At 60.9% G+C, this 57,671-nt stretch carries 52 protein-coding genes, 5 tRNA genes and 2 pseudogenes (1 of these 59 running past the window's edge); 24 read left to right on the top strand and 35 right to left on the bottom strand.

Annotated features, from left to right (window positions below):
• The 5 genes from G1C97_RS05710 to mltG all read left to right on the top strand — a co-directional run.
• Positions 1-254, top strand: partial view of a DUF948 domain-containing protein gene (locus G1C97_RS05710; protein ID WP_169240951.1) — the 3' portion only. Its footprint begins 139 nt before the window's first position; the window shows 254 of its 393 coding nt (coding positions 140-393); its start codon lies beyond the left edge, outside the window; its stop codon occupies positions 252-254.
• Complete coding sequence (locus G1C97_RS05705; protein WP_169240950.1) at positions 254-490, top strand: hypothetical protein; 237 nt, start codon at positions 254-256, stop codon at positions 488-490. The genes G1C97_RS05710 and G1C97_RS05705 overlap by 1 nt, the downstream gene beginning before the upstream one ends.
• A gap of 115 nt (positions 491-605) precedes the next feature.
• Complete coding sequence (alaS, locus tag G1C97_RS05700; RefSeq protein ID WP_100495900.1) at positions 606-3,287, top strand: alanine--tRNA ligase; 2,682 nt, start codon at positions 606-608, stop codon at positions 3,285-3,287.
• Between the two features lie 8 nt (positions 3,288-3,295).
• The gene (ruvX, locus tag G1C97_RS05695) at positions 3,296-3,754 is read left to right on the top strand and encodes a Holliday junction resolvase RuvX (RefSeq protein ID WP_335341338.1); all 459 of its coding nucleotides are present in this window, start codon (positions 3,296-3,298) and stop codon (positions 3,752-3,754) included.
• Positions 3,755-3,764: 10 nt separating this feature from the next.
• Positions 3,765-4,943, top strand: a complete 1,179-nt coding sequence (gene mltG, locus G1C97_RS05690; protein WP_169240949.1) for an endolytic transglycosylase MltG — start codon at positions 3,765-3,767, stop codon at positions 4,941-4,943.
• Between the two features lie 13 nt (positions 4,944-4,956).
• Here mltG and G1C97_RS05685 read toward each other — a convergent pair whose 3' ends face one another.
• Positions 4,957-5,427 carry a prepilin peptidase gene (locus tag G1C97_RS05685; RefSeq protein ID WP_169240948.1) on the bottom strand — a complete coding sequence of 157 codons (471 nt, stop codon included), beginning with the start codon at positions 5,425-5,427 and terminating at the stop codon, positions 4,957-4,959.
• A gap of 49 nt (positions 5,428-5,476) precedes the next feature.
• On the opposite strand from G1C97_RS05685, the gene aroC reads away from it, so the two are divergent.
• From aroC to aroQ, 3 genes are all read left to right on the top strand, one after another.
• Entirely contained in the window at positions 5,477-6,670 is a 1,194-nt protein-coding gene (aroC, locus tag G1C97_RS05680) for a chorismate synthase (RefSeq protein WP_100495896.1), read from the top strand.
• 8 nt (positions 6,671-6,678) lie between these two features.
• On the top strand, positions 6,679-8,295 hold the full coding sequence (locus tag G1C97_RS05675) for a bifunctional shikimate kinase/3-dehydroquinate synthase (RefSeq protein WP_169241084.1): 1,617 nt from the start codon (positions 6,679-6,681) through the stop codon (positions 8,293-8,295).
• Between the two features lie 153 nt (positions 8,296-8,448).
• A complete protein-coding gene (gene aroQ, locus G1C97_RS05670) occupies positions 8,449-8,895 on the top strand; it encodes a type II 3-dehydroquinate dehydratase (RefSeq protein ID WP_169240947.1) in 447 nt (148 codons plus the stop codon).
• Between the two features lie 207 nt (positions 8,896-9,102).
• Here the strand turns inward: aroQ and G1C97_RS05665 are convergent, their stop codons facing one another.
• Positions 9,103-11,139 carry an AMP-dependent synthetase/ligase gene (locus G1C97_RS05665; RefSeq protein ID WP_169240946.1) on the bottom strand — a complete coding sequence of 679 codons (2,037 nt, stop codon included), beginning with the start codon at positions 11,137-11,139 and terminating at the stop codon, positions 9,103-9,105.
• A 276-nt stretch (positions 11,140-11,415) separates the two neighbouring features.
• On the opposite strand from G1C97_RS05665, the gene G1C97_RS05660 reads away from it, so the two are divergent.
• The 8 genes and pseudogenes from G1C97_RS05660 (at position 11,416) to G1C97_RS05635 (ending at position 20,133) form a co-directional block, all read left to right on the top strand.
• Positions 11,416-12,579 (top strand): Rossmann-fold NAD(P)-binding domain-containing protein, encoded by a 1,164-nt coding sequence (locus G1C97_RS05660; protein ID WP_169240945.1) that lies wholly within the window; start codon positions 11,416-11,418, stop codon positions 12,577-12,579.
• 21 nt (positions 12,580-12,600) lie between these two features.
• Positions 12,601-12,906, top strand: coding sequence for an NAD(P) transhydrogenase subunit alpha part 2 (locus G1C97_RS05655; RefSeq protein ID WP_033890970.1), 306 nt, complete (start codon positions 12,601-12,603; stop codon positions 12,904-12,906).
• The gene (locus tag G1C97_RS05650) at positions 12,906-14,330 is read left to right on the top strand and encodes an NAD(P)(+) transhydrogenase (Re/Si-specific) subunit beta (RefSeq protein WP_100495891.1); all 1,425 of its coding nucleotides are present in this window, start codon (positions 12,906-12,908) and stop codon (positions 14,328-14,330) included. Before G1C97_RS05655 ends, G1C97_RS05650 begins: the two co-directional genes overlap by 1 nt.
• Positions 14,331-14,771: 441 nt before the next feature.
• Positions 14,772-15,059 carry a transposase gene (locus G1C97_RS12255; RefSeq protein WP_240951026.1) on the top strand — a complete coding sequence of 96 codons (288 nt, stop codon included), beginning with the start codon at positions 14,772-14,774 and terminating at the stop codon, positions 15,057-15,059.
• Between the two features lie 83 nt (positions 15,060-15,142).
• Positions 15,143-15,280 (top strand): annotated as a pseudogene (locus tag G1C97_RS12250) (IS3 family transposase); the annotation flags it as partial.
• Between the two features lie 320 nt (positions 15,281-15,600).
• Positions 15,601-15,897: an integrase core domain-containing protein gene (locus G1C97_RS12245; protein WP_335341337.1), complete on the top strand. Its 297-nt coding sequence runs from the start codon at positions 15,601-15,603 to the stop codon at positions 15,895-15,897.
• A 310-nt stretch (positions 15,898-16,207) separates the two neighbouring features.
• Positions 16,208-18,964 carry a glycoside hydrolase family 2 protein gene (locus G1C97_RS05640; RefSeq protein ID WP_169240944.1) on the top strand — a complete coding sequence of 919 codons (2,757 nt, stop codon included), beginning with the start codon at positions 16,208-16,210 and terminating at the stop codon, positions 18,962-18,964.
• A 146-nt stretch (positions 18,965-19,110) separates the two neighbouring features.
• Positions 19,111-20,133 (top strand): LacI family DNA-binding transcriptional regulator, encoded by a 1,023-nt coding sequence (locus tag G1C97_RS05635; RefSeq protein WP_169240943.1) that lies wholly within the window; start codon positions 19,111-19,113, stop codon positions 20,131-20,133.
• A gap of 81 nt (positions 20,134-20,214) precedes the next feature.
• On the opposite strand, the gene G1C97_RS05630 is transcribed toward G1C97_RS05635, so the two are convergent.
• Complete coding sequence (locus G1C97_RS05630) at positions 20,215-20,880, bottom strand: Fic family protein (protein ID WP_335341344.1); 666 nt, start codon at positions 20,878-20,880, stop codon at positions 20,215-20,217.
• Here G1C97_RS05630 and G1C97_RS12240 point away from each other — a divergent pair.
• Both G1C97_RS12240 and G1C97_RS05625 read left to right on the top strand, forming a co-directional pair.
• Positions 20,804-21,124: a hypothetical protein gene (locus G1C97_RS12240; protein ID WP_240951044.1), complete on the top strand. Its 321-nt coding sequence runs from the start codon at positions 20,804-20,806 to the stop codon at positions 21,122-21,124. The two genes, G1C97_RS05630 and G1C97_RS12240, sit on opposite strands and share 77 nt — an antisense overlap.
• 303 nt (positions 21,125-21,427) lie before the next feature.
• A pseudogene (locus G1C97_RS05625) lies at positions 21,428-22,267 on the top strand (AGE family epimerase/isomerase); the annotation flags it as partial.
• Between the two features lie 113 nt (positions 22,268-22,380).
• Here G1C97_RS05625 and G1C97_RS05620 read toward each other — a convergent pair.
• Positions 22,381-23,379: an alpha/beta hydrolase gene (locus tag G1C97_RS05620; protein WP_169240941.1), complete on the bottom strand. Its 999-nt coding sequence runs from the start codon at positions 23,377-23,379 to the stop codon at positions 22,381-22,383.
• Positions 23,380-23,621: 242 nt separating this feature from the next.
• Between G1C97_RS05620 and G1C97_RS05615 the strand changes: the two genes are divergently transcribed.
• From G1C97_RS05615 to G1C97_RS05590, 6 genes are all read left to right on the top strand, one after another.
• Positions 23,622-24,248 carry a 50S ribosomal protein L25/general stress protein Ctc gene (locus G1C97_RS05615; protein ID WP_169240940.1) on the top strand — a complete coding sequence of 209 codons (627 nt, stop codon included), beginning with the start codon at positions 23,622-23,624 and terminating at the stop codon, positions 24,246-24,248.
• A gap of 351 nt (positions 24,249-24,599) precedes the next feature.
• On the top strand, positions 24,600-25,727 hold the full coding sequence (locus G1C97_RS05610) for a branched-chain amino acid aminotransferase (RefSeq protein WP_100494085.1): 1,128 nt from the start codon (positions 24,600-24,602) through the stop codon (positions 25,725-25,727).
• 429 nt (positions 25,728-26,156) lie between these two features.
• Complete coding sequence (locus tag G1C97_RS05605) at positions 26,157-26,435, top strand: hypothetical protein (protein WP_169240939.1); 279 nt, start codon at positions 26,157-26,159, stop codon at positions 26,433-26,435.
• Positions 26,422-27,270 carry a hypothetical protein gene (locus G1C97_RS05600; RefSeq protein WP_169240938.1) on the top strand — a complete coding sequence of 283 codons (849 nt, stop codon included), beginning with the start codon at positions 26,422-26,424 and terminating at the stop codon, positions 27,268-27,270. The genes G1C97_RS05605 and G1C97_RS05600 overlap by 14 nt, the downstream gene beginning before the upstream one ends.
• Positions 27,255-28,151: a tyrosine-type recombinase/integrase gene (locus tag G1C97_RS05595; RefSeq protein ID WP_169240937.1), complete on the top strand. Its 897-nt coding sequence runs from the start codon at positions 27,255-27,257 to the stop codon at positions 28,149-28,151. The genes G1C97_RS05600 and G1C97_RS05595 overlap by 16 nt, the downstream gene beginning before the upstream one ends.
• A gap of 266 nt (positions 28,152-28,417) precedes the next feature.
• Entirely contained in the window at positions 28,418-28,918 is a 501-nt protein-coding gene (locus G1C97_RS05590) for a hypothetical protein (protein ID WP_169240936.1), read from the top strand.
• A gap of 193 nt (positions 28,919-29,111) precedes the next feature.
• Here the strand turns inward: G1C97_RS05590 and G1C97_RS05585 are convergent, their stop codons facing one another.
• From G1C97_RS05585 to G1C97_RS05435, 31 genes are all read right to left on the bottom strand, one after another.
• Positions 29,112-29,390 (bottom strand): phage holin, encoded by a 279-nt coding sequence (locus G1C97_RS05585; protein ID WP_417852208.1) that lies wholly within the window; start codon positions 29,388-29,390, stop codon positions 29,112-29,114.
• Positions 29,387-30,304, bottom strand: coding sequence for an N-acetylmuramoyl-L-alanine amidase (locus G1C97_RS05580; protein WP_169240935.1), 918 nt, complete (start codon positions 30,302-30,304; stop codon positions 29,387-29,389). Before G1C97_RS05580 ends, G1C97_RS05585 begins: the two co-directional genes overlap by 4 nt.
• Complete coding sequence (locus G1C97_RS05575; protein ID WP_335341336.1) at positions 30,301-30,777, bottom strand: PRTRC system protein E; 477 nt, start codon at positions 30,775-30,777, stop codon at positions 30,301-30,303. The genes G1C97_RS05580 and G1C97_RS05575 overlap by 4 nt, the downstream gene beginning before the upstream one ends.
• A complete protein-coding gene (locus G1C97_RS05570) occupies positions 30,747-31,034 on the bottom strand; it encodes a hypothetical protein (RefSeq protein WP_169240934.1) in 288 nt (95 codons plus the stop codon). Before G1C97_RS05570 ends, G1C97_RS05575 begins: the two co-directional genes overlap by 31 nt.
• 43 nt (positions 31,035-31,077) lie before the next feature.
• Positions 31,078-35,526, bottom strand: a complete 4,449-nt coding sequence (locus tag G1C97_RS05565) for a phage tail protein (RefSeq protein WP_169240933.1) — start codon at positions 35,524-35,526, stop codon at positions 31,078-31,080.
• A gap of 16 nt (positions 35,527-35,542) precedes the next feature.
• Positions 35,543-36,757, bottom strand: a complete 1,215-nt coding sequence (locus G1C97_RS05560; protein ID WP_169240932.1) for a hypothetical protein — start codon at positions 36,755-36,757, stop codon at positions 35,543-35,545.
• On the bottom strand, positions 36,754-37,686 hold the full coding sequence (locus G1C97_RS05555; RefSeq protein WP_169240931.1) for a hypothetical protein: 933 nt from the start codon (positions 37,684-37,686) through the stop codon (positions 36,754-36,756). The genes G1C97_RS05560 and G1C97_RS05555 overlap by 4 nt, the downstream gene beginning before the upstream one ends.
• Positions 37,687-37,701: 15 nt before the next feature.
• On the bottom strand, positions 37,702-38,571 hold the full coding sequence (locus G1C97_RS05550) for a hypothetical protein (RefSeq protein WP_169240930.1): 870 nt from the start codon (positions 38,569-38,571) through the stop codon (positions 37,702-37,704).
• Positions 38,568-43,262, bottom strand: a complete 4,695-nt coding sequence (locus tag G1C97_RS05545) for a hypothetical protein (protein WP_169240929.1) — start codon at positions 43,260-43,262, stop codon at positions 38,568-38,570. The genes G1C97_RS05550 and G1C97_RS05545 overlap by 4 nt, the downstream gene beginning before the upstream one ends.
• A 16-nt stretch (positions 43,263-43,278) precedes the next feature.
• Positions 43,279-43,623, bottom strand: a complete 345-nt coding sequence (locus tag G1C97_RS05540; RefSeq protein WP_169240928.1) for a hypothetical protein — start codon at positions 43,621-43,623, stop codon at positions 43,279-43,281.
• A gap of 44 nt (positions 43,624-43,667) precedes the next feature.
• The gene (locus G1C97_RS05535) at positions 43,668-44,081 is read right to left on the bottom strand and encodes a hypothetical protein (protein ID WP_169240927.1); all 414 of its coding nucleotides are present in this window, start codon (positions 44,079-44,081) and stop codon (positions 43,668-43,670) included.
• A gap of 101 nt (positions 44,082-44,182) precedes the next feature.
• Positions 44,183-44,728 carry a hypothetical protein gene (locus G1C97_RS12235; RefSeq protein ID WP_240951025.1) on the bottom strand — a complete coding sequence of 182 codons (546 nt, stop codon included), beginning with the start codon at positions 44,726-44,728 and terminating at the stop codon, positions 44,183-44,185.
• 20 nt (positions 44,729-44,748) lie between these two features.
• Positions 44,749-45,357 (bottom strand): phage tail tube protein, encoded by a 609-nt coding sequence (locus tag G1C97_RS05525; RefSeq protein ID WP_169240926.1) that lies wholly within the window; start codon positions 45,355-45,357, stop codon positions 44,749-44,751.
• A gap of 45 nt (positions 45,358-45,402) precedes the next feature.
• The gene (locus G1C97_RS05520; RefSeq protein WP_169240925.1) at positions 45,403-45,876 is read right to left on the bottom strand and encodes a hypothetical protein; all 474 of its coding nucleotides are present in this window, start codon (positions 45,874-45,876) and stop codon (positions 45,403-45,405) included.
• Positions 45,877-45,879: 3 nt separating this feature from the next.
• Positions 45,880-46,236 (bottom strand): hypothetical protein, encoded by a 357-nt coding sequence (locus G1C97_RS05515; RefSeq protein ID WP_169240924.1) that lies wholly within the window; start codon positions 46,234-46,236, stop codon positions 45,880-45,882.
• Complete coding sequence (locus G1C97_RS05510) at positions 46,217-46,702, bottom strand: hypothetical protein (protein ID WP_169240923.1); 486 nt, start codon at positions 46,700-46,702, stop codon at positions 46,217-46,219. The genes G1C97_RS05515 and G1C97_RS05510 overlap by 20 nt, the downstream gene beginning before the upstream one ends.
• Positions 46,699-47,139: a hypothetical protein gene (locus G1C97_RS05505; protein ID WP_169240922.1), complete on the bottom strand. Its 441-nt coding sequence runs from the start codon at positions 47,137-47,139 to the stop codon at positions 46,699-46,701. The genes G1C97_RS05510 and G1C97_RS05505 overlap by 4 nt, the downstream gene beginning before the upstream one ends.
• Positions 47,140-47,155: 16 nt before the next feature.
• Positions 47,156-48,211 (bottom strand): major capsid protein, encoded by a 1,056-nt coding sequence (locus G1C97_RS05500; RefSeq protein WP_169240921.1) that lies wholly within the window; start codon positions 48,209-48,211, stop codon positions 47,156-47,158.
• Positions 48,212-48,278: 67 nt separating this feature from the next.
• On the bottom strand, positions 48,279-49,049 hold the full coding sequence (locus tag G1C97_RS05495; protein ID WP_169240911.1) for a hypothetical protein: 771 nt from the start codon (positions 49,047-49,049) through the stop codon (positions 48,279-48,281).
• The gene (locus tag G1C97_RS05490) at positions 49,049-49,636 is read right to left on the bottom strand and encodes a hypothetical protein (protein ID WP_169240920.1); all 588 of its coding nucleotides are present in this window, start codon (positions 49,634-49,636) and stop codon (positions 49,049-49,051) included. Before G1C97_RS05490 ends, G1C97_RS05495 begins: the two co-directional genes overlap by 1 nt.
• A gap of 23 nt (positions 49,637-49,659) precedes the next feature.
• Positions 49,660-50,736: a hypothetical protein gene (locus G1C97_RS05485; protein WP_169240919.1), complete on the bottom strand. Its 1,077-nt coding sequence runs from the start codon at positions 50,734-50,736 to the stop codon at positions 49,660-49,662.
• Positions 50,736-52,346: a hypothetical protein gene (locus G1C97_RS05480; protein ID WP_169240918.1), complete on the bottom strand. Its 1,611-nt coding sequence runs from the start codon at positions 52,344-52,346 to the stop codon at positions 50,736-50,738. The genes G1C97_RS05485 and G1C97_RS05480 overlap by 1 nt, the downstream gene beginning before the upstream one ends.
• Before the next feature lie 15 nt (positions 52,347-52,361).
• Positions 52,362-54,254, bottom strand: coding sequence for a hypothetical protein (locus G1C97_RS05475; protein ID WP_169240917.1), 1,893 nt, complete (start codon positions 54,252-54,254; stop codon positions 52,362-52,364).
• Between the two features lies 1 nt (position 54,255).
• Positions 54,256-54,735, bottom strand: a complete 480-nt coding sequence (locus tag G1C97_RS05470) for a hypothetical protein (RefSeq protein ID WP_169240916.1) — start codon at positions 54,733-54,735, stop codon at positions 54,256-54,258.
• Positions 54,736-54,784: 49 nt separating this feature from the next.
• A complete protein-coding gene (locus G1C97_RS05465; RefSeq protein ID WP_169240915.1) occupies positions 54,785-55,303 on the bottom strand; it encodes a hypothetical protein in 519 nt (172 codons plus the stop codon).
• A complete protein-coding gene (locus G1C97_RS05460; protein WP_169240914.1) occupies positions 55,264-55,608 on the bottom strand; it encodes an HNH endonuclease in 345 nt (114 codons plus the stop codon). The genes G1C97_RS05465 and G1C97_RS05460 overlap by 40 nt, the downstream gene beginning before the upstream one ends.
• Positions 55,609-55,735: 127 nt before the next feature.
• Positions 55,736-55,809: transfer RNA gene (locus G1C97_RS05455), tRNA-Thr, on the bottom strand.
• 128 nt (positions 55,810-55,937) lie between these two features.
• A tRNA-Trp gene (locus G1C97_RS05450) sits at positions 55,938-56,011 on the bottom strand.
• 4 nt (positions 56,012-56,015) lie between these two features.
• Positions 56,016-56,100 (bottom strand) — tRNA-Ser (locus G1C97_RS05445).
• 134 nt (positions 56,101-56,234) lie between these two features.
• Positions 56,235-56,313 (bottom strand) — tRNA-Tyr (locus G1C97_RS05440).
• A 176-nt stretch (positions 56,314-56,489) separates the two neighbouring features.
• Positions 56,490-56,574 (bottom strand) — tRNA-Ser (locus G1C97_RS05435).
• Between the last annotated feature and the right edge of the window lie 1,097 nt (positions 56,575-57,671).

Below are 57,671 nucleotides of genomic sequence, written 5' to 3'. Positions count from 1 at the left end.
CCATTCCCGCATTGGACGAAGGCGTAACCACTGTCCGACAGGTCAACAAGTCGCTTGAGGATGTCAATAAGATATCCGCCGCAGCTTCCACCACCGCCAATAACGTTGGAGCTTTGACCGATCTGTACGGGTCCTTCCTTGGCAAGCCCGTTATCAAGGTTGCCTCCAGTGTATATGCGCTGAAGGCAACCGCACAGTCCTTCCTCGCCGAAGGCGTCGCCAAAACCGCTTCGGACAGCGTAAAGGAGCAGTGATGTTCAAACGCATCTTCTGGGTCGGGCTCGGAATGGCAGTCGGTATTGTCGCCGTCACCAAGGCACAGGCCTATGTGAAGGCCAATACGCCGGATAAGGCTCGCCAGTTCCTGCTCGGTCCCGATCAGGAACACGTCGCGGTCAGGACATTAGAAGGACTGATCAACGAATTCAACACCATACGTCGAGCCCGTGAGGACGAGCTGAACCGCCAATACATCGAGCGGACCAGATAGCCGATCGGCTTGAGATGTCGATAATTCGGTGTTGATCCCGCCTCAATCGAACAATTCTTTCCCCAAATCAAACCGGGCCATTGTGCCTAAAAACCAACAAGGAGTACATCCCGACATGCGCACTGCGGAAATCGCAAAGCGATACCTCGATTACTTCGCCAAGCATGACCATCTTGTTGTGCCTTCGGCGTCGCTGATCTCCCCGAATCCCACCACGCTGTTCACCATCGCAGGCATGGTGCCGTTTATCCCGTATCTGATGGGCGAGCAGACTCCGCCGAAGCATCGCATGGCCTCCAACCAGAAGTGCGTGCGTACCCTTGATATCGACGAAGTCGGCAAGACCACTCGCCACGGCACCTTCTTCCAGATGCTCGGCAATTTCTCCTTCGGTGATTACTTCAAGGAAGAGGCCATCCATTACGCATGGGAGCTGCTCACCACCCCGCAGGATCAGGGCGGCTATGGTTTCGACCCGGAAAAGCTGTGGATGACCACCTTCACCGATGACGACGAGGCCCGCTCCCTGTGGATCAATGAGGGCGTGGATCCTGAGCACATTCAAAAGATGGGCATGGAAGACAACTTCTGGACCACCGGTGGCCCCGGCCCCGGCGGCCCCTGCTCCGAGATCTATGTGGATCGCGGCCCCGAATTCGGTAAGGAAGGCGGTCCGATCGCCGACGAAAACCGTTACATCGAGATTTGGGACCTCGTGTTCGAAAACTACGAGGTCGACAACGTCAAGTCCAAGACCGACCTTCACATCGTCGGTGAGCTTGAGAACAAGAACATCGATACCGGTGCCGGTCTGGAGCGTCTTGCCTATCTGATGCAGGGCAAGAACAACATCTACGAGACTGACGAGGTCTTCCCGGTCATCGAAGCCGCCGAACGCCTGTCCGGTTTGAAGTATGGCGAGGATGCGGACGCCGATGTACGTTTCCGCGTTGTGGCCGACCACGTGCGTTCCGCCCTGATGATCATGTCCGATGGCGTGCGTCCCTCCAATGTGGGCCGTGGCTACGTGCTGCGTCGTCTGCTGCGTCGCACCGTGCGTTCCATGCGTATGCTCGGTGTCACCGATCCGGTGCTGCCGACCCTCTTCCCGACCTCCAAGGCTGCGATGGAAGCCAGCTACCCGGAGCTCAACGACACCTTCCATGAGGTGTCCGAGTCCGCATATGGTGAGGAGGACGCCTTCCGCCGTACGCTGGAAACCGGTACCACCATTCTCGATGTTGCCGTCAACAAGGCCAAGAGCGATTCCTCCGAGCCGACCGTGACCGGTGAAGACGCGTTCAAGCTGCACGATACCTATGGCTTCCCGATCGAGCTCACCCTCGAAATGGCGGCTGAGCAGGGTGTGAAGGTGGACGAAGCCAAGTTCCGTGAACTGATGGCCGAACAGAAGTCCCGCGCCCGCGCCGACGCTTTGAAGAAGCGTCACAACGTGGATCTGTCTGTCTACGACGATTTCAAGAAGACTTTGGCCAAGCCGATCGACTTCCTCGGTTACACCGATATGTCCGCCCGTGCCAAGGTCATCGGCATCATGCAGGAAGGCAAGGGTTCCGTACCCGCAGTCACCGGCCCGGCCAACATCGAAGTCATCCTTGACCGCACTCCGTTCTACGCGGAGGCCGGCGGCCAGCTGGCCGATCAGGGCGAGATTCTCTCCGACGATGGTGCCGTGCTTGAAGTTGATGACGTGCAGAAGCCGATCAAGGATCTTATCGTTCACCAGTGCCGTCTGACCGAAGGCACCTTGGTGGTCGGTGCCGAGGTGAACGCCAACATCGACCTGAACCGTCGTGGCGCCATCGCCCGTTCCCACACCGCCACCCACATGGTGCATAAGGCGCTGCGCGAGGAGCTCGGTCCGCAGGCTACCCAGCGTGGTTCCGAAGATGCCCCGAACCGTCTTCGTTTCGACTTCCAGTGGTCCAAGGCTCCGGCCAAGTCCGTGATCTCCGCGGTCGAAGAGCGCGTAAACGACAAGCTGCGCGACAATCTGGCGGTGACCACCAAGGAAATGAAGTTTGACGACGCCATCGCCCTTGGTGCCATGCACCTGTTCGGTGAGAAGTACGGCGACATCGTGCGCGTGGTCTCCATCGGCGAAGACGGTTGGAGCCGCGAGCTGTGCGGTGGTACTCACGTTGATCACGTCGGCAAGATCGGTATGGTCAACATCCTGTCCGAGGCGTCCATTGGCCAAGGTGTGCGTCGTGTGGATGCCGTCGTGGGCCAGGGTGCCTACGACTTCAACGCCCGTGAGCATGCGCTGGTCTCCCAGCTGTCCGACAAGCTTAATGCTCGCCCCGATGAGCTGGCGGAACGCGTGAACACCCTTCTGGCCAAGCTCAAGGAAGCCGATCGTCGTCTTGCTGCCATGTATGAGGGCCAGCTTGCTGCGGCTGTGCCTGCACTGGTGGCTGCCGCCAAGGATTCCGATGCGCCGGTCAAGGCTGCGGTCAAGAACGTGGGTCATTTCGGCTCGTTCGATGCACTGCGCAAGACGGTGCTGGACGTGCGCGGCCAGCTCGGTGAGGATGCGCCGGCGGTAGTGGCTCTTGCCGGTGTCTCCGCCGATGACAAGCCGATGGTCGCCGTGGCTACCAATGAGGCCGCACGCAAGGCCGGTATCAAGGCTGGCGATCTGGTGCGTGGAGCCTCCAAGATCCTCGGCGGTGGCGGCGGCGGCAAGCCGGACTTCGCCCAGGGCGGCGGTGCCGATGCCACAAAGATTGACGAAGCCCTCGAAGCGCTCAAGCACGAGGCGCAGAAGGCCTGACCAAGCCCGTGGTCTGGTTAGGCGTTGATCTAGGTAATGCCCGGGTCGGACTTGCATTGTCCGACCCGGAGCTTACTTTTGCACATCCTGCCGGCAATATTCATGTCGGCGGTGACTACTTCTTTGCTATTGATGAGGTTCTTGACGTCATAGAAGACGAGCATGTGACTCACGTTGTAGTGGGCCTGCCGTTGCAAATGGACGGTACTGAAGGTAAGAGCGCCAAAAAGGCACGTCGATGGGCGGCCAATCTCAGCAAAAGGCTTGAGGCGCAGAGCGAAGAAAGTTATGAGGAGGAACACCAGATTCCGCAGGTATCATTAGTGGATGAGAGATTGACGACAGTCAGTGCGCATCGTCAGTTGTTTGAGGCACATAGGTCCTCAAACAAGCATAGGCCGGTAGTGGATCAGCAGTCGGCAGTAGTGATTTTGCAGACGGCGCTTGACCGCGCAAGGGAACAGTGAGGTACCGGTCATGTCTGATGATTTTAATGATTTTTTCGGAGACAACGCGCATTGGGTTTCCTCAGGAAATGAGGCCGACGGTGTCTCCGAGCCGCCTCAGCCACCGAAATCTCGTAAGGAGATGCGTCAACGTCGCGCACAGCGCAAGCGTAAAAAGATGGGTGGCATCATCATTGCCGTCATCATAGCGGCGTTGCTTATTGGCATAGGGTATGTTGGCGTGAGCAAGGTTATCGCATGGCGTGATAGTCATACTCAGACCACGGCCATTGCGGATTATCCGGGGCCCGGTGACGGCGAGGTGCAGTTCACTGTCGCTGAAGGGGAAGGCGCAGTCGAAGTCGCTAATAACCTGTTGAAAGCAGAAATCATCAAGTCCACTGCGGCGTTCACCAGCGTGGTGGACGCCAATGATGTCACGCTGTATCCAGGAACCTTCACGTTGAAGCGGCATATGGCGGCTTCGGATGTGATTGCCATCTTGTCGGATCCGAATCAGGCTTCCGGTTTCCTTGAAGTCAAGCCTGGCGAACGTGCTTCCGCCGTGATCGCTTCGGCCGCGCAGCTTTCAGGCATCGACCAGAGTGATTTCGACGCCATTGTAAAAAACAAAGGCAAGGGAATTCTCCCGGACGAAGCGGCGGGAAGCTTTGAAGGCTGGTTCGAGCCCGGTACCTATAACGTCAAAGGCATGAAAGACGCTTCGGAAATACTCAAGACCATGGTGGACAAGCGTATCGCCAAACTTGATGAGCTGGGTGTTCCTACTGGTTCCGAACGTGAACGGGTGATGATTATCGCATCTATCGCCGAGGCGGAAGTCAATAAAGAGGATTATTACGGGAAAGTGACGCGTGTCATCGAGAACCGTCTGGAACAAGGTATGACCTTGGGCATGGATTCCACTGTTGCCTATGGCAATGATGTGAAGCCGGCGCAGGTCACTACAGCCATGATCGAAGATGATTCGAACCCCTACAATACCTACAAGATCGCAGGCTTGCCGCCGACGCCGATCAGCAACCCGGGAGACAATGCTATTCAGGCGGCATTGCACCCCGAAGATGGTGACTGGCTGTACTTCTGCACCGTGAACCTCAACACCGGCGAGACGAAGTTCGCTGTCACGGCAGAAGAGCATGAGCAGAATGTGGCTGAACTGCGTCAATGGCAGGCTGACAATCAGTAGGACTCCGTAATCGTCACGCGATAGCGGCCAAGGCAACCGAAATGGCTGCTCCCGTCAGTATCGCCGGAACATACGGGATTTTCCCCGCATACGCCGGATTGCGCTGTGGATCGAATTTGGTCCACAGCGCAATCCACATCAATCCGCATACACCCATTGCCAGCCACCAGACCACAATGTAAGTCAGTCCCAGCAAACCTACTGCCAATCCCATCGGAATCATGGCCGTCACATCGCCGAAGCCCAGCGATTTCGGTGCCGCCAGTGCCAAAGCGAGCTGAATGAATGCACACAGCACGGTGAACAACAAGGCCTGCAACAGCGCAAACAAATCATTTGTCCACACACCGTAGGCGAAATCCGCGGCAAGCTGGAGTATAGCGCCGATCATCATCCAGATCACCGGTACACGGCGGTGTCGCAGATCTTCAATGGACAAGGCGAGCCCACATAGCAGACCGGGCAACGTGAACAGGTATGGCATGGCTTACCATTATCCCCTAGTTATCGACCGACGAAAGAGGAGAAACGCTATGTTGCGTTGGCAGACGGCAGGGGAGTCGCATGGCGAGGCGCTGGTGGCCATGATTGAAGGACTTCCGGCTGGCATTCGTATCAGCACGGACGACATTGTCGCGGCATTGGCCCGTCGACGTCTCGGCTATGGCCGTGGCGCGCGTATGAAGTTTGAGCAGGACAAAGTACGACTGCTTACCGGCGTTCGTCACGGGTTGACGTTGGGTTCGCCGGTTGCCATCGAAATCGCCAATACCGAATGGCCCAAGTGGACTGAAGTCATGAGTGCGGATGCGCTTGACCACGAGTTGCCGCGTGAGGGACGTAACGCTCCGCTAAGCCGTCCCCGTCCTGGACATGCTGACCTGACCGGTATGCGCAAATACGGATTCGATGACGCCCGTCCGGTGCTTGAGCGTTCCAGCGCACGCGAAACCGCATCCCGTGTGGCTTTGGGCGAGGTGGCGCGTCAATTCCTTGAACAGGCACTGGGCGTACGCACTGTCTCCCATGTGATTTCTATTGGCGGCGCTGGCGTTGAGGATGCCGACCACGCCGTGCTGCCTACCCCTGATGATGTAGCCGCACTTGATGCTTCGCCGGTACGCACCTTGGACCAGGCCGCCGAGAAGCGCATGATCGCACGTATTGATGAGATCAAGTCCAATGCGGATACCGTCGGGGGCGTGATTGAAGTCATCGCCTACGGCATGCCTGCCGGTGTAGGCACGTACGTGGAATCCGACCGTCGTCTTGATGCGGCGCTTGCCGGTGCCGTAATGGGCATTCAGGCCATCAAGGGTGTGGAAATCGGTGATGGCTTCCTGGAAGCGGTGCGTCCCGGCTCTGCGGCCCACGATGAGATGGTGCCCGGAGAAGACGGACATATCACGCGGTTGACCAACCGTGCCGGCGGCATTGAGGGCGGCATGTCCAATGGACAGCCGATTCGTGTACGTGCGGCCATGAAACCGATTCCTTCCATTCCCAGAGCGCTTCGCACTGTGGACGTGCTGACCGGAGAAGCTGCCGCCGCCATCAACCAGCGTTCGGATTCGACCGCCGTGCCCGCCGCCGCCGTGGTGGCCGAGGCCATGGTTCGGTTGACATTGGCCAAGTATGCGTTGGAGAAGTTCGGTGGCGACAGCGTTGAGGAGACGCGTCGTAATTGCGAGCAGTATCTCGCTTCCTGGCCGGAGCACATGAGGTGAGCAAAGCTATGCGTCCCCGCGCTGTCATCATCGGTATGATGGGTGCAGGCAAGACCCGCGTCGGCAAAGAGGTAGCGCATATCATGCATCTGCCGTTCGCCGACGCCGATGTAGAGATCGAGCGTGAAGTGGGAATGAAAATTCCTGCATACTTCGAGCGCTATGGCGAACCGGCGTTCCGTAAAGTCGAAGCCGAGCTCATCGCGTATTTCCTGGAGGATTTCGACGGTATCTTCTCTTTGGGAGGCGGCGCCCCAATGACGGCATCCACTCAGGATGCGTTGGCTTCGTACATCGAAGATGGTGGACGGGTGGTCTACCTTGATGCAGACCCTGCGGAGGCCATGGAACGCGCAAACCGTGGAGGTGGCCGTCCCATGCTCAATGGTGATGCCAACGCCCGCTGGAAGATGCTGTTCGCCCAACGCGATCCGGTGTTCCGCTCGGTTGCGAACGTCCATGTACATACTCGTGGCATGACCCCTCAGGGAGCGGCCAGAAAGGTGATTGATATGGTTTCGCAGAGAACCGTACATGTTACCGGCACTTCGATTGATCCATATGATGTGGCCATCGGACAAGGCGCGATGAACCATTTGGCTGACGTACTTGGAGACAAGCCGGTGCGTGTCGCGTTGATTCATACGCAGCCGGTGCAGCGTCATTCTGATCGAGCGCGTGCGCTGCTTCGTCAGAGCGGCTATGAGGTGTCCGATATCGTGATTCCCGATGCGGAATCCGGCAAAACCAGTGCCGTGGCAAACGGCATTTGGGAACGTCTCGGCGAAGAAGGCTTCACCAGATCCGACGCCGTGGTGGGACTCGGCGGCGGTGCCGCTACTGATTTGGCTGGCTTTGTCGCCGCTACCTGGATGCGTGGAGTGCGATACGTGAATTGCCCCACTTCACTGCTGGCCATGGTGGATGCCTCCACCGGCGGTAAAACCGGCATCAATACGCCGCAGGGCAAGAATCTTGTGGGATCGTTCTATACGCCGGCCGGCGTATTGGCCGATACCAAGACCTTGGCCTCGCTGCCTAACGACATCTTCATCGAAGGATTGGGCGAGGTAGCCAAGTCCGGCTTCATCGGTGACCCCGAAATTCTTTCGTTGCTGGAGGCTCATGCCGATGAGCTGCGCGCTTTCAACGGTGCCGTTTTTCTGGGTACACCGTTGGAGAACGTGGTCTGTGAACTTATTGAGCGTACGGTGAGTGTCAAAGCCCGTCATGTTTCCGCTGACCTGAAGGAAAAAGGACTGCGGGAATTCCTCAATTACGGACATACGTTGGGGCATGCCATCGAGAAGCTGGAACACTTCCGCTGGCGGCATGGCAACGCGGTGGCGGTAGGCATGGTATATGCGGCGGAGCTCGCATGCATTTTGGGCTATATCGACCGTGATCTGGTGGATTACCATCGTACGCTGCTGACCTCTTTGGGACTGCCGACCTCATGGCATGACGGTTCGTTCGAAGACGTGCTTGCACTGATGCATCGCGACAAGAAGGCTCGCGGCAACGAGCTGCGTTTCGTGGTGCTCGACTCCATCGGACATGTGGTGCATCTTGACAATCCGCCCGCCGATGCCGTGCGCGAGGCGTTCGAGCGGATCCGGCGCTGATCCCGCCACCGAAGCTGCGACTCCGTTACTGTTCGACACATTATTTTCCGAGTGGCTCTTTTCTCATCAGAGGAGTCACTCGGAAGACATAATCTCAGGTTTCTTAGTGGAAGATTATTTCACTCAACTCTGCCATCGATCAAAGGAGCGATCATGACCAAAGTCATCGTTGTCAATGGGCCTAACCTCGGACGTCTTGGTGTGCGTCAGCCGGATGTATATGGCCGGCAGGATTTGGAGGAATTACGCCGTCTGTGCATGTCTTGGGGCGCGGAATTGGGGCTCGATGTCGAGGTGCGCCAAAGCGATGATGAAGCGGAGATGGTTCGCTGGATGCATCAGGCCGCCGATGAGAAGACACCGGTCGTGATGAACCCTGCCGCATTCACCCATTATTCCTATGCGCTGGCGGATGCCGCGCATATGGTTGGCGATGCAGGATTGCCGCTGATGGAAGTGCATATCTCCAATCCGTCCGCGCGTGATGAATTCCGCAAGCGTTCCGTGATTTCACCGGTCGCCACCGGCACCATCACCGGCATGGGATTCTTTGGTTACAAGCTGGCGCTCGAATCCATCGCACATCTTGTCAACAACTGATGCGTCGAAGACGCTCCTTGGTACGGCATACAGCGAAAAGGATGTTCGGGATTGCCTGAATTGTGACGGCTTAAGCCTCAGACATTGTCTATAACAAAACGGTGTCGCCCTGCTTCATCGAAAGCGGGGCGACACCGTTTTGTAATTGCTATGGGCATCGCTATGGGCGAGGTGCATCACCGCGTACCTCACCCATTTTTACTGTGCCTACTTCTTGCGAGCCACGTACATCTGCGTGTTCAGTAGCGTAGTGTAACGCTTGATCACCTTCGGACGAATCACCTTCATCGAGGCGGTCATCAGACCGTTCTCTTGGCTAAACTCTTCAGGCAGCAGAATGAACTTACGAACCGATTCGGCGCGGGAGACACCTTCGTTGGCCTGATCGACCCACTTCTGCACCTCAGCGCGCACCGCGGCATTCTGCGTGGCGTCTTCCATGGACATGTTCTCATCCAGTCCCTTGGCGGCCAACCATGGACGCAGCGCCTCCTCGTCCAGCGTGATAAGCGCAGAGATAAACGGGCGCTTATCACCCAGCACCAGTGCCTGCGAGACAATTTCGCAACGCTGGATGACCTCTTCGATCGGACCGGGGGAAACGTTCTTGCCGCCTGCGGTGATGATCAGATCCTTCTTGCGGCCGGTGATGTACAGGAAGCCGTCGTTATCGATGCGACCGAGATCGCCGGTGGCGTACCATCCGTCCTCGGTGAAGGACAATTCGGTGGCTTCGTCGTTCTTGTGATAACGCGGGAAAACAGCACGGCCCTTGACCTGAATCTCACCATCTTCGGCGATGCGCAACGAGAATCCAGGGAATGCGATGCCCACGGAACCGGCGTGGAACGGCGTGCCCAACGGATTGAATGCACACGGGGCAGTGGTTTCGGTCAGACCATAGCCTTCGTAAACCGGCACACCGGCACCACGGAAGAATGCGAGCAGCTCGGGATCCAGCGGAGCGCCGCCGGCCACGATCCACTTCGCACGGCCGCCCAGCACCTCACGCAGCGAGGAGTACACCACCGGATCGAATGCGGCGCGCTTGGCGCGGGCCAAGGCACCGGCCTTGCCGTTCGCGGAAATCTCCTTCATATAGTTCTGCGCAGCCACCACCGCAGAGGCGAACACCACGCCCTTGGGACCGTGGCCGGCCTTCTGAGAGGCAGCGTTGTACACCTTTTCCAGCACGCGGGGCACCACGATCATGATGGACGGCTTGGCCACCTGCAAGTCGGCGATGAGCGTCTTGATGCCGGTAGCGATATAGATATGAATATTGGATGCCACCACAATGTAGTTGATGGCACGTGCGAAGGAATGTGCCTGCGGCAGGAACAGAAGAATGGTGTTCTTCTTGTCGTGCAACAGGTCCGGCATATAGTCGGGCAGATTCAGCGCGGTCTGGCAGTAGTGCTCATGTGTCATCTCCACGCCCTTCGGCGCAGCCGTGGAACCGGAAGTATACACGATGGAGCACAGGTCGGTCTTTTTGATGGAATCGATGCGCTCATCGAGTTCTTCATCCGAGACTCCGGCACCATACGCCTTGATCTCGTCGAGTCCACCAGTCTCGATCGTGATGATGTGCTCAAGGGAGGGGCATTCCTCCACGGCACCGTCTGCTTTGTCTCGCATGGCGGTGTCCTGCACGATGAGCAGACGAGCGTCCGAATTGTTCACGATGTTGCGGATCTGCTCGGCGGAATCGGTGTCGTAGATAGTGGCCAGCACGCCGCCGCAAGCCATGATGGCAGCATCCGTCAAATCCCATTCGTAAGAAGTGCGGCACATGAAAGCCACGCCGTCGCCCTTCTTGAGACCATAGTGCAGCAGACCCTTGGCCACGGCGCGTACATCGGCAAGGAATTCATTGGCGGTTACGGTGGTCCATTCGTCGCCCACCTTATAGGTGTAGAGCGGCTCATCACCCATGCGTGCGGCACGATCCGCGTACAGGTCATAGATGGACATGCCTTCGTCCAGCGGCGGGTTGCCTTCGGTGGAGGTGGTCAGCAGTCCGGTAACCGGATCGATGTCGGTGACGGTCAGATGACCATCGTCCCAATCGTCGGTATGAGGCAAGGCGATGTCCGTCTCCGCAGGAACATCCGCGTTCGAGAGATAATCGGGCTCATCCGGGGTGTCGTCATGAACCGGGTGAACGAAGTCGGATCCCAACCGGAGCGCTTTTCGGGTGAGGTTGATGGTGTGCTGCGTAAAGGAATTGATAACCGACAAGTCTTACTCCTGTAAACCTTTCAGTGTCGTCCGACCGATGCGGCGAACGCTTCTCAACCAGCCAATTGTAATAGGCGCAGCAGAACTCGTCACCTTACGCAACCGTAGGAAAACCCTACGTAACCGTAGGTTTCGCGGTGATGCTTCAACCGAGCCTTGTCCAAAATCACCTGCTGCATGCCTTGGATTCGCGGCTTTCGGCTACACTTACCTTCGGATAATTATGTCCGATGGACGTTATGTCCGTTTCGAGCAACGAAAAAAGAAAGGGCTCTCATGGCGCAAAACCAAGAAGCCACCGTGGTGTTCGGCGTTCTCAATGAAACGTCGGCAACGGAATCTCGCGTCGCACTGACGCCGGATATCGTCACCCGGCTGAAGAGGAGTGGAATCTCCTCGATTATTGAATCGGGTGCCGGCATTGCCGCCGAATACACCGATGAAGATTACGAAAAGGCTGGTGCGAAGGTGGCCGGCCGCAATGAAGTATTGGCCGAAGCCGATGCCCTCGGCTTTGTGGATCGTCCTTCTTCGGAGATCGTGGCGTCCCTGAAGGCCGGACAGTGGGTGATCGGCATGCTCGGTTCCTTCACCGATGCCGACTACATCGCCGCACTTGAACAGGCTGGTTTGGTGGGTATTGGCATCGAAAAGCTGCCGCGCAAGCTGTCCAGCGCTCAGTCCATGGACGAGATGACCTCGCAGAATTCCGTGATGGGCTATAAGGCCGCCATCGCCGCAGCTGATGCCTACGGCTCGTTCCTGCCGATGATGACCACTGCAGCAGGCACCATCCGTCCCGCCAAGGCATTGGTGCTGGGCGCGGGTATCGCCGGACTTCAGGCCATCGGCACGCTGCGTCGACTCGGCGCAGTGGTCACCGCTTATGACGTGCGTCCCGCATCCAAGGGAGAAGTTGAGTCGTTGGGTGCCAAGTTCCTGGACCTTGGACTTGACTTCTCTGCAGGGCAGGGCGAAGGCGGCTACGCTCGCGCCTTGACGGCCGAAGAGCAGGCCGCTCAGCAGGCCGCGGTCGATGAGAAGGCCGCCGGCTTCGACATCATCATCACCACCGCCAAGGTTCCCGGTCGCAAGCCCCCGGTGCTGCTCACCGCCGCTGGTGTCAAGGGATTGCATCGCGGTGCCGTGGTCGTAGACTGCGCGGCATCTGATCTTGGCGGCAATGTAGAAGGCTCTGTGATCGGCGAACAGGTGACGGAAGGCGGCGTCAAGCTGATTGGCGCTCCGTACCTCGCCTCGGGCGTGGCCACCACCGCATCCAACCTGCTTGCGCGCAATGTGGCCGACATCCTCGTCCATTTCGTGCGTGACGGCAAGCTCAGCCAGGATCTGAGCGAAGAGCTTGATGACGCATTGGTTGTCGCCGGCCGAGTCGCAACGCAGCCGGATGCAGCCGAATCCAATCAGGCCGGCAACTAAGGAAGAGGAAGAAGGAACATCATGCCTACTCTCGTCGTTTCCATCACCCTGTTCGTGCTTGCTCTGCTGATCGGCATCGAGGTGATTGGCAAGGTGCCTGCCACTTTGCATACGCCGCTGATGTCCGGCGCGAATTCCATCCACGGCATCGTTATCGTCGGCGTGGTGATTGTGGCCGCGGAAGCCAACTCGCCGCTCGCCTACGTTTTCATCTTCCTCGCCGCAGTGCTCGGCACCATGAATGTGGTCGGCGGCTATGTGGTCACCGATCGCATGCTGGAGATGTTCAAGTCCAACAAGAACGAGAAGAAGGGGGAGTCGAAGTAATGACCTCCGCAACCGTGGGAACCATCGACATCGTCGCATGGTTCGTCTACCTGTTCTCGGCCGTCATGTTCGTGGTCGGTCTGCATTTCATGAACTCCCCGAAGACCGCACGCAAAGGCAACCAGATCTCCGCATTCGGTATGGTTGTCGCCGTGCTGATGGCGTTCGTCGTGCTGTTTGCCAAGGGCTTCATCAACACCATTGCCGTTGTGGTGCTTGTAGTGGGCATCCTCATTGGCGCGGTGGCCGGTGTGGTCTCCGCCAAGAAAGTGCAGATGACCGATATGCCGCAGCTGGTCTCCGTGTTCAACACGGTGGGCGGCGGTGCTGCCGCGCTCGTGGCTCTCAACGACATCCTGACCAAGGATGGCACGCCTGACATCGTGGTGCTCATCACCGCAGGCCTCGGCATTCTGATCGGCTCCGTGACCTTCACCGGCTCGCTCATCGCCGCCGGCAAGTTGCAGGGCATCAAGTGGGTGAAGAAGCTTGCTCTGCCGGGCAAGGGCATTTGGAATGTGCTGTTCGCGGTCCTGTCCATCGCCTCGCTGGTCATGCTGTGCGTCCAGCCCGAACAGCGACTGCTGTGGTCCGTGCTGACCACCGTGTTCGCGCTGTGCTATGGCTTGGTCTTCGTGATTCCGATCGGCGGTGCTGATATGCCCGTCGTGATCTCCGTGCTCAACGCCTGCACCGGTACGGCTGTGGCCATGTCCGGTCTGGCCATCGATAACGTGGCCCTCATCGTGGCTGGTGCCTTGGTCGGCTCCGCCGGTGTGACACTGTCCATCCTCATGGCACAGGCCATGAACCGTCCGCTGCTGTCCGTCCTCGCTGGCGGCTTCGGCGGCGGCTCCGGAGCCGCCGCAGCCGGCGACGGTCCGGAAGGCACCATGAAAGAGACTACGGCCGATGATCTGGCTGTCCAACTCGTCTACGCCGAAAAGGTCATCTTCGTGCCCGGCTTCGGCCTGGCTCAGGCTCAGGCTCAGCGTGAACTCGCCGATCTGGGTGAACTACTCAAGGCTCATGGCGTTGAGGTCTCCTACGCCATTCACCCGGTGGCGGGACGTATGCCTGGCCATATGAACGTGCTGCTGGCCGAAGCCAATGTGCCCTACGAGGAGCTGGTCGATCTCGACGAGATCAATCCTCAGTTCCCGCAGGCCAACGTGGCCCTGGTCGTCGGCGCCAACGACGTGACCAACCCGGCCGCCCGCCGACCCGGCACCCCGGTCTCCGGCATGCCGATCCTCGACGTGGACAAAGCCCAGAACGTGGTCGTCATGAAGCGCGGCCGCGGCATGGGCTATGCCGGCATCCAGAACGAGCTCTACTTCGAGGACAACACGCAGATGCTGTTCGGCGACGCGAAGAAGAGTTTGCAAGCCGTCATCAACGCCGTCAAGGAATTGCTGGCCTGATGGAGCGTCCTCGGCACCGCAGCAGGTTCGACGTACCCTGCGTACGCCTTCACCTACTGCGGCACCGAGGCCGCACGCATCATGCCAGCAATTACATTGCTCGCGTAATGGAGCGTCGATAGGCGTTCTGGCTCCCCTCAAGAGGGGAGCCTTTTTTGATATACGGCCCGGATGCGAGTGTGACGAAGACGATGCGCGCATCCGGGAGCTGTGAACCTTATGCCGTGAATGGGGCGGCCGGAAGCCCTATGGCGTTGAACAGCGAAGCGGGCCCCCAGCTGTACCAGCCATAGCGTACGTGCGTCGGTTCGGGAACGTCGGGCGACGCCACGATCACCGCTTCGCCATCGATGAGTGCGTCCGCGGGATGATAGACCGTGGATTGGCTCCAATGTATTGGACGGTTTATTGAGGGACTGGGCAACGAAGGAGTTGATGGTCATGGCCGATCCGAGGCATCCGCGCAGGTTCACCGAGGAGTTTAAGCGGCAGATCGTGCAGTTGTACGAGAACGGCAAGCCGACGGTGGAGATCGAGCGCGAGTACGGCATCTGCCATTCCACCCTGCACCGGTGGGTGCGGGGGATCCGCAACAGCGGCTCGACCAGGGCGGCCGACAACCGCACGCCCGAGGAGAACGAGCCGGTCGAATTGCGCAAACGCAACCGCCAGTTGGAGATGGAGGTGGATGTTCTGAAACAAGCGGCGCCGGTATTCGCGCGAAAGTAGAGGTCATACGGTCCAACGCCGGCCGTTACCCCGTATCAGCGCAGTGCAGGATCCTGGGCGTTGCCAAGTCGACATACTACTGGATGCTCGAGCACCCCGAGACCGAACGCGTCGATCCCCATAAGGGCGATGTGGAGCGCGTGTGGAGGGACAGCGGCGAGGTGTACGGGGCCAGGAAGATCAAGGCCCGGCTGCGCCGTGAGCATATCGTCATGTCGCGCCGCCGCATCAACCGGATCATGAAGGCCGGGGGCATGGCGAGCTCGTATTCGAGGGCCCGGTACCGGCCGCATCCGTCGAAGCCGAACGACGATCCGGCCCCGAACATCCTCGGCCGTGAGTTCGACGGCTATAGGCCGCGCACGCATCTGGCCTCCGATCTGACCTACGTGAGGGTGGGCAACGGTTGGGCGTACGTCTGCCTGCCCGGCGACCTGGCCAACCGGCAGATCGCCGGCCATTCCGTGGGAGTCAGGCATGACACCGATCTCGTGCTGGCCGCGTTCGCCGCGCTGCGCTTCCCCCCCTGGATGAGATCGAGGTGTTCCACACGGACCGCGGCGGCGAGTTCACCGGGGAACGCATCGAACGCATGCTCGACGTGTTCGGCATCACGCGTTCCCTTTCCAGGCCGGGCAACCCGTACGACAACGCGGTGGTGGAATCCACCAACCGGCTCGTCAAGAAGGAGCTCATCCACAGGAACGTCTACACGAGCGTGGATCGACTGCGCTCGGACGTCAACCGGTACGTGTGGTGGTACAACCGCCAACGACTCCACTCGACCCTCGGATACCTGAGCCCCGTGGAGTTCACACAACAAGGAAAAACCCTCTAGAAACAGTCCAACACACTGTTGCCAATCCAATCGTGGAGCGGGGCCCTGCGGACGACGTGATTTTGCACCCGAAGAGCGAGTACACGAAGACGTTGATCGGGGCCGCGCCCGATCCGGAACGGCGTCTGCGTGAGCTGCGCGCGGCGCAGCGGACAGCGGCGTGATGGCGGACCGGCGGCGACATGCCGTCGGCCTGTTGTCTTTCCCGGTGTGACGATATAGTATTTACTTAAGCGTTTAATATGCTGATATATGGCGGTATCTGGATGGTGCAGCCATACTTTTGGAACATGAGATAAGGATGTCTGACATGACCCATACACCGAATACGTTTGCGGCGATCAGCGATGGCTGGACGGTCCGTGCTCTTAATCCTCAGGCTGCGCCGGAGTCGGTGCGTGATGCGATCTCGGTGGGCATTCCGGCCGCGGTCCCCGGCGAGGTTACGCTGGATCTGCTCAACGCCGGTCTTATCGACGAGCCGTTCGACGGCGACAACGAGGACCGTCAGCAGTGGATCGGCGATGTCGATTGGCAGTTCGAGACGACGTTCGACTGGCATGCGGACGGCAAGGCTCGGCATGATCTCGTCGCGTGCGGACTGGATACGGTCGCTACTGTAACGCTTAACGGACAGCTTGTCGGGGTCGCGCAGAACTATCACCGCTCCTACCGATGGGACGTGCGCGGCCAGCTGTGCGAGGGTGTGAACACGCTGGCGGTCACGTTCGCGTCGTCGGTGCGCGAGTCCGACCGCCGCGAACGGGAGCTTGGCTACTATCCGCATACCGAGCATCACGCGTTCAACCAGTTGCGCAAGCCGAGCTACCAGTTCGGCTGGGATTGGGGCATCGACGTGGCGAACGCGGGCATGTGGCGCGAGATCGGCATCGATTCGTGGTCCGACGTGCGGTTCAAAGCCGTCCGCCCGCTGGTCGATGTGCGGCCTGACGGTGTCGGCGTGCTCACGACCACGGTCGAGATCGAACGCGAGGGCGAGGGCCGTGTGATGACCTCAGCCGACGCGCACACGCAGCAGAAGCCGGTGCCGGTCACGGTGACCATTGCCGGTCCAGGATTGACTGAAGCGGTTGAGGTGGCCGGCGAGGTCGAATACGGCCGTGATGCCGCGACGATCACCGCGGTCGTGCCGGATGCGCGGCTGTGGTGGCCGCTTGGATATGGCGAGCAACCGCTGTACGATGTGACCGTGACGGCCGGTGCCGCCGCGTCGGCCGATGGCGGGCCGGCGGCGACGTGGACCGGCCGTGTGGGCTTCCGTACCACGCGTGTCGACACGCGTGCGGATGCGGACGGCCGTCCGTTCCAGATCTATGTCAACGAGGTGCCGGTGCATGCGCGCGGCTACAACTGGGTGCCGATTGACGCGTTCCTGTCGCGTGGCGACCGCGCGTTCTACGCGCAGCGGTTCGCGGATCTGGTCGAGTCGAACTCGAACATGGTGCGCGCGTGGGGCGGCAGCATCTACGAGTCCGACGATTTCTACGATCTGGCCGACGAGCTGGGCATCATGGTCTGGCAGGACTTCATGCTCGCATGCGCCGCGTATCCGGAGGACGCGGCCACGCGCGCGGAGATCGAGGCCGAGGCGCGCGAGCACATCAACCGCTTAAGCCCGCACCCGAGCCTGATCGTGTGGAACGGATCGAACGAGAACTACGTGGCCTATGCCGAGTGGGGCGGGTTCAAGCAGGCGCTGCGCGACGACGACAAGCCAACCAACGTGTACGGCTACGGTGAGAAGGGCTGGGGCGACTGGTATTACAGCGAACTGTTCCCGAAACTGCTTGCCGAACTCGACCCGACCCACGTCTACCTGCCGAGCTCGCCGATGAGCTTCACGCCGTTCGTGGACGCGAACAAGTCCGGCGACGGTACCATGCACATCTGGGACGTGTGGAACCGCGTCGACTACACGAAGTACGCGGACTACACGCCGCGCTTCGCCGACGAATTCGGCTATCAGGCACCGCCCGCGTTCAGCACGCTCACGCGCGTCGTGCATGACGAGCCGCTCGACCCGTTCGGCAAGCAGATGCTCGTGCACCAGAAGGCGTCCGGCGGCAACGTCAAGCTGGCCCGCGGCATGCGCGGCCACTTGACTCCCGGCCATATCGACGACGTGAGCTACGGCGGCGTGGTCAACGGCAGGCCGTCCGACGGCGAGCACAGTTGGCTCATCCCGACCGACCGGTGGGCGTCGATCGAGGACTGGCACTGGGCATGCCAGCTCCAGCAGGCGCAGGCGATCCGTTTCGGTGTCTCGCACATGCGCTCGCTCGAACCGGTCAACGCGGGCGCGCTGATCTGGCAGCTCAACGACGACTGGCCGGTCGTCTCGTGGGCGGCCGTCGACTACTACGGGCACCGCAAGCCCCTGTGGCACGCGTCGCGCGACTTCTTCGCGCCGCGTTTCGCGACGATCCAGCCGCGTACTTCCGAACGGTTCCGTGAGGAGCACAGCTGGGAGGGCGTGCCGGTCGCGACCGATCAGCTCGCGCTCGTCGTGGCGAACGACACGCTTTCGGCTTGGTCAGGCACGTGGACGGTGGAACGCCGTGATATCGCCGGTGGTGCGGTGCTTGCGTCGAAGTCGTTCGACGTGACGTTCGAGGTCGGCGAGCCGGGGCATGTGACGCTGACGCTGGATGAAGCGGTTGCGTCGTTCGGTGATCCGTCGCGAGAGATCCTCGTGGCGACGCCGGTCGTGGCCGGTGCCGTGACTGACGGTGCGGCAGAGTTCGCGCGCGTGATCTACAACCCGGCCGACGTGATCGATCAGCAGCTCGACCGTACGCCGATCGACGCAAACGTTGTCGTCAATGCGAACGGTGGCTACGACCTGACCGTCACCGCGCATGCGTACGTTCGCGACGTGTTCTGCATGGTCGACAAGGTCGACCAGGACGCTGCGATCGACGGCGGCATGGTCACGCTGTTGCCGGGCGAATCGGTGACGTGGCACATCACGGCCGCCGCCGGACTTGACCCGGCCGCGTTCGCCGCGTCGAACGTGCTGCGCACTGCCAACGATCTCAAGCGTTGACGTTTCCGGTCTTGGCTCTCCCTACCTGGGGGGAGCCAAGACCGTCATATCCCATAACATACAGTCATTCCCCACCACATCGTCGGTACAATAAGTAGCAGTCATAACCGTACTCAACCGCTACAGCAAGAAAGGAGAACGGAACCATGCTCAAGTCAAAGGTGACCATTTCCGACGTGGCCAAAGCCGCCGGCGTATCCAGCAGCGCCGTCTCCTACGCCCTGAACGACAAGCCGGGCGTATCCGCCGCAACGCGCGACAAAGTGCTCAAGGTCGCCGACAAAATGGGCTGGCGTCCGAACATGGCCGCCAAATCGCTGTCCAACGCGAGCGTGCAGTCCATCGGCATGGTCCTGACCTACGACACGCAGGTGCTGTCCGTCGAAGCGTACACGATGGAGCTCATCGCCGGCCTGACCTCCGAACTGGAGAAGGAAGGCTACTCGCTGACCATCCGCTATGCAAGCAATCAGCAGGCGGAAATGGACGTGCTGCGCGACTGGATCGCAACCGGCGGCGTGGACGGCGTGCTGCTGATGAACATCGAACTCGGCGATCCGCGCGTCGAACTGTTCTCCGAACACCCCGAAATGCCGGTGCTGCTGCTGTGCGACTCGTCGGTCGCCGGCGGCCTGACCGCGCTGTCGGACGATGAACAGAGCACCGCGCACCTGCTCGTCGACTACTGCCACGAACTCGGACACCAGCGCATCGCCCGCATCGCCGGGCCCGAGGAGCTGAGCCACACCTTCATCCGCGACAACGCGTTCATGGAGGAGACCGCCGAACTCGACCTGCAGTACAGCTGCTTCCACACCGACTATTCGCCCGAATCCGGGCGCAAATGCACGGAACGGTTGCTGTCGCTGTCCAAGCCGCCGACCGCCATCATCTACGACAACGATGTCATGGCCGTCTCGGCCGTGCGTACCGCCAAGAAACTCGGTATCAGCGTGCCAGACCAGCTGTCGATCATCGCGTGGGACGACTCGTTCCTGTGTCAGGTCAACATGCCGTCCATCACCGCGCTGAGCCGCGATGTCGTGGCCCGCGGCCGCGCCTGCGCACGCATGCTGCTCGGCATGATCGACGGTCAGGACGTCAAGTCCACGACCGACGTCCCCAGCGAGCTCGTCTTCCGCGACTCCAGCGGTCCGCTCGTCGGGTAGGTTCATGCGCGCTTCCTTTCCCTCATTTACGGACATACAGCCGATTTCGTGCCCCAAATCGGCTGTATGTCCGTTGGCTGATTAAGCGTCGCGGCGGGCGACGTACCGGGTGGCTCGGCCCGCACCGATCTTGACGATGACGCCCGCGTCCAGCAGATGCTTCAGCGTGCGTTCGACGGTCGACATGCTGATGTCGGGAAGCTGCGCCATTGCATCGGCCTTGGCCATCGGTGCCAACGATCGTTCGAACAATGCGGCGATACGCGACTCCTTGGTAGCCACGCGGCCGTTCGCCGCAGTCGTTGTCCCCGTCATCACTGCGCTGATACGTTCATCGAAATCCTGATATGCAGTGAGTATCACTCCGAGCAGATATGTGACGAACGGCGCGTAATCGTTCGCGTCGTCGTTCCAGCCTTGCGTGCTCGCCGCAAGTGCGTCATAGTAGGCATCCTTCGTCTGTTCGATGATATGCTCGATGTTGATGTACTTGCCGACCTCGAATCCGCTGCGAGACAGCAGCAGCAACGTCAGCGGTCGACTCATACGGCCGTTGCCGTCGTTGAACGGGTGGATGCAGGTGACGTCGAAGACGAACATGGCGGTTGCAAGCAGCGGATCGACACGGCTGTGTTCTGTGACGTCACGATATGCGGCGCAGGCTTGTTGCATGGGTTCCGGCGTTATGATGGCCGGCGGTGGCGTGAACCGGACCGATTGGGTGCCGTCTGAGGTCCGTTCGACGATGACGTTGTCGGTGTCCTTGAACCGTCCGCCGAAGGCCAGAGGCGTGCGGGCGAATCCTATGTACATGGTGCTGCCGGCACATGCATCGGTCCGCCAGGTGTTTCCCGATCCTCGGCGGCCGGAACATGTGTCTCACGCCGCGCCGTGGGCCGTCGAGCGTCTCACCGACACCGTTGTACGCATCCATGTAGATGAAGTCGAACACCCATCCGCACGTATCTTCGAGGTGTTCTCCGCGAAGTGATGGCGCATGGGGCGGCCGTGATCGCGTGCCCCGTCGGGGCGGCGTGATCACGGCCGTTTGCGTTGGAATGCACGTGTCGGACCGATCCATGGGCCGGCAGGACATTCGGATGCACTGTAGATAAACCGGTTAATCTATAACTTCTTCAAAATTTCATAAATCGGTACCCTGTTTGCGGATAATTCAGCGTTTTGGGCGTGTCGCCGCCTCCGTTCAGCCCTATACTTTACTTAAGCGATTAAGTTAAGCAAGGGCGCTGAAACACTAAATCTAAGGAGCCCATCATGAAATTCGTCATCCTTCCCCGTCTCCGCGGAATTGCTTACCGAAGCCCAGAAGACGTTCCTCGATCGGTTCTGGGACGATGAGACCGGGCTATCCGTCGACACCTGGAACGAGGACTTCACCGAGCTTGACCGGTATCGCGGGCTTAACGCCAACATGCATTCGGTCGAGGCGTTCCTGGCCGTCGCCGACGTGACCGGCGACGAAAGCTGGCGGACCCGTGCCGGACGCATCATCGACCACGTCCTCGGCTGGGCATCGAACAACGAATGGCGCACCCCCGAGCACTTCCACGAGGACTGGAGTCTCGATCTCGAATGCAATGCGGATAGGAAGGGCGACCAGTTCAAGCCCTACGGAGCCACTCCCGGACACGGCATCGAATGGTCCCGTCTCATCACCCAGTACGCACTGAGCGCGCCGGATCTGTCCGAATCGGATAAGGCTCGTCTGGTCGATGCCGCCGAGAACCTGTTCCACCGGGCCGTGGCGGATGGCTGGAACATCGATGGGGCGCCGGGCATCGTCTACACCACCGATTGGCAGGGCCGTCCGGTCGTCCACGACCGCATGCACTGGACGCTCGCGGAGGCCATCAACACGTCCGCGACGCTCGCGCGCGTGACGGGCAGGCCCGAATACGGCGAATGGTATTCGCGGTTCCTCGCCTATGCCGACGACAAGGTCATCGACCATGACAACGGATCATGGTTCCACCAGCTTGATGCCGGGAACCATCCCATCGGCACGGTGTGGCCGGGCAAGTCCGACCTGTATCACGCCACGCAGTCGATGATGATCCCGCTGCACGATCCGTCGCTGTCCATCGCCGTCGCCGCCAAGCGGTCCGCCGACTGATTCCGGCGACGAACCGGCCCTCCCATACGGAGGGTCCGCATGCACGTTTTCCCTTTTTCGCGTGTATCGGACAAGCCGTACGGGCGGGCTTTTCTTGTCATCCCGCGGGCGATTCACAGTCCGAATACACGGGTGACGAAGGCGGTGACGCGCTTCCAGTAACGCACGGGATCGGTGCTGGCGCTCAGTGCATGCGCGGCGCCCGGAACCAGCAGCCGCTCGCGGTCGATGCTGGCGCAGGCCGCGACGTTGTGGTCCAGGAAAGCCGGATCCACGAACGTATCGGCCCCGCCGTGAATGAACATCATCGGCATCGTCGCCCGGCGCAGCGAATCCAGACTGGACGCCTCCCTGAAACCGTAACCGGCTACCCACTTCGAGATGCCGCTCATGGCGGCCACGACCGGCACGGCCATCCAGCGGCGCGGAAGATGGTACATGCCCTTGGCGTTGTACAGGAACTGATCCCAGACCGAGGAGTACCCGCAGTCCTCGATGGCGGCCATGACGTTGCGGGGCAGATCAGGTTCGCCGACCGTCATCATCACGGTCGCCGCACCCATCGAAATGCCGTCCAGCAGGATGCGCGCCTTGGGATCGCTCTCCACGATCAGGCGGATCCAGCACATCAGGTCGCGACGTTCCAGCCAGCCCATGCCGACGAATCGTCCCTCGCTCAGCTCGTGGGCGCGTTGGGCCGGCACCAGCACGGTGAACCCCAGTCGCGCGAACCGGTGCGCGTACTTGGCCATCTCCGCGGGCGTGCCCGTGTATCCATGCATGCAGATGGCATACAGATGCGGTGCGGGGGAGGCCTTGTCCGCGTCGAACAGCCAGCCGTGCAGCTTCAATCCGTCCTCGCTGGTTATCGCGACCGGCTGCCTGGACTCCTCGAACCAGCGCGCGGCCTCACGCTCCTCGGCGGCGTCGGCATGCGGTGTTTGCAGGTAATCGGCCGTGGCGCCGCCCGCCATCAGTTTCTCCATCCGTCCCGCACATCGCTTGTCGAGCGACAGATGGAACATGAAGTCCGCCAAAGCGAAGGTGCCGGCGCCGAATGCCGCGGTTGCGGCCCCCGCTGCGATGATGAGATTCTTGGTGATACGCTTCATTGCGGCCTCGATTCCCCACGATAGATGCACTCTTTATTGTAGCCAAGTTGCATGTCTGACCATGGTGTATATACTTATTGCCTGTTGCTTTGGCGAGGGAAGATACGGTCTCGAAAGAGTCGGTTTCTTCCGTTATCGACTCGGCGTGAAATTTCACCTCCTTGGGTGTGTTCTGCGGCGCGTCGTGGCGTCAAACAGACAAAACGATAAGTAACACCGAAAAATAACAAGGAGTGCCTGTTATGGCTACCAATATCAAGCTTGAGGGTGAAGCCCGTACTGAGTTCGGCAAGGGTGTTGCCCGCCGTCTGCGCGTTGCCAAGAAGATCCCGGCCACCATCTACGCCGGCGGTGAAGAGCCTGCTTTCGTGAGCCTGCCGATGCGCGAGACCACTCTGGCTCTGCGCCACACCAACGCCCTGTTCACCATTGCCTTCGGTGGCGAGACCAAGATGGCTGTCGTCAAGGACGTGCAGAAGAACCCGGTCAAGCGCATCATCGAGCACATTGACTTCCTTGAGGTCAAGGCCGGTGAGAAGATCGACGTCGAGGTGCCGGTGTTCGTCGAGGGTACCCCGAAGGGCGCTGCCGTGGCCTTCGTGGACATTCAGGAGCTCAAGGTCCGCGCCGACGTGGCCAACCTGCCCGAGAAGATCGTCGTGAACGTCGACGGCCTGACCGATGGCACCAAGGTCTTCGCCAAGGACGTTGTCCTGCCCGAGGGTGTTGAGCTGGACGTTGAGGATCCGGAAGAGTCCGTCGTCACCGTCGAGGTGCCGGAAGATGCCGCTGAGTCCACCGAGGCTGCTGCTCCGGCCGCCGACGCTGCCGCTGCTGATGCTGCTGCTCCGGCCGCCGACGCCAAGTGAGTCCAATCGTCGGCATTAAGTTGATGTATTGCAGCTGATCTGCGCTCGTGCATTATGCGCGTAGCATGCAATGAGGACTGTAGGAAGCCCGCGCCTGTATGAATGGCGCGGGCTTCCTTGATTACGACGCTTTGCCGCGGTTGTTGTGGAATTTTTTGCGGAATTGAGCCCGAAAAACGGTACTGTGCGCGAGATATCGCAGGTGCGGCGTACCGGTTTTCACCATGTGAACGCTCCTGCACCCGTTGCGCAACAGTGTGCAAAAGTATCCAACAGAGCCTGCGCCACAAGCGCACAAGCATAACCCCATTGGCGGTTTGTTCCGCCAAAGTCAAGAAGAAGTAGTTAGCAATGACTGAAAACACGCATCACGATCCGGCGGCGCTCGATAAGCTCACCGAACCGTTCACCGTACTGCCTAACGACAATCCTGCCTCTGATGAGAAGCGTCAGTCTCTCATCGATAAGCCGGCTTTCGGTCAGGTGTTCTCCGATAACATGACCCATATGACCTGGACCAAGGGCGAAGGTTGGTCTGATCGTCGCGTTGAGCCGTACGCTCCGCTGAAGATGGATCCGGGTGCTTCAGTGCTGCACTACGCACAGGAGTGCTTCGAAGGTCTGAAGGCATACCGTCATGCCGACGGCTCCACATGGCTGTTCCGCCCGGATGCAAATGCCGAGCGTTTCCAGAACTCCGCCAAGCGTCTGTACCTGCCCGAACTGCCGATTGATGACTTCCTCGGCTCTGTGGCTGCACTGGTCAAGCGTGATGCCGCTTGGGTTCCGTCCCGTCGTGAGTACACGCTGTACATGCGTCCGTTCATGTTCGCTTCTGAGCCGTTCCTCGGTGTGCGTGCCCCGCAGGAAGTGGATTACTGCGTGATCGCTTCTCCTTCCGGCCCGTACTTCCCGGGCGGTGTGAAGCCGGTGAGCATCTGGGTTGAAGACAAGTGGTTCCGCACCGGCCCTGGCGGCACCGGTTTCGCCAAGTGCGGTGGTAACTACGCTGCATCCCTGCTCGGCGAGTACACGGGTATTGCCAACGGCTGCCAGCAGGTCTGCTTCGTGGACGCTGCCACCAAGACCTACCTTGAGGAGCTCGGCGGCATGAACATGATGGTCGTGCACAAGGACGGCCACGTGGAGACCCCGTCCCTGACCGGCAACATTCTGCCGGGTGTCACCCGCCGCTCCCTGATTCAGCTGCTGCAGGATAAGGGCCGCGACGTGGTGGAGACCATGATTCCGCTTGAGCAGCTGCTCGAGGACATCAAGTCCGGTGAGGTCACTGAGGTGTTCGCTTGCGGTACCGCCGCCATCATCACCCCGATTGGCCGCTTTAAGTCCGAGAAGTTCGACGTCACCGTCGCTGACGGCAATTCCGGCGAGCTGACTGTTGCACTGCGCAACGAGTTGCTCGGCATCCAGCTCGGCGAAGTCGAAGATCCGCACAACTGGATGTGGAAGGTTTGCTGATTAACTTTCCCTGACCGGACGCCTAACCCCTTGGAATCCCAATGATTCCAAGGGGTTTCGTCATGTTGGGGCAGGTGTTCAAGGATAAGACTTATAGCCGTTCGCCAACAGGTGTCAACAAATTTCATTTTTCAGGTTTTGGCGTGTCGCGAAAGAGGGTGCCGACCGAGTCTGATTGCAACGGTGCCGCTCCTGTATAAACCCGTAATTACACGCATATAAGTAATCACTGTTGCCGTGTTGTAGCGATGCGCATTATCTTCGGCTTCGTCATCGACGGGTGAGCTACACTTATTCATATCGGTACTATTCGCCATGTTGTCGCCCGTCATGGGTGTGGATTGAAAACTTTTCTCTATTGCGCTATGCCCGGTCTATGGCCGGGCCAGCGCAAGCATACCGTCTTCACGATTTTTCCAAGGAGTCATCATGACAGTTCTAACCGACCATAAGCGCACCATCGACATCACCATCCGCGAATGGAACGAGGAAACCTCCAGCTACGGACCGGACTGGAGCGCCGATTTCTTTGAGGTCGGTGGCCTCAAGAACCTCGGCGATGGCATATACGAGGTCGCCGACGTGCAGTATTGCATCGATCAGGCCAATGACATGGTGGCCGGCGACGGGGATTACGCCGATGCCGGCCCGCAGCCGAACCAGACGGTGCTCGTGGACGAACCGGTTCGGGCCGATGGGCAGGAGTAGGAGACTGCGGCTCACCCCGTCATGGCTTCCGGTCATCCGTGACCATCTGGTCGTGGAAGGCCGGAAGCAGGCTGTGATGGCCGGGGAGCGGGGCACGGTGAGCGAACGGCTGGCAAGGGAGTTCTTCGATGAGATGGACGCCCTGGCTCGTGCGCCCCTGTGGTGGGTGAGCGAGGACATGAAGAAACTATGCGTGGACACGGTGGAGAACGGGCCGTTGCCTCCCGTGGAACCGTTGCCCACCGCCACGGGCCTTATCGTGTTCGAGGGCGGTGTCGTGTTCTCTTCGCGGGGGATGGCAGACGTGCCGGTCGCGGCGGTGAGCTGGGAGCGGGCGGGTTCCATGCATGGAGGTGTTCCGGGTGTCATGATTCGCCTGTTCGGTGATTCCATGAGAAACGCCATGGGAAGGCTCATGGACAAAAGCCTGCCGATAGCGCCGATGGGAACCATCGATGACGAGACCCTTGACGCGTCGGTGATAACGCTTCTTTCGGTCGCGTTCGCGCTGATGGGCCAGCCGAGCGTGACGGCCGTCTCCGAAAGCCGATGGGACCTGCGAAGGGACGGCCCGCAGCCACGGTCGATGACGCAGGCAGCCAAGGTCAAGATGATCGTGCTGCGTCCACCGGCCAGAACATCCATGGGAAACGGGGGAGGGGCGGGGCGACGCGCGCCCGACCACCGGTATATTGTGCGCGGCTTCTACCGCAACCAGCAGTACGGGCCGAACAATTCGCTGCGCCGCCGCCAATGGATACCCCCATACGTCAAGGGGCCTGCGGGAACACCCCTGATCGTGAAGGAATCGGTGAGAATATGGCGCAGACTGTGAGCCGTCTGATGGGTGAGTATCTGGCGAGCGTGCCGTCGAAAAGCCGAGCGTTCTACCGCAGGGTGCTGGATGCGTGGCTCGGGTTCTGCGGGGACAACGGCATCGACGTGATGCATGCGCGCCGGTTCCACATCGACTCCTACAGGATATGGCGCGAACGCATGGGTGCCAGCCGGAACACCATCGCCACCGAACTGTCGCCGATCTGCTGCTTCTACGAATACCTGTGGCAGGAACGATACATCGAACGGAACCCCGCCGAGCATGTGAAGCGCCCGGCCGTGCGCAGGTGGAGCGACGGCTCATGGCTGTCCGTCGAACAGGCCGCCTTGTTCCTCGAACTCGCCGAGGGGGACCGCAGACCGTTCGTCGCGGCCGCGTGCTGCCTGCTCCTGCTCAACGGATTGCGCGCGAGCGAGGTGCTGGGGCTTGATGCCGCCGACTACCATCGTGTCGGCGGCATGCCCGTGGTGCATGTCAACCGTAAATTCGACTGGATGCAGGAGGTGGGTCTGAGCGAACGCGTCGCCAGATCGGTGGAACGGGCCAAGGGAGAGCGCAGGAAAGGCTCGCTGCTGGTCTGCCGGGGCAGACGCGTGACGTATCCGAAACTCGTCGCAGAGGTCGCGGGCCTTGGCGAACGATGCGGGGTCGAGCGGCGCATCACGCCGCATTCCCTGCGTCGTACGTTCGCCACGACGGCGCGCCGGCAGCGGGTGCCGGACCGGGAGATCATGGCGTCGGGCGGTTGGAGCACGCGCGAGATGCTTGACCGGTACGACATGAACAGGCTCGCTGTGGAGAACACGGCCAGCATCGCCGTAACGGAATCGTTGCAAAGATGCGGGAAAGGAGGGAACCCCTATGATGACGGGCGCTGAAGGCGGGCTGGTTCGGTCGATATCGCTTTCTTTAGATATTCTTTACTTACTTTCGTTTCTTTCTTTTTAGGTCCTATTGCAGCCGCACCTATAGACTCCTTTTGCAATGGTACCTATACTCCCGGTGTGTCTGGAGTCAGTACAGGGCTATAGTGGGAGTCAGCAAAAAGAAAAGCCCCGGACTGTTAGCGGCAGTCCGAGGCTAGCAGAAAACCGGATTGAGATTTTCCACGGCTAGTTTACCGCGAGACGTGGAGGAAAGGCTCATGGCTTTCATGGGATACAAGAATGCGGATAGGGTATATCCCCTCGCACGTCAAGGCAAGCTTGCCATTTATCGGGACGGAAGACCCCGCCTCGATGACCGCCTGCTGAACGTCCTCATGTATATGGCGCTCCGGGCGAAAAGCAAAGAGGACTATCGGCCGGGCAAGACCGAGAAAAGCAGGATGCCCTATTGGTGCTACTGGGGCGGCAATTCGACTATGGCCTCCGAAATGGGCATGCTGTTTTCCCCCGAGATGAGGGGAGACCTAGGTGAGGCGACGTCTGACGAAGCCGTAGACTCCACGGCTGCGAGGATGGAGAAGGCCACCAAGCGGATTAGCGAACTTCATGGGATTCTCGAAAAACGAGGCGTCATCAAGAAGCTGGTGAAGGCGAGCAACTTCACGGGAACGAACAACGTGTGGCTTCTGCTGCTCGGCACGCCCGAGGAAAACGCCGAGGCGGAACGAATCGCAAAGGCCTATTACGGATTGCAGTAGTGGCGGCACGGGTTAAGGGAATGCCTGTGCTTATGGGAAAACCGCCCTCCCCGTGACAGCGTGAGGCTGTAGGGGAGGGCGGTTTTTTCTTAAATCATGGCGTGAATTATTCCATTAGGACTGCATGGACGGCAATTATCCGCCTGTTTGAAATTTTTAGTCCGTTTTGAAATTTCCAACCACGTTTTTAACATCACTTGCCCGCGTTGGCTTTGATCGCGGAAGCGCCGATGATGACGCCGGTGAACAGTCCCAACGCGTTGAGCGTGGTCGCGATTGCCGAGGCGAGGCCGGTGAATCCCCATACGGGGCCCAACGCGCCCACCAACGTGGCCAAGGCCGGGAACACGATCAACGCCACCCATTTCAGGACGTCGTACACGCGGCTCGGGATGAGCCAGTCGGGCACGTTGTCATGGTTCAGGTCGGACTCCTCCACATGCTCCTCGGTGTCATTGTCGTATGCCATCATTCGGCCTCCTTGTCGTCGGTGGTGACGGTGATCTGCAAGGAGTCGAGCTTGGCCTTCACGGCCTTCTCGACCGCCTCGCTGATATCGGCCGGGTTCGCGCCGAGGGATTTGGCGAGCGTGTCGATGGCGGTCTGCTGGGCCGTGACCGTGGCGGTCAACTGGGCGACCTGCTTGCTCAACGCGGGCACTTGCAGCTTGTCCAGCCCGTAGAGGCGGTCACGCGCCTGTACGGACTGGATGGGGAAGCTCCACACGCGTTCGCCCACGGTCTTGACGATGTCGTTCGCGGCCTTGTCGATGCCCTGCAACCGGTCGCGGCATTTCGTGCCGTTCTGGTTGAAGTTCCACACCGCCTCGGCGATCTTGTTGATGTCCTGTGCAGTTACCATGTCGTCGTCTCCTTCATTTCCCAATAACTGGTTTGCTCGGTTGATGATGCGGTCCACGGGCAGTCCGTTGACCGCGAGGTCGGGGCATTGCATGTGGTCGGTGCCGGGAATCTCCCGGTGCAAATACACGTTGCCCTTCAGGCTGCCGGTCGGGTCGTGCCACAGGCGTTTCCACCCGTAGCGGCGGGCGATGTCCGCGCACAGGCGGGCGGAGAGCTCCACCTCGCCGTCGGTGACGGGCACGCCCGCCATGCCGCCCTCGTGCTCGATGGTGACGCCCGAACAGTCGGAAGCCATGTTCGCGTCCGCCCAGCTCCCGTTGTCCTCGTCCACGAACTGGTAGACGCGGTCCGGGCCGACGCCGTAATGGGATGCGGCCCGCGCCTGTGGAAGCGCGAACCAGTTCCTACAGGATTCGAGCGTGCCGACCATGATGTGCAGGGTGATGTGGTCCACCGCGTACCCGTTGCGGCCGTTGTAATGGTTCGGACTGCCCGCCCACGTGGCGAGCGTGGAACCGGTCATGGGGTCTCCTTTCCCTTGATGGTCTCGGGCGCGATCTGCTCGCGCAATACGTCCGGCAACGCCGGTTTGGGATGTTGCGCCATGTAGTCGGGTTCCATGGCGCGCACGGCCGGGTCGAGCCAATGGCACAGGCTGCGGATGTAGCCCGTGGCCACGAAGTAGCGTTCCTGCTGCTTCTCCAAATGGTCGATCTGCGCCTCTTGCAGGTCCACCTGCTCGCGCAGGGGGCGGATGACGCTGTCGGTGAGGATGGTGACGGCCTGATGCGCGGCCTCGGTGGCGAGCTTGTCCGCCTCGGCCGACTCGTGCTCGGTCTCCGCGCGCGTGCGGTTGCGCGTGGCGATCAGGGTGACGACGCCGCCCAATCCGCCGCCCGACACGAGCGCGAGGATGAGCGTGCTCCAGAACTCGCTGCTTGCGAACAACTGCTGGAAGGGCGGCATCACACGGTCTCCGACTGCGAGCTTTTCCACGTGACGATCTCCGCGACGGCCGGCAGGTCCGCCACGTCCACGTCCGACGCGAGCCGCGTGTCCATGTCCGTGAACGTGACCTTGCCGGCGTCGATGCTCTGGAAGTCGGCGCGCAGGTTCTTCTCGTAATCGCACCACGTCTGCGCGGTCCCGTCGTCCGAATGGTCGAACACGAGGCCCAGGCGGAGCATCTCGTACAGGATGCTGCCCTGCTTGGGACGCAGGTCGAGGATGTCGGAAGGTTTGGCTTCAGCCATGATTTCTCCTTTTCATAATTGTTTTTTGAGGGGGTTGCCGGGGTCAACGGCCGAACGCGAACCAGCCGACACGGTAGTTGCGTGTGGTGGCCGCATCGCTCCACCCGCGAATCTTGAACGACGTAGGGGTGAAATCGGAGGGTATGACATGCAATTGCATGAAATCCAACGTCGTGCCGCTGTTGTTGTTCATGATCTGCAAGAGGACGATGTACGAGTCCCATGAAGTGAACGGCAGTCCGCTGACGGTCACCGCGTCCATCGACGTCTTGGCGTTGAATTTCCCCTCCACGGACCCGTACAGGAGTCTCGGCATGCCCTTGTAGACTCCCGTGGCGGTGTTGCGGGCGGCGAGAAGCGGTATCAGATATCCGCCGATGCTCATGCTCCCGTCCAAGCTGCCGAACAGGCCGAGACCGTTCTTCCACTTGAGCGCCAGACCGCCTTTGCCGTTGGAGTATTCGTCTCCTGCGGGGCTTTGCACCGACGTGCCGTCAACGCCGGATATCACATGGCATCCGACCGTCTTGTTCTCGATGGTGAATCCCTTGTTGACGCCGTTCGCGCCGGTGCCGATGGTGAGCTTGTCTCCGGCGAGGTAGAGCATCGACACGTCGGACTTCTTGCCCAAGTGCACGTCGTTGCCCTGATAGGAGGCGACCTGCGCGCCGGCCTGGTCGAGGATGTCCAAACCGTTGTTCGTCAGCCGGGTCTGGTAGCCCTGCGCCACCCCGTTGACCTTCTTCGACACGGTGACCCCGTTGGCGTCCATCGTGAGCGCGGTCTCCAGCGAGGCGATGCCGGACGTGCCCTTCGACACCTTCGCGTCCGCCGTGGATTGGGCCTTGCCCGCCGCCGTGTTCGCGCTGTTCGCCGTGTTCTGCGCGGTGGTGATGCGCACGCTCAGACTGTCCGTGGTCTGTTTGACCTCGGTGGCTCTGGCGTACGTGGAGGCGGCCGTGGCGGAATCGAGTTTCTTGCTGACCGTCGCGGTGATGCTGCTCGTGGTCTGCGTGAACTCCGTTTTCGTCGTGTACGTGGACGCGACCGAGGTTTCGAGGTTCCTCACGTCGGTGATGTCCGTGATCTGCCATCCGGTCACGTACCAGCCCTTGATCGGCGTGGTGCCGCTGTTGCTGATCTGGATGAACGGTTTCATCGTGCGGACGTTCAGGCCGCTCACGCTCACCCTCACACTCACTTTTTTCCACGTGGTCGTCGGAGCCGAGCCGCTGACGATGGGCCAGCTCGGCTTGTTGTCCTTGTCGTAGGCGGTGAATCCGAAATTGAGGTAGAACGTCTCGCCGGGCGCGCTGCACACCCACGCCTCTATCAGATACGTGCAGTCGCGGGTCACGTTGATCAGCTGGTTCAACCCGTTGTCTCGTGCGGTGAGTTTCGCGTACGTGCTGTATCCGGTCGGCGGCGCGGCGGGCGCGCCGGAGGTCTGGTTCTGCGCCATGCCACCGTAGGGGCTCGGATTGTTACGCATCGTGGGGTCGGGGATGAGCTTCACGGCCTTCGACAACGCGTCCGAGGCGAGCGTGTTCGCATGTTCGGCGGTGGATTTCACCCCGTTCATCTCGGTCTTCGTGCTGTACGTGGCGGACACGGTGCTTTTGAACCCGTCGAGGTTCTGCTGCAACGTGGTCTGCTTCTTCAGCGAATCCGATTTCGTTTCGTACGTCTGGGACACGGTCGTCTTGAACGAGTCGAGGTTCTGCTGGAGGGTCGTCTGCTTCTTCAACGAATCCGATTTCGTCTCGTAGGTCTGTCCGACCGTGGTCTTGAACCCGTTCAGGTTCTGCTCCAGACTGGTGGTGCGCGTGACCGCCGCGTCCGCGGTGGACTGGGCGTCCAACGGGCTGGGACTCCAGTCCGAGACCTTGTTGCCCTTCTCCAGTTTCGCGCCGCACGCCTGCCAGTCGCCCTTGTTGTCGTTGCGCAGAAGCGCGAGCTTCGTGTTCGAGGAGCCGCCGCTCGTCCTGAGCTTCCACCTGATCCAATAGCGCTTCCATGTCGAGGCGAGCGTCAGGTTCGTCTGCCCATCCATGCCGCCGACCGTCTCCCCGGTGCTGGACGAGCCGCCCTCGCATGGGATGTAGCCGGAGGGCCCGTAGAAGTAGGCCCTGAGCTTGCCCGTGCCCTTCGCCCAGAAGCTGAACACGTATTCGTCGCCGGGCTGGCAGTCGTTGACCTGCCATTCGCCCAGCACGCCGCCGCCCGAGGCCGTGACCCTGCGCGAGGTGAACCCTCGGTATGATTCGCCCAACGTGGCGGAGAAGCCGGTCAGGTAGCCGGTCTCCGACGCGGACACGTTCGTTCTGTAGAACGCCTTCGTGTCCCTGAGCAGGTTCGTGCCGCCCAGCTCCAGTCCGTCGATCTTCTGGTTCGTCTGCGTCAACTGGGTGGTGAACGAGTCGGCCTTGACCTGCAACTGGCCTATCGTGGTCGTATGCCCGGAAAGGGTCTTGGCCTGTTCCGACACGGTGGCCTTCAACCCGTTGGCGGTCTGCTCGACCGTGGTGGCCTTGTCCATCGCGGCCTTCGCGGATTTCGCGTTCTCCGACACCTTCGCGCTGATGCGCGAATCCGTCTGCGTGAGCTCCGACTTCGTCGCGTACACCGCGTCCAGGTCGGCTTGGTTCGACGACCATTCCGTGGGCTTGGTGCCCAGCTCCGCCTTGAAGCGGCGTATCTTCCACGTGACCGGCTCGGTGCGTTCGCGCGTGTCGAAGCCGATCGTGGAGCAGTCGTACAAGTCCACATGGACCGTGTTGTGCGAATCCGTGTTCCAGTACAGTGCGGTGACCTGCGTCCACGTGTTCGCCTTCACGAGCTGCGTGTAGACGCGCTTTGCCGTATTGTCGTTGTCGTTGCCGGACCATGCGGAGCCGGACACCGGATAGCAGTTCGTGTCGAACTGTATGCGCCCGGCGACGGGCGAGTACACGTCGAGGCTGAACAGCATGGGCTTGCCGTACGGGACCAGCATCCGGTACGCGTCGTCCTTGCGCACCTGCAAGCCGTAGCCGAACGCGTTCGTGCCGGCCGGGCTGGTGATCGTGTACGTGTCCGTGTCACGGTCGTACGTGAAGCTGGTCTCGTTCCAGTGGACGAGCTGGCCGAGGCGCGCGAGGTTCACGCCGCCCAGCCGCATGCTGTCCACCTTCTCGTTCGTCGCGTACGTGGTGGAGACCGTGGTCTTGAACCCGTCCAGGTTGGTTTCGACCGTGGTGGCCCTGTCCAGCGCGCTGCTGGCGGTCGTGTACGCCTGGGCGACCTTCGCCGTCAGCCCGTCCGCCGTCTGCTTCGCCGTCGTGGCGGTCGTCAGGGCGCTGTCGGCGGTCCTGGACACCTCCGTCACCCGTGAGGTGATGGAGGCGGCCGTCTGCTCCACCTTGCTCACACGGTCCAACGAGGCGGCCGCGTCGTTTGCGGCCTTGTCCGCCTTGGCTGCGGCGGCCTGCTGCTCCTTGTAGTGGGATTCGACCGTCGAGGTGATGGAGGCGGCGGTCTGCTCCACCTTCGACACGCGGTCCAGCGAGGTGGCCGCGTCGTTCGCGGCCTTGTCGGCCTTCGCGTCCGTGGCCTGTTGCTCCGTGTAATGCGACTCCACCGTGCTGGACAGTTCGGTGAGTGTCTGCTTGGTTTCGGATGATGCGGTGAGCGCCGCGTCCGCGTTCTTGACCGCGCCGGACAGCTTGACGCCCTGATCGGTGACGGTCTTCTCCACATTCGTGATACGGGACGCCATCGTATCGGCCCTGCCCGCCGTCTCGTCCGCCTTCGCGGCCGCGTCGTCGGCTTTCTTCTTCGCGTCCGCCGCATCCTGTTTCGCTTGGGCCGCGTCGTCCCTGACCTGCTGGACCGCGCTGGCGGCGTCCTTGCGGGTCTGTTCGGCCGCGTCCACCGCCTCCTGCGCCTTCTGCGACGCCTGATCGGCCTTCTTCGCCGCCTCGTCCATCTGCCTCTGCGCTTCGGCCAACGGGTCCGACACGTGCACGGTGATGTGCCCGGACTCCGGGCTGCGGTTGGCTTGGACGTCCACGGCCACGGCCCAGCACTCCCAATCGTCCTCCGCCAGAAGGCCGGAGCTGATCGAGCCCTTCGTGGTGAGCCAGCCGAGCTCCACGACCGGCTCGCCCTTGCGTTGGATGTAGAAGGCGACGTAGCGGAAGTCGGCGGGCATGCCCTGTGCGAGGGTGCCGTCCCATGTCATGAGGATGCAGCCGGTCACGCAGTCGGCGGTCACGCCGGTGGGGGCGGACGGTGCCGTGGTGTCTCCCACGAACTTCAGGGAGCCGTTCGGCTTGCCCGTCTCGTCGGTGCCGGCCTGTTCGCCGATCAATGTGCCGGTCCCGTCCCCGTTGGGAACCCAGATGCTGCCCGCGTTCGCGGTCTGCATGGTGCGCGCCAATCGCAACGCCTCCTGCGACAGGCTCAACGGCAGCGATTGAGGGTCCGGGACCAATTCGTAGTGAGAAGCCATATGTCCTCCAGAAAAGTCAGCGGATGGGATCCTCCATCACGTCGAACGTCAGGGATACCTTCGAGGTCTCGTCCCCGCTCATCTGCATGAGCCGGGTCCGGTACACGCCGTCCGGGAGCCCCGGGAACCCGTCCAACGCGACCTCCACGATCTCGCCCGGCCAGAAGCTTCCCAACGGGTGGAGCGGCATGCCGGTGGCGTCCGTGTCGTTCGCGTCGATGCTGCCTTTCAACTGCATCAACGGGGTCTTGTTCGCGTTCAGCACGGCCCGCGCGTGGCTTTCGAGCAGGTCGAGCTTGTCCGTATCCGTGTCCGAATAGGTCATCTCCCGCAGCGGCCACGGGTCGTCCGTCTCGCACAGGGTCAGGTCCTCGGCCAGGCAGGTGAGCTGCGCCTTGTCCGTGCCGGCTCCGGAACCGTAGACGCGTTGCACTGGGCCCACATGGTCCACGGTCACGTCCTCCAAGTCGCCGCCGTAACGGCGGCAGTGCAGACGGTGCACCTGTCTCTGGCCGAGGTATACGTCGCCGTCCGAAGCGGCCTCGAACCTCAGGCGCACATGCTGCGAGTCCGCCAAGTAGGGGCGCAATTGCATGTCGGGTCCGCCGATCACGTTCGACAGTTTGGTGAATATCTGCTTGCAGGACAGGTTCTGGATGTCGAACGCGTTGTACGTGCGCTCATGCGGGCCCTTCTCGCCCCGGTACTGCCAGTCGATGGGCAGTATGCCGCCCGGCTTGCCCATGGTGCACAGCCAGCCGACCTCCGAGGCGATGCCCCTGAGGGACATACCCCGGTATTTGATCTCGTCCGTGCTCGTGCCGTTCCTGCCGGCGCCGTACGCCTTCTCGCGCACGCAGTAGCGGGAGTCCAGCAGGTCGAGCATCGAGTTCAGCGTGAAGCTCGTGTCCAGCCATCCGTCGGTGCGCGGCGAGATGGAGCCGAACAGGATCGGCGTGCCTATGTCCATCGGGTCCGTGCTGGTCTTCCACATGAGGCATATGGCGCGCTTGTCCTGCGTCAGCAGGTTCGCCTTGTCCGAGGCTGTCGCGCCCGGCACGCTGGCCCATGGCAGGGTCAGGCCGGTGGCCTCGTATTCGCCCGTGCCCTTGTCCTTCGTGGTCGCCAGCGTCGAATCCGACACCGACACCGACCAGCCGAACGAGGGGATGTCCACGGGCGCGACCAGCTGGCCGGTCATCGTGTCGCAGATGTACGCCCTCCAGCTCACCGGGCCACGCCCCGGTCCCAGACGCGCAGGGTGCGCCCCTTGTAGCTGATCCCGTTGTTCTCCGAATACCGGAAGTACGGGTGCAAGCCGGCCTTCGACGAGTTCGCCAATCCGTTGCGGACGCGCGCCACATGCGTGCCGGCCTTCACGGTCGTGATGCAGCTGATCGAATGGTCCTCCCACACGCCGTTCGACGCCTGGAACTCCGCGCCCGAATGCGGGATGTCCACGCCGTCGATCTGGAACGCGGCCACCGCCCAGCTGATCCAGCCGTCACGGGTCGTGCCGTTGCCCTCGCCGACCGCGAACGTGCACTCGTGCACCAGTTCGACGACACGGTCGGTGGGCACGGTGAACTGCACCGCGTTCTCGTAATACCATTTGCGCACCGTGCTGTCCCCGTGCAGGTCGGCGGTGTTCACGTTCTGCCCCAACAGGCCGAGCCCCGCACCATGCGGTATCGCGTACGCGACCGAATCGTTCGCGGTCGAACCGTTCGTGTTGGACGCGTTGGCGGGCAGGAGCCGCGAGCCGATCTCCGTGCAGCCGGCCGGAGCGGAGGGTTTGACGGGTGTGGCGGAGGCCGCGCCCTGCGTGACCCCGATGGTCACGTGGTTGTCCGCGTCGCCCTGCGTGGGGTCGTTCGCCCGAATCCAGATCACGTCGATGCGCGGGTTCGCGCCGCCCGCCGCCACGGCCGGCGTGTTGCCGCCCGGCCAGTACGCCTCCGTGTACCCGTCGGCCGCGCCGCGCGAGCATACCGCCACGCCCGCCGCCACAGAGTACGTCAGATCGCTTCGCCCGGATATGGTCAGACCGGTGATCACGCCCGTGTTCTCCCAATGCGCCTTCAATATCTGCCGGTGGGTCAACGGGGTGACGCCCGCGCCCGTATCGTCCGGCGCGATGCCCAAAGCCGTAACAGCCATAAGAAAACTCCTTCACTACATGTAGGTGTCGCGTATCAGACAGTCCACGTACCCGGTTCCCGCCGATTGCAGGGAGACCGACAGGCTCGAATACGGTTGCACGACGGGGAAGCCGCGCGCCGTCAAGGACCTCGACACGTCCTGACCGGCCAACGTGGCCGTCGCGCTACGCGAGTCCAACACGACGGGAACGGCACCTACCGGCCGGTCCAGTCGAAGACTGGACCGGCCGGTGAACTGCAATTCCACGCCGTTGGGGAACGAACCGTACACGGTGAACACCGGGTAGGCGCGGGAGGAACCGTTGTTCAACAGGACGCCCACGTTGCGCGCGTCAGACGCGGCCTTCCCGTACGACAACGGGTACACCAGCCCGGGTGCCGAATCCCCGTAGAACAAACCCCCGTTGCCGTCACGGGTCGGCAGCAGTTGGAACCGGTGCGCGTCCCACGACAAGCGTTCAGGACGCGCGCACACTATCGTCAGCGTGTCATCCCACGAGTAATCCGAATCCCACGTGGGCGTGACCGTGCTGCTCACATAGCCTTGGCAGTACGTGTCCATGCCGCCGTCAACAACCCGGACCGTGACCATGCGATGCGCGAAACGCTGCACTCTCATCAGATATTGCAACGCGTCTGCCCGGTCCAAGCCCACGCAACCGTAATGCACGGTCACAGTACGCGCCGAATAGATCGCGTCCGATTCCGGCACGTCATGCGCGCCGTCGCCCTGGCCGCGTTCCGTGAACTGGATTTTCAGGTCAGGCGTCCCGTACCAGCCCTCCACGCCATCCGACGTGACGTACAGGCCGGTCGGGTTGATGCCGTCACCGTCCAAACGCACCGTGTAACCGGAGACGCTTAATTCCATGAACGCGGTCATCGGGTCAGCCTTCCTGCCATTTGGGTGGCGTTCCTGTGCATGATCGACGCGGCCACGTACATGTCATCGGCCGGACGCACGATCTTCGTGTTGAAGTTCTGCGTCACATGCATATCCGGTTTCGACTGGGATTCAGGCAATGCGACACGAACCACCGGATTGATGTTGATGGTCATGTCCGGTTTGAACGTGGCCTGCACTCGTCCACCCGAAGCGAACGCGCGCTGCTGGCTGCGGAAGCTCGCCGTATGCCTGACCGGCATTTCGGTCGGCAGTTTCCCGTACTTGTTGAGATAGTCGAGGAATCCGCCGCCATACAATGCGTCAAGCTTTTTCACGCTTGCCGCCCGCACCACATGCTCGCCGTTCGACAGCAAAGCGGGAATCGAATCGGACGTGCCGGATCCCGGCCCATAGATGCGTCCGCCAGTCGCGTACGCGTTCTTGGGTATGGTGCCGCCGATGACCTTTTCGCCGGCGCTCGTATAGTAGGCGGTCACGTTGAACGTCTTATCCGCGATCTGCAACTGCTGCACACGGGAGATGATCTGCGTGGCGTTGTCGTTCGCGTTGACGCTGAATCCCTTATCGGCCATCCTCTGCTTGTTGATGTTTGCGATGACAGTGGTCGCCAGATCGGTGGCGCTCAGCTTCGTGTCCTTCGGCAGCAGATTCTGCTTCTGAACATATTCGATGATCGCCGTCGCGTAATCTTCGGCCGACAGGCTCGTGGTCTTCGGGTCGAGGTTACGCGAGTTGACGTAGTCGATGACGGCCGAGGTCATATCGTCGGCCGTCAGCTTCGTGTCCTTCGGCAGCAGGCCGGTGGCGTTCACCGTGTTGATGACCGCCGTCGCCTGATCGTCCGCCACAAGATGCGCCACGTTCTCCTTGGTGGCGAACGTGCGCAGGGACGCGTTCGCCGCATCCACTGCGCCAGCCACCTCATCGATGCTGAGCGGGTCAACGTCGAGCTTCGCCTGATACGGGTCTTTGATGAGCTCGTCGCATCGCGCCTGCACGTCCTCGATGCTGGTCAACGCACCCGAATTGATGCCTTCAAGCACCGACTGGTAGATGGCCGTGCGCCCCTCGTCGGGGAACGCGGCCTGATAGTCGGCAAGATAGGAGGTGAGCGCGGCCTTCGACTCCTCGGTCTTCACCTTGAACAGTGTCTCGATCTCGGAGGGAGTCAAGGAGTACTGCTCCTGCAACGCCTCGACCGCGCTCTTCGGCAAACCGAACGAGTCGGCCGTGGCCGCCAACTGGCCGGACAGTTCCTCGGCTTTGGCCTTCACATCATCCTGCGAGGTTCCCGCATCGACCAACGCCTGAATGTAGGATTGCGCCGACTGGCCGAGATTGTCCATCGTGGCTTGCGCGGCTCGGCCGGCTTCGCTCGCGAAGTTGAAGTTGTTCGCCGCGTCATCCCAAATGGTCTGACCGTTGGCCACGAGGGCGTTCACCTGTTCTATCGACTGGCCGAGGCTATCGACCGTCGAATAATAGTTGCTCGCGCTGTCCCTCGCGGTGCGTTGCGCCTTGGCCAACTGGCTGGTCAGCGAGGCGGCGGTCTGCATGGCCCTGTTCTGCAAGGCCATCTTCTCGTCGGCGGACATGATGCTGATAGCCACGGAATCCGCGCTCTCGCCCAAGGCGTCCAGATGACTGGCGTAATCCTCGGCGTAGCCGTTTGCCAAGGCCGTGGCGTTCGCGTTGTCCAGATACGCCTGATGCTGCTTCTCCAGACTGTCGAGGACCTTCTCCGCCGCCTTGACCTTGTTGTTTTCGACCGTTCCGGTGTCGAGGGTGATGTAATTGTTCTCGTCGTCGATGATCTGCTGGAGCTTGTCGTGCATCTGCTCGTAGGCGTTGCCTCCATCGGTGATGGAGTCGGCCAGCTCCTGCGTGGTGATTCCCAGCTCGTGGGCCGCGTCCTTGGCGGTGTCGAATCCGGTCTCCCAGTCGCTCAGCCAGTTCAAACCCGTTTCGCCGTAGTTCTTGTCGGCGAACAGTTCCTTGATCTGACGGTTGAGTTCGGTCACATGGCCGGTCGTCGCGGCCAATGACGTATCCACGTTGTTCAGGGAGTCCTTGATGGCGTTGGTTCCGGTCTCCGTCGCCTGAGCCTTCATCGTGTAGTCCGCGTAGGCGGTCGTCAACGCGGTGATGCCCATGGCGACGCCTATCGCCGGCCCCATGGAGGAGAGCGCGGCGACGGCCCCGCCGCCAGCCATCTTCAGCTTGTCCATCATCGTGGACGCCGAAGCGATGGATTTGCCCGACGCCTCCACGCCGGACGCGGCGGTCTTGGCCGAGGTCTGCATGGAACCCCATGCCGCCGCCACGTCAAGGATGGATGGTGTGAAGCCTTTCATGGTCACGCCCATCGAGGAAAGCTTCCTCGAATAGTCGGCCATCTGCATCACGTTGTCCAATGTGGCGGTCTTCAACGTGTTCCACGCGGACTTGCCGGCCCTGCCGAACGTCATGTACAGGCCTATCGCAGCTTGCAACGGTGCCGGCAGTGCCGAGAACGCCTTGGACACGGCTTCGGTGGCCTTCGCGATGGATTGGATGAGCGGTGCGGCCGCCTTCAACGATGCGGCGAACGTGCCGCCGAATGTCTTCGACAACTGGCCCACCATGCTCAGCAGACTGTCGAACATGGGTGCCGCGTCGCCTATCGCATCCATCGCCTTCGTGAAACCTTGGGTGATGCCGTTGCTGAAATCATTCAACCCGGACTTCGAACCGGACAGCACACGACTGATGTTCGAGACGAGCGACGACACGATACGGCCCGCATTGCCCAAGGCGTCCGCGAACGTGTCCTTCAACGAATACGCGGCCGAACCGATGTCGGAGAACGAGCCCCTGACCGCCTCCTGCGCCCATTGCGCGCCGTTGCCCAAAGCGTGCAGCACCTGCTGGAACCTGAACGAGTTGACCGCACGGTTCGCGGAGCCCAACGCCTCGGAGAAGCCCTGTATCCCGTTCTCGCTTTCGGCCAATCCCGAATACAATCCGGTGAGGATGCCGGTCACGCTTTGGATGCTGGACTTCAGATAGCCGGCCTGTTCGATGACCTTGCGCATCGCGGCGGTGATCGCGCCCGTGCGTTCGGCCTGCGTCACCCAGTCCGCGAACCGAGTGGAGACGTCGCTGATGTAGGTGGCGGCGCGCGGCAGATATTGGCTGGTCGCGTCGCCCAGATTCAGGAACCCTTTGACGAGGTCCTGCAATCCGGGGCTCAGGTTGGACACTGCCTGACGGGAGCGTTCGAAGATCGTGGGCAGCCATTGCAGGTTGTCAGCCTGGCGCGCCACGTCGATGAGCCCGTTGAGAACCTTGCCCTCCTCCGTGGCGATGCCGTTCAAACCCTTGGTGAGGGTCGGGGCGATGTCGTCCGCCAGACGGTACAGGTTGTCGCCGTACTCCTTCCACGAGTTCTCGCCGAGCTCATGGTTGAGATTCGACAACGCGGTGGAGGCCACGTCGAACTTCTCGCCCAAATCCCCGTATATCCGGTATCCCACGTAGCCCGCCGCCGCGAGCCCCGAAAGGGCTGCGGGAGCCGCCAGCGCCGCCTTGCTCATGGTGACGAGAGAGGAGCCGACTCCGAGGATGCTGCGTGAAAGGTTGATGGCCCCCGCCGACACGGAGCCCAATACGCCGCCGATGACGGCGATCTTCGGCACCACTGTGTCGAACTTGTCGAACAGGTTCACCAAACGTTCGAACTGGTTCTCCACGCCCTTCAACCCGGTGGAGCCGTACAGCATGCCGTTGAGGATTTTCCCGGCCTGCGTGGTGTTCAATCTGGCGATGATCTCCACGCTGCGCGGCCGGGTGAACGACATCATATGGGCCCGAGCCAAAGCGGTCTTCAGGTCGAGGTCCGCTTCGATCTTGTCGTGCTTGTCCTGAAACTCCTCGAACCTGCGGCGCGCCTCACCCAACTGGAGGTCCACGTTCGTTTCGATGTCCTTGAGCGAGGCCAGCAGTTTCGCACGGTCCTTCGGGTCCACGGTCAGGGAATCGTTCACGGTCCGCTGGTAGTCGGCAAGCTGACGGTTCAGACCATCGACATCGAGTTTGACGGCCGGGCTGATGCGCTGCCGGTTCAATCGGCGGATGGAGTTCTCGGCGGCCCGCACCTCGCGTTCCATCCGGTCCGCCACGTCTATGGCGCGGCTCAGTCTGGCGAGGTCACGGTGCGCGTTGTCGGTGTCCAGTTCAAGTTCGGCGGTCCAATGGAAATCCGCCTTGTTGGCGGCCGCTTCCAGTTTGGCCACCTGCTTGCGGATGTCCGACTGTTTGATGTCGAAACCGTTCTTGGTGGCGCGGCTGAACGTGCGCTCCGCCTTCTCCGACAACCGGTCGATGTCCCGGCGAAGCTCCTTGTCCTCCGGCATCAGCGCGATCTTCTGCTGGAGATCCTTCCCGCCCTGCGCTTTGAGCGCCTTCTCGATGCGTTGATTGTCGGGGATGAGGTTCACGGACTGTTCCAGTTCCGTGGCCTCTATCTCGCGGGTGACGAGACGATACCGGTCCAAATCCGGGATGATGTCCACGCCTACGTTGAGATTATGCTCCACGCGGCGCAGGTAGGAGCGCAACGATTCGTAGAATCCCTTGGTGTTGGGCGTGACCTTGACTTCTACACGGGACCCTTCGATGGTCGTCATGTCGGCTCCTTTTAAGTTATGGGCGCATCCACGCCTTCATCGACTCGTAGGTGGCCTCCGCTGGCTCCGGTTCGATGGACGGTCCGGGCGGCTGGAAGTACACGGGGTCGATGGCAGGCTTGCCGCTCCTGTCGCGTACGAGCGACTGGCAGAGGAGCGTGGTCTGGATGAGAATCTGGTTGAGCAGCATCGTGTCCTGCGTGTAGGCGTGGTAGGAGAGCCGTGGCTGGTCTTCGCCGACGTCGGAATCCGATGTGGTGTTGTTGAGCATCCATTCCCGGTAGAGGCTGGAATCGTAGCCTTCAAGCCCTTGGAGCAATGCCGTCAACCAATCGACCCCATGGGCTCGTATCGCCTGCATGGGGTCGGTTATCCTGATGGAATAGAATCGTTGGAAGTCTGCGGTCAGTTCGATTCTGCATTCTTGGAATCGGCTGACGAACGCTTGGATTTTCCCAGTCGGCCCGCGTAGAAGCCGAACAATGCCATGTATGCGGTGAACAGTTCATCCGGGGTGCGGTCCTTGGACCATTCGTCGTAGGCCTTCCCGTCCTTGGCGATGCCCTTGAAGAAGAAGTCCGCGTTGGCGATGATGCCACGGATGGCCAGCGCCTTGTCCGTCATGGATGCGGTCTTCCTGCGGAGCGTGACCGAGTTTTCGCTGACGGCCGCCGCGAGGAGTGCGAAGTCCGCGGAGTTCAACGCGGTGAAGTCCTCGGTCTGGACCAGTTCCGGGAGGTCGGTGAGCTCGGGCGTCTGCCCGATGAGCTGGGTGATGTTCTGCGGTTCGTCCGCGTTGGAGGTCTTGCTGTCTGCCATGATGTCTCCTATCTGAAAAGAATCAATGTCCTATCAAAAGAATCGGAAATGGTCCCCGGCATGGGCGGATAGGAGACACCCATGCCGGGGAGGAATCAATGTCAGGCGGATGCGGTCGGGGCGGGCAACACGGCCTCGCCCTTCTTGCGCGCCTTCGCGCCCTGCGTGGTCTGTTCGACCACGGTGGCGATCTGGCCTTCCGTGCCGGAGACCGCGCCGTTCGCGGGCAAATCCAGCCAGCCGTCCGCCGTCGCGCACACCGTGTCATAGGAGACCGTGGGCTTCTGGTTCGCGGCGGTCAGCTTGTAGCGGCGCAGCATGCCCGAACCCACGGTTTCGGTGACCGTGAGCGTCTGCCCGCCTTCGCGGGCCGTGGCCTTGACGGTCAACGCGCCCAACGGCGGGTTAGTGACGGTCACCTTCAACGGGGGCGTCGTGACGCCGTATGCGGAGGCGGTCACGTTCACCGTGCCAGCCGCGACGCCGTGCGCCACACCGTCCTTGACGGTAAGGGCGCGAACATTGTCGGAAGACCATGCGGCCAGCGCGGAGACCGGCAGCTTCGTGCCGCCCGTGGTGGTGGCCTGCACTCCCAGGGAAATGTCCTTGCCGACCTCGACTGTGGTCGGCGGGTCTCCGCCATCCATCGAACGGATGGCTGCGGACCCTACTTGAAATCCTCCGGGCTGAGCAGCAGGAACATGCCGTTCTCGCCGTTCGGACCCTTCGGCAACACGTCGGTGGACTTGAACGTCGCATTGTAGGAGAACTCGATGAACTCGTCGCCGGACATGTTGATGTTGTCGAACACCTGATCTGCTTCGGGGGAGTAGACCGCGAAGCTGAGCTTGTCCGCCGAATCGTAGCAGAGGACCACCAGCGCCTTATGCTGGGTGGTCGGCGTGGACGGTACGACGATGCCCTTGTTGTTGGCACCCGCCCAGCCTCCGGTGGTTTCCTGAAGACTCTTCTTGTCGGCCTGCACGCTCGTGATGGCCACGCTCCACTTGGTCGCCGCCACGGTGGTCTTCACACCTTCCTTGAGCCACGTGTCAAGGGAGGACGTGTCGCCGCCGTCCTTGTTGAACGTCGGCTTGCTGCCGTTCGCGGAATGGCCGGTGTTCGTCCAGACTGGGGCGTTCTCGCCGGTGCCGACCTTGATGTTGTCGGCGTTCAGGATGAACGCGGACAGATCATCCGGCAGGGCGGTCTTCGCCGGCGCGGTGAACACGGTGCCTCGCGTCGCCTGCATGAGTCCCGCATCATTGATAGCCATGATGGTTCCTTTCGTTTGGGGGATGAAAAAGGACGCCGAATCGTTTCAGCGTCCGTAACGGTCATGCGCCTCGATCAGACAGTCGGAGGCGTATTCGGTGATTGATTTGCCTTGGTTTTCCTTGAGCTTGTTGACCCGTTGGAATCCCGTGAATGAGATGATTCGGCTCACGGCCCCCACACTGGTGCCCTCCGAGAACGGCCATTCCATGACCGTCCGGTACAGGTCCGCCGCGAGCTCGCTCGCACCGTCCGGGTTCGAGCCCAGCACGGCGAACGTGAGAGGTATCCGCCACACCCAAGCCTTCGCCTCGGACTGGTAGGGGCTGCCGGTGGAGACGATGATGAGACGCCCGTTCGCCGCGTAGTCATTGGATGTCAGATTGATCTCCGATTGCACATGCACGTCGGAGAACATCGGATTCGCGTCATAGACGCGTTTCAACAGGTCGAACACCAAGGATTCCGCGTCCAACTGGGGGCGCACGTCCAATGCGAGGCTGCGGAACACTGACGCCATGATCTAGCCTCCCATCGCGGCCCTGCGCATCATGTGACGCCCCTCGACCCACGGGCCTTCGCCCTGCGGATAGGTGCCCCATACGCTGCTGTGGAAACCGAACTCAAGGAACGACGCGATCTGACGCCCGTCGTTCTCGGGCTTCTTGCGGTCACGGGTGACGACGCTCAGATCGACCACATGGTCCGCGCCGTTGTAACGCACGTCCACGTCCACATCTGCGTCGAGCTTGCCGGCCTTGATGACCTCTCGCGTGTTGGCGTCTCCTTTGGCGGCGATCTTCTCGGCCAACGGCCGGGTGATCTCACCGCCCAAACGCAGCGCGATCTCGGTGCCGATGTCAATCGGTACGTGAGCCATCGGCCACCTCCGGCTTGTTGCTGACCGCGAACGTATGGTCCCAGACTCGACGGGCTCGTATTTCGTAATGGGGCACGAGCCCATGCTCCCGGTGGACGGGCGCGCCATCGGCGTCGTACTTGTCACCCTCGAACCAGATGGCCGAATCGATGTCGCCCGGCCATTCAAGCGCGAGAATCTGTATCGGGGTGACTTCCTGCAAACCGCCCTGCGAGCCGGGCGTCTTGTCCTCTGCGCCGCTGATGGAGAACATGCCCGCCTGCTGGGCGCGCCCTTCGACCGAGCACGCCACTTCGATGGGGTCGCCGTCTTCGACCAGATGGTCGCCGTGCGCCCCATCGACACGGTGGCGCAGCTGCACGTACACCCTGTCCTTCGTGTAGATGGCGGTGGATGCGAGAAGCCTCTGCTCGTCGGAGAACACTGGCGTGCGCTCCTCTTCGGTGTCGAACAGCGAGGATGTCACGACGGCACCTCCAGAACACGTCCCAAGCCGATGGGCACGCTGCCGATGGCGCTCTTCCCGTTGCCCACCCCGTCCAACAGTGACTTCTCCGACTTCTTCAGGAACAGGTCAGGGGAGGGGGTGAACTGGGGCGGCGTCTCCAACGGCTCGTAGTCGGTGCGCTGGTAGACGCCGTTCGATTCCGTCTTGCGAAGCTTGAACATGGCCACGCGAGCGATCATGCACGACACCACATAGCCGAGCGTCGGCTCGGTCAGCTTGCCGCGACGCCATCTCGCCTGAGCGCCGGGGCATTCGACCTTCACGATCTGCACGGCCACCTGAGCCATGCTCGACACCCAAACCTCGTCCACGCTTTCGGGGAACAGGTCGGCATGGGCCGACATGTACGTTTTGAACCATTGCACGTAGTCAACGGAGTCCATGGTCGATGCCATGCCGGCCTCCTTTCCTTTAGAGGACGGTCGCGTTCAACGTGCTGTTCTGCGCGACGAGGACCGGCATGCCGGAACCGTTCACGTAGGAGCCGAGACGCACCGGCATTTCGGCACGGTAGGCGAGGCCGATGAAACCGGAGCCGTCGCCGGACGGGATGCCGTAATCGCTGATGCCGGACTCCACGGTCGGGCCGATGGCGGTGAAACCAAGGCTTGGGGAGTTCAGGGCGGGCAACAGCGTGAACGTGTTCTTCGGATAGAAGTCGTTGATGCCGGAGTCACGCTTGTAGCCGAGCTTGTTGTATTCCTCATCGATCAGACGCACATCGGTCAGACCCAGCTTGGCAAGCGTGCCGATGACCTGTTCGCGGCTGATCGTGGTCGGCAGGGTGGTTGCGGCCACGCCGAAGCAGTTCTGGATGAACTTCGCGTTCTCAGACAGTGCGTCGATGACGCTCGTGCTGGTCAGCACGGCGGTCGGAACCGCGCCGTCCTCACGGTCGGTGAGCATCTTGACCCAACCCTTGATGTCCTTGTACGGGTCGGTGTCGGCCTGATCCCACTTCTTCGCGGCGGCGAGCGTCGGGCTCAGTGCGCGGTCGCGGTCGAAGTTGATATCGCCCTTGACGTTGTTCTCGTCCAGAACGATATGAGCGTTGACGATGGCGTCGAGTCGCACCTTCTCGAAACGCCATTCGATCTGCTTGGCCTGAAGCTTCAGATTCTCCTCAAGCTTCTGACGCTTCCATTCGGTCGAATCCACGTTGTCGATAAGGTTGCGTTCGGTCACGTCCATCATCATGCGGATGGGGGTGAGGTCGAGGTGCTTCTTGACCCCGAACGTGGTGGTGGCGGAACGTTCAGGCTCCGCGTCCCATGCGCTGAAGTGAGCGCCGTCAGGACGGTTCTGGAGAACGTTCGGCGTCCAGCTGACGGTCTTGTCCTTGCCGTTGGACTGGTTCGGGAATACCGGTGCGAGGGGAAGCTGCTCGTTGAGCGCCTGCATCTCCGAGCGGACGATGCTGGTCGCTTCGGCACCGCTGATGATCGAATCATCATAGGTGAGATTCATCTATGTTCCTTTCAGATATGAGAAAACCCGCCACGGAGGGCGGGTTATTTGGATGATCGTGCGATGGCTACTTGGCGATGATGCCGAACGCGCGCAACGCGGCCAGAATCTTGTTCACGTCGGCCGCTGCCGGGGCGGCGGTCAGGTCGGCGATGGCGGCAGCGGCGGCGGGCTTGCCGCCGATGTTCGCCCACGTGGGTGCTGCGGGGATGTTCGGCTTGTTCGTCAGATCGTTGTACGAGCCGGAGAAGTTGGACGTGCCGGCTCCGATGGCCGTGCGCGCCGTGGCGGCGTCCTTGGCCTTCATGATCGTCTTGCCGGTGTCGGATGCGCCGGAAAGCGTGTCCACCGTGGCGGTGGGCGCGGTTTCGGAAAGCGTGGTGAGCGGCGCGACGGAACCGTCCTCGTTGTATTTGAGGAAGAATCCGCCGACCGTGGCCGTGTCGATGCTGACCGGCAGATACTGGGTGTCGATGACGCCCGTGTACATCATGCCGATGTTCTCGTTGACACCGACCCATCCGTTGACGCCGAACTGCACCTGAATCTGGGAGCGGAGGAATCCTTCCACCTTGCCGTTCCGGCCGTCCGTGGCGTCCGGGTCGTACGGGCCGTAGAGTCCGCTGGCGGGGATGCGGACGAGCGGGATGCCCGCCTGAATCCAGCCGTAGATGTCGGTGTCGCCCGGCACGTTGGCGAGATAGTCGTTCTGCTTGGCTCCCTGGAACGTGGTCAGGTCGAGGGTGACGGCTCGCGCCTGCTGGCCGAAGTCGCCCACAAGCCAACGCTGGTCTTCCTTGGGAGCGTTCGTATTGGTGGTGATTACGCCGATTGGCATTATTTCTCCTTACTGTATTGGGCGCGCGCCTCCTTGAGGCGCTGCTGCATGAGGTCGTTGAAGCTCGGTGAGCCGGTCTTGCCGGAAGGAGTGTTGGATTCGCTGTGCAAGGTGCGGTTGAACGATTGCATGGTCTCGTTGATTGCCGCCTTGCGGCCGGAGCCGTGGGATGCGCCCCAAATCTCGCTCATCTGCTCGCCCCATGCCTTGACCGAGTCCGGGTCGGTGCGGTCGCATGTGGCGATAAGCGCGTCCGGCAGTTCGGGGTGGTCGAGCTTCAGATGCAGTTTCGCGTTCTCGATACGGGCCTCAAGCAGTTCCGTCTCGCGTTCGGACAGGTCGGCGTTCGCCTTGTCGAGGTCACGCTTGTTCGCCTTCGCCTGATCTTCGTGCTTGCGGGCCGTCTTCTGCCATACCGACAACTGTTCTTCGAGGGGAAGCTCGCGCAGCGGCGGCTTGGCGTCGTCCTGCGGCTTCTGTTCCACTGCCGGAGACTCTTCCGGCTTCGCGACGGATTCGACCGTGCCGGCCTGTTCCGCGTCCTTGGTCTGGTTCTCTTCGACCGTGGCGGTCTCAGTGTTCTCCATTGGTCTCTTACCTTTCGGGATGCTCACGCCGCCTCGCCCAACTGGGCGCGCAGCGCTTTCACGTACAGGCTCATGTATTGGCGGGCCTGATCGTTGTGTGGTGATGGTTTGAACGTGTATTTGCGGCCCCCGTATCGAAACGTGACCGGTTCCAGCGTTTCGTCTACCTGACGGTAGCGGCGTCCGAACTCGATGGCCCTGTCTATCTGCTGGCGTATCTGCTGGCGGGTGAGCTGACGGTCCGGCGTACGCCATTCCTTGGCGGAAATCTCCGAATCGTCGCGCGGTTTCACATCCGCCTTCTGCAATATCGGGCCAAGCTCCCCGTGGGTGACGGTCTGCACGCGCACGTTCACGAGGTCTTTGGCCTTCCTGCCGCCAGCGGCATCGTAGATGTCCTGCAAATCCCGGTTGTTCAACTCGAAACCGGGGTCATAGTCTGCGCCGGCTGGGGCCACGCCGCATTTGCACCGGTCGTGCAGGGGAAGCAGGTTGCTGGTTGAATACCATCGGTCGGCGGCCACGATGCACAGGCCGCACGAGCCGGTCTTGGACAGTTCCGGGTGAATCACTCGACGATATTCGAGCACCTTGCTTCCCCTATACCTGTCGATGGTCGCGGATGTCTGCGCGGCGTGAGCGTCGGTGTCGGCGGTGAGCTCCAATCGTTGATAGGCTGCGTCGAGCCACTGCTGCACCGTATCGTAGAATCCGTCGCCTTCATCGGGCCATGCAGACGGCCTGACATCAGGGGTTTTCGACGACAGGCTGCGATACGTGTCGGCGGGACGCGCCGCCACCAGCCAAGGGTCGGTGTTCGCCCTCGGATAGATGCCCGTATCGACTTGGCCCGATGGCGTGACCCCCATCTGCCGTAACGTGGCGTCGGCGTAGGATATGCCCAGCCGTCTGACCTGGGCGATCATCCGTGTCTCGATGAGGGCCAGATATGCCGCAGACCCTGTGGTCACGGCGTCGTTCCACCAATCCGAGGGGGTCAGCGAATCCCACATGATTCGAGCTGTGCTCACATACTGGTTGACCAGCTTGGCACGCAGCTCCTCCACGGAGACGGTCATGGCCGCCAGATCTGCGGCCATCAGACATCGCCTCCGACGTCAGAGAACGATGCGGGTACCGACTGGTCTCCCAACGTCGAAGACGAATCCAAGGTTCCCTCCAACGTTCCGGGTGATTGGGCCTGCGTCTTGGAGTCCATGGCCGAGGCTTCGGCGGCAAGCGCCTGCTGGAATGCGGTGTCGGTCAAATCCTGTTCGGCTTCCGCCATCTCCTGTTCGGTGAAGCCGGCGATCTTGCGCCACATGGTCTTCACGGGGAACACGCCCTTGCCTTGACTGACCGCCTGTGAGATGTCAGTCCACGAGCGCAGTTCGACCGGAAGCCACATGGTTTCAAAGCGCTCTTCGGCGGCTCCGGTCTCGCCGTCCGCCACGAGTGCCATCTGCAATGCGCCTACGAGCGCGTCATTGGCGAGCCTATTCAGCTCCTCGACCTTGAACACGAGGCCTTCACGTTTCAAGCTCGCGCCTTCGGCGCTGCCGGCCACATCCGGGCTGAGAATATCCAACGGGGTGGCGCTGGCCGCTGCCAGACGTTTCACCTCGCCGCTCAATATCGTCTCGTACGGGGTGAGATCGGTGTTCTCCGACTCCCAGATATCCACGTCCTTGGGCAGCATCCACATCGTCGCGAAACCGGTCTCGAACTGGTTCGAATAGTCGATGGGGTCGCCTTCCTCGGCCCAGCCGTTCAACACTGCGGGGTCATCGGCGGAGTATGTGGTGGGCAGCGTGCCTTTCAACGCGCGCTGCTTGAACGATTGCACGGCCATGATGCACATGCGGTCGAACAGATGTTGGTCGATGCGTTGCAGACTGCTGAAATGGGGGAACAGCTGACTGCGCCCGTCAGGCGATTCCACGGTGAAGATCGGGAGTCTGCCGCATTTCACTGCGTAGTCCAGACTCTGCTTGGCTCCTTCCCATTGGAAGTCGGTGGATGGATTCCAGACTGAAGGCCGGTCGGTGCTCCATGTCTTCGCGCAGTCCGTCACGCTCGGGTCATCGGATTCCCGGATAAGCGTTCGCTTCTCCGATGCGCGGGATGCGGTACGAACATAAACGTCCGATACTCCGCCGTCCTTATCTTTGACAAGACGCAACAGCATCAGCCGCTCGACCTGATTCACCTCGTCGTAGGCGTAGACGCAAGCCGCATCCTCTGTCGCATAGCATTGCCATGGGGATAGATGTTCGACAAGGTTATTGTCGTTGGGGCCTGTCACATACAGGTAGCTGCGTCCGTGCACGCCCACGTCGCGGAAGCATTTCGGCGCTTTGACGCTCATACGGCTTCTCGCGTACATGTCGTCGGCGGCGGTGCTGCGCATGGTCTTGTCGTTGACCAGACGGAACCCGTTGATGCGCTGCCTTGACACGGCGGCGTCAACGATGATGCGCGCGAGATTCACATGCCCGATCTGCGCGAAACGTCGGTAGATGGGTACGCTACGGTCGTCCACGCCACGGGGAATCGCCAATGTGGGGATTGTTTCGGTGCCGTCGTAGAACGTCTTCTCGAAGCAACGCAACGGTTGGCCTTCACCCAATGCGACAGCCAGACGGGTCAGGGTCATGCCGTCGCCGTCGGGCTCCGTATCATCTTGGACGATGCTGGTGGTCTGAGCCAAAATGTCACCTCGCTTCTATCGGAGTTTGTATGGGGCTATCACATGCTTGCCGGTGGCGGTGCCCAGATATATGGAGCGCGCACGGTAGGCGAGCACGCCGGCCATGGCCGCGTCGATCTTGTGCGGCGAGTTCGGGGTCTCCTTGAACACGAGATAGCCTTCCGACGTGTCCTTGCGCCTGCCGTTGCGGAAATGGTCGATGAGACGCGGGTCCGCGAACAGCATCACATTCTCCGGTATCGGCTTCCTGCCCTTGGGAACTTCCTGCATCGGATACGAGAACGCCGCATACAGGGTCTTCAGTTCGGCGCGCACATCCGACTTGTAGCCGTTCATCGGGAAGCGGATGTGGTGGCCGTTGGAGCGGGGGAACACGCGCAGCCTACCGCCGTAATCCAATTCCCATTGCGCGATGTACGGCTCCCATTCGTCCGTGTCCGCGAACATGCCTATCACGTTGTAGTTGCTGAACATCCAACGCACCTTGCCGTCGAACGAATCACGGTCCACACGCCAGTCGGCACCCTGCGGGCCGTCCGGTTTCTGCTCGATCTTGACAAGGAACAACAGGCCATCCCTGACACGGCATCCCACCAAGGCTGTGGAATCATCGGAGATGGAGCCGTCGAAGCCGAGCATGATCTCCTCGCGTCTATCGACCACATGGGTCCAAGCCTCATCCAATCTGCGCAGACTGCGGGTCTTCAACGCCGCGTCCACCACGTCACGGTAGGCGAGATGCGATTGAATCATGTCCTCGCTCAGCCAAGCGTCACGCGCGGAAGCGAGATTGTTGAAATAGAATCTCGTCGCATTGTCCGGGTCATACGCGGGGTCGAGAATCTTCTTCACGGTCCTGCGCAGATCACACCAACCGTATCTCGACGGGCCGGGCTCGACGCCCTCGTCCTTCAACGACCACCCTTCGGAGGAACGCCCATCGGGGCCGACCGGCACCATACGGCCGTCCGGCAAGAAGATGTAATCCCTGTCGTCAGGCGATTTCATGGCCGAACCATACGCCTCATAGACGGCATGCGTCAGCTTCTCGTCGTTCGCGAAATCCTCGCGGGAGAGATTCGCGTAACGATGGTCGAACAGCAAATCCTCCCAGCCGCGCAGACGCCCCTCTTCGAGATCCTTCGCGGTCTTGTAGGTGAGCTCGGCCACGCTCTCCTCACCTGGCCTGTACATGGTGGTGGTCTCAAGAAACCACGGGTCCGCCTCGACGCCACGCTTGGTCAGGTTCTGCGTCATGATGTCGTACAGGTCACGAAGCCGCTTGTTGTTGTACTGGTGGGTCTCATCGAAGCAGACGAACGTCTGCAAGCCGCCGTCCTTGCTTCGCGCGGCGGCGGTGGAGTACCTGATCTCCATGCCGGTCTTCGGCCAGAGGATGCGGGTCTTGCCCGCGTCCATGCCCTCCCCGGCAAGGAACCTCAGATATCCTTCCGTGCAGTTGTAGTAGATGGTGTCGTAGATCTCGCCGGTCTGTTCCTCGGCCGTGGCCAAGCAGACGACCAATGGGGATTTGATGGGACGCCCCATCGGCTCGCCCTTCTCATACCGGTAGGTCTTGCCGAGGAACGTGTACGTCTCCCCACCCTTCGCCCAACCGGCGAAACGACAAGGACCAAACGCCTCGAACATGGCTATCTCGGCGGCGAAACCGCTTTTGTTGCAACCCTTCGGACGGCTGAGGAACACATGGCCGAACCTGCGTCGCCCGTAACGGTCCAACGCATAGCAGTCGATGATGAACTGCAAATATTCGGGGGAGTGGCGTATCCGCTTGCCCTTCGCGTCACCACGGCCGATAAGCGTGAACTTCTCAATCCACCAAGCCGCGAGCTTGCCGAGCGAACGTTTACGGTCCTTCGCGTCAAGCTTCGGTATCACGTCGTGCACGTCACATCACCGCTTGCGCACGAGCCTCGAAATCATCGTTCGGGTCATCGGGAATCTGGAAGCCGACGATGCCGGCCGCCATGTCGTTCGCCTTCGGCTCCTCCATCTTCAGCTTGCGTTTCGCGTCCGGGGTGTCGCCGTACTGGTTCATGGACTGGCGCATCTCCGGGGCGAGACCGTCATAGGAGCGTTTCTTGATGCTCTTGTCCATCACGGCCAGCTTGTAGAAGAAGTTCCACCATTCCCATTCGGTGCGCAACTGCCGGGCCTGCGGGGTCTTGCGGAACGCCTCATAATATTTGCGGACGAACTTGCTCCACGTGCCGTCGATGAGATTCAATTCCGTGGCGTCCGGCAAATCCGGGCCTATAGGCTCCAGCTCCTCGAACGTCCAATCCTCCGGCACGTTCCCCAAAGGCGTGGCGTTTGCGTAATCTCCGCCGACCCTCGGCTTCGCCGCCTTCCTTCCGTTTCCAGCCATGATTCACCAGCCTTCGGCCCATGACGGGCCTCGTCCTGCGGATAGCGCCTCAGACGTGGCGTCTGACGCACCGGTAATGGAAAATCGCCCGATTCTCGAACGACGGTTCGCCACCGTCCTCGGGCGGGACAATCCAACCGGGAGTACCCGCGTCAGGACTGTCAACATCTTTTACGACGGCTTCGCCGCACCCATAGCAGGTGCCATCGCACTTAGCCCAGATATCGGCCTCCGTGAAAGCCCCGTAAGTCATGGAACGCACCGGCTTCGGAGTCACCGGCTCGGATTCAATAATCGGATTTGAATCAGTGCCGAACGGCGGGACGGACTGTTTTGCACACCGCCGCTGATACCGTTTGCGGCAGGTTGCCGAACAGAAACGTTTGGAAGCGCGAATCAGTTGGAACGCCATACCACACATCGGACAGACACGACTGCGAATCGGAGCGACCGGCCTACCCGAATAAGCACGACGATCATAATGCGAACGGCACAAGCCTCCAGCCACGGCCAACTCGGTGCAACCGGCTACGATGCAGTCCTTCGATACGCCGGATGCGAATACCATGCTGCTTCCTTCCGGCGTTCACGATTCACCTTGCGTTGCTCGGCGGACTCGTTCGCCGTCTTCTGCACGTGATGCCAATGGCACAGGGATTCAAGATTTCCGGGCGAATCATCATCCACGCCATCTAGGGCGCGACGAATATGGTCCACCTCGTTCGCGGGAGCCAAGCACTTATGCCGCGTATAACCGTCAACATCGGTTATCCAACGCTGGCATTGATGATGGTCACGTTCCAATATGAGCTTCCGGGTCCGTTCCCAACCGGGATTGAACCGGTCCTTGCGATGGGAGTTCGACCATGCCATAGCGGACTCCTTATATAGCGGACTCCTTATATATAAGAGGGGCGGCACCGGTTGTTGCACGGCAAGTATGAGCCAATGGGATTGAAGCCGATACAAGGCGGGCGTCCGTGGTCTGCCCGGTGCCTAGAGGCAATGGTGGGACTCGAACCCACGACCTGACGCTTACGAGGCGTCCGCTCTCACCAGCTGAGCTACAATGCCCTCGGACGTAGGGAATGCCCCACGTCCTGTTATTCAATTATCGAAACCGGCCCAGAGTCTGAAATCTCTCTCCGGCACTTGGCGATGCAATGCAGCACACCGCAAACAACCGCGCTGCCACGGTTTCGCATACCCGGCTGGACTCGAACCAGCGACCCTCGGTTTTGGAGACCGACATTCTCGCCATCTGAACTACGGGCATATAGCGGAGAGGATGGGAGTCGAACCCATACGCGCATATGCGCAAACTGTTTTCGAAACAGTCGCCGCCACCCATCGGCTGGCCTCTCCAAAATCTCGCAGTGCCGGGTTAGTCCGTGCTGATCGGCTATCGTCCACGCGCATCTAGAATCCCGCGTGGCCGCTCTATCGTGACAGCTACGGCATGAAGCCGCCTGCCGGGCGTAATGAGCTACCTGCGATTGTGGCGGCAGAGAGAATCGAACTCCCAGCATCCGAAGACAGTCGGGTTACAGCCGACGCGCACTCCACGTGCATACCGCCATGAGACGCATTCCAGCGCCCCTGCCCGAAAAGGGCACTCCTCAACCAGCGTCAAGACCCGCCTAAGACGGGGAGCCAGCAGCAATGCCGTGCGGAGATTCTGCACAGCGCCGAACCACGGGCGGTCAAACCCCGTTCGACAGTCACGACCTTGACCGGCCTTACTGACCATTACGCGGATGATGCAGGATTCGAACCTGCGAACGTTCTACCGTTACTCCCTTAGCAGGGGAGCGCCATAAGCCACTCGGCCAATCATCCGAAAACGCCACGCCTCGGAAGAGTCCGGCAATGATTGAAAAGAAGCTGTAAGAACAAGACAATCTTTCCAAATTGAACTGGTCTACAATGTTTTCGCCCAAGGCAAGCATCAAAAAAGGCCAGCCGCCAAGGCCAGCCTTCAATCAAATATTCAAAACCACCGGTATTCTAACACACCAAGCGTTGCAACACACGTTGCAGAGCGTTGCGCCTATACGAAACCAGCACAACAAATCATGTCACGCTAATTCCAAAAGTCCAGAAAACAGCATTCACGGGCAGAACCAGACCCTGAACGGCCAAATTTTTTATGGCGGGGGTACCCTCCCCATGCCGGGTATATGGTGTGTCTAATCGGTGGTTGGTGGTATTGCGCGCGTGCGTCCGTAGCGTGCGCGCGTGCCTACGTGCGCGTATGCGCTATGTGGGTATGTGTGAGCGTGCGATGCATGGTTTATTGTTTTTGTGGTTTGTTTGTCATTTTCGACACGCCGATAAACGCTAGTGTTTGCAATGGTTTACGTGGTGTCTGTAATGCTTGACTTGCGCTACAGAATTGTAGCGTATATATTGATAACTACCGCAAGGCAGACAGCCAAACGGTACACCCCCCCACCAAGCAAAGTTCACAGTGAGCGGCGCATGGTCAGGCGGTCAGAGGCTTGATAAATCAACAGTGTTACCGAACGTCGGTCTAGTCAGCGTAGGCGAGTAGTCCCAAGGTATCCGATACCGGGCGGGATGAAAGCACGTCAGACATGGCTAGTAAAGGTGCCGACACTAGCCCCAACATGTTGGCGGCTATGAGGATAGGCGAGCGGCTTACCGCCATGGAATTGGTGCCGCTAGTGACGTAAGCCCTATGCGTGTAGAGCGATTGACTTGTCTCGCGTTGACGCGCGCATGGTGCATAGCCCCGAGAGATAACGGGGGACTGGGCTAAACCCTACGTTGCGGTTGATGGAATCGAGGGTTAAGTAAAGAAACGTGGGTCTTAAATCCGGGGTTGGGCGTTCTCCTGTCTTGCGTGTCGGGGCGTGATTAACGGTCCGGGCGTTAATCCGGTCGGGTGCTTGACTTTTCGTGTTGGCTTGTTC

Source organism: Bifidobacterium olomucense, from assembly GCF_012932375.1.
GTDB classification, from domain to species: Bacteria; Actinomycetota; Actinomycetes; order Actinomycetales; family Bifidobacteriaceae; genus Bifidobacterium; species Bifidobacterium olomucense.
This window is presented reverse-complemented; position numbering and strand designations above follow the sequence as displayed.

Excerpts from the sequence above, each read along its gene's own strand:
- G1C97_RS12235 (WP_240951025.1), bottom strand. The coding sequence starts at position 44,728 with ATGGATGGCGGAGACCCGCCGACCACAGTCGAGGTCGGCAAGGACATT.
- G1C97_RS05550 (WP_169240930.1), bottom strand. The coding sequence starts at position 38,571 with ATGACCGCGTTCATGGAATTAAGCGTCTCCGGTTACACGGTGCGTTTG.
- G1C97_RS05520 (WP_169240925.1), bottom strand. The coding sequence starts at position 45,876 with ATGGCGTCAGTGTTCCGCAGCCTCGCATTGGACGTGCGCCCCCAGTTG.
- aroC (WP_100495896.1), top strand. The coding sequence starts at position 5,477 with ATGTTGCGTTGGCAGACGGCAGGGGAGTCGCATGGCGAGGCGCTGGTG.
- G1C97_RS05490 (WP_169240920.1), bottom strand. The coding sequence starts at position 49,636 with ATGGAGAACACTGAGACCGCCACGGTCGAAGAGAACCAGACCAAGGAC.
- G1C97_RS05640 (WP_169240944.1), top strand. The coding sequence starts at position 16,208 with ATGACCCATACACCGAATACGTTTGCGGCGATCAGCGATGGCTGGACG.
- G1C97_RS05525 (WP_169240926.1), bottom strand. The coding sequence starts at position 45,357 with ATGGCTATCAATGATGCGGGACTCATGCAGGCGACGCGAGGCACCGTG.
- G1C97_RS05660 (WP_169240945.1), top strand. The coding sequence starts at position 11,416 with ATGGCGCAAAACCAAGAAGCCACCGTGGTGTTCGGCGTTCTCAATGAA.
- G1C97_RS12255 (WP_240951026.1), top strand. The coding sequence starts at position 14,772 with ATGGCCGATCCGAGGCATCCGCGCAGGTTCACCGAGGAGTTTAAGCGG.
- G1C97_RS05615 (WP_169240940.1), top strand. The coding sequence starts at position 23,622 with ATGGCTACCAATATCAAGCTTGAGGGTGAAGCCCGTACTGAGTTCGGC.
- G1C97_RS05600 (WP_169240938.1), top strand. The coding sequence starts at position 26,422 with ATGGGCAGGAGTAGGAGACTGCGGCTCACCCCGTCATGGCTTCCGGTC.
- G1C97_RS05635 (WP_169240943.1), top strand. The coding sequence starts at position 19,111 with ATGCTCAAGTCAAAGGTGACCATTTCCGACGTGGCCAAAGCCGCCGGC.
- G1C97_RS05565 (WP_169240933.1), bottom strand. The coding sequence starts at position 35,526 with ATGGCTTCTCACTACGAATTGGTCCCGGACCCTCAATCGCTGCCGTTG.
- G1C97_RS05460 (WP_169240914.1), bottom strand. The coding sequence starts at position 55,608 with ATGGCATGGTCGAACTCCCATCGCAAGGACCGGTTCAATCCCGGTTGG.
- G1C97_RS05465 (WP_169240915.1), bottom strand. The coding sequence starts at position 55,303 with ATGGTATTCGCATCCGGCGTATCGAAGGACTGCATCGTAGCCGGTTGC.
- G1C97_RS05580 (WP_169240935.1), bottom strand. The coding sequence starts at position 30,304 with ATGACCGGTTCCACGCTCGCCACGTGGGCGGGCAGTCCGAACCATTAC.
- G1C97_RS12240 (WP_240951044.1), top strand. The coding sequence starts at position 20,804 with ATGGGTTCCGGCGTTATGATGGCCGGCGGTGGCGTGAACCGGACCGAT.
- G1C97_RS05610 (WP_100494085.1), top strand. The coding sequence starts at position 24,600 with ATGACTGAAAACACGCATCACGATCCGGCGGCGCTCGATAAGCTCACC.
- G1C97_RS05570 (WP_169240934.1), bottom strand. The coding sequence starts at position 31,034 with ATGGCTGAAGCCAAACCTTCCGACATCCTCGACCTGCGTCCCAAGCAG.
- G1C97_RS05495 (WP_169240911.1), bottom strand. The coding sequence starts at position 49,049 with ATGCCAATCGGCGTAATCACCACCAATACGAACGCTCCCAAGGAAGAC.
- G1C97_RS05685 (WP_169240948.1), bottom strand. The coding sequence starts at position 5,427 with ATGCCATACCTGTTCACGTTGCCCGGTCTGCTATGTGGGCTCGCCTTG.
- G1C97_RS05500 (WP_169240921.1), bottom strand. The coding sequence starts at position 48,211 with ATGAATCTCACCTATGATGATTCGATCATCAGCGGTGCCGAAGCGACC.
- G1C97_RS05605 (WP_169240939.1), top strand. The coding sequence starts at position 26,157 with ATGACAGTTCTAACCGACCATAAGCGCACCATCGACATCACCATCCGC.
- G1C97_RS05655 (WP_033890970.1), top strand. The coding sequence starts at position 12,601 with ATGCCTACTCTCGTCGTTTCCATCACCCTGTTCGTGCTTGCTCTGCTG.
- G1C97_RS05585 (WP_417852208.1), bottom strand. The coding sequence starts at position 29,390 with ATGATGGCATACGACAATGACACCGAGGAGCATGTGGAGGAGTCCGAC.
- G1C97_RS05555 (WP_169240931.1), bottom strand. The coding sequence starts at position 37,686 with ATGGCTGTTACGGCTTTGGGCATCGCGCCGGACGATACGGGCGCGGGC.
- G1C97_RS05675 (WP_169241084.1), top strand. The coding sequence starts at position 6,679 with ATGCGTCCCCGCGCTGTCATCATCGGTATGATGGGTGCAGGCAAGACC.
- G1C97_RS05505 (WP_169240922.1), bottom strand. The coding sequence starts at position 47,139 with ATGGCATCGACCATGGACTCCGTTGACTACGTGCAATGGTTCAAAACG.
- G1C97_RS05470 (WP_169240916.1), bottom strand. The coding sequence starts at position 54,735 with ATGGCTGGAAACGGAAGGAAGGCGGCGAAGCCGAGGGTCGGCGGAGAT.
- G1C97_RS05590 (WP_169240936.1), top strand. The coding sequence starts at position 28,418 with ATGGCTTTCATGGGATACAAGAATGCGGATAGGGTATATCCCCTCGCA.
- G1C97_RS05650 (WP_100495891.1), top strand. The coding sequence starts at position 12,906 with ATGACCTCCGCAACCGTGGGAACCATCGACATCGTCGCATGGTTCGTC.
- G1C97_RS05535 (WP_169240927.1), bottom strand. The coding sequence starts at position 44,081 with ATGGCAGACAGCAAGACCTCCAACGCGGACGAACCGCAGAACATCACC.
- G1C97_RS05705 (WP_169240950.1), top strand. The coding sequence starts at position 254 with ATGTTCAAACGCATCTTCTGGGTCGGGCTCGGAATGGCAGTCGGTATT.
- G1C97_RS05485 (WP_169240919.1), bottom strand. The coding sequence starts at position 50,736 with ATGGCCGCAGATCTGGCGGCCATGACCGTCTCCGTGGAGGAGCTGCGT.
- aroQ (WP_169240947.1), top strand. The coding sequence starts at position 8,449 with ATGACCAAAGTCATCGTTGTCAATGGGCCTAACCTCGGACGTCTTGGT.
- G1C97_RS05620 (WP_169240941.1), bottom strand. The coding sequence starts at position 23,379 with ATGAAGCGTATCACCAAGAATCTCATCATCGCAGCGGGGGCCGCAACC.
- mltG (WP_169240949.1), top strand. The coding sequence starts at position 3,765 with ATGTCTGATGATTTTAATGATTTTTTCGGAGACAACGCGCATTGGGTT.
- G1C97_RS05515 (WP_169240924.1), bottom strand. The coding sequence starts at position 46,236 with ATGGCTCACGTACCGATTGACATCGGCACCGAGATCGCGCTGCGTTTG.
- G1C97_RS05595 (WP_169240937.1), top strand. The coding sequence starts at position 27,255 with ATGGCGCAGACTGTGAGCCGTCTGATGGGTGAGTATCTGGCGAGCGTG.
- G1C97_RS05545 (WP_169240929.1), bottom strand. The coding sequence starts at position 43,262 with ATGACGACCATCGAAGGGTCCCGTGTAGAAGTCAAGGTCACGCCCAAC.
- alaS (WP_100495900.1), top strand. The coding sequence starts at position 606 with ATGCGCACTGCGGAAATCGCAAAGCGATACCTCGATTACTTCGCCAAG.
- G1C97_RS05540 (WP_169240928.1), bottom strand. The coding sequence starts at position 43,623 with ATGCAGGCGATACGAGCCCATGGGGTCGATTGGTTGACGGCATTGCTC.